This is a genomic window from Methylobacterium sp. Leaf123 (assembly GCF_001423405.1).
Lineage (GTDB): Bacteria > Pseudomonadota > Alphaproteobacteria > Rhizobiales > Beijerinckiaceae > Methylobacterium.
In genome coordinates this window covers 55,439-111,027 of sequence record NZ_LMNS01000005.1, presented here as the reverse complement: position 1 = coordinate 111,027, position 55,589 = coordinate 55,439, and the positions used below count along the sequence as shown (strand labels likewise).

The window sequence follows — 55,589 nt, the reverse complement described above, 5'->3', positions numbered from 1 at the left end:
GAATCCGTTGCGGATCGATCAGGCCGCCGCGGCTGCCTGTTTCGCCTGATGCCGAAGGGCGAGCCGGTAGGTCAGGTCGCTTTGCGCCAGGCTGCCCGCGATGAAACGATCGAAGGCGGCAACCCAGTGCGGGGTGAGGTGGATGTAGGTGTTGCGGGGCCCCGAGCGGACGAGGAAATTCCGCTCCTGCGCAACGGTCAGGATGTTGCGCACATGGCTGCCGGAGACCGCGAAGCGCGGCGCGAGATGGATGAGATCCGATCCGCGGATGCGGCTCGCCGGGTCGCTGCCGCCCATCTCCGAGAGCGCCAGCAGGATGATCAGTGCGCTGGTGCTGCTGAGAAAGACGATGATCTCGAGGTTGCTCCACATCATGGCGATGATCGCGTCGAAGGCGGCGACAGCGGACCGGGCGTGGGCCGCCTGGAACGCCAAGTCGCGCTGCCGCGCCGGCTCGAAACCCGGATCGGGATAGAGAACGTCGAGCGGTGCGTAATGGGCAGCCTTCCACTCGCGATCCCAGGCCAGGAGTCGCTCGGTCGGAAACAGGAGACGCACGCGGCTGTCCCCAGGCTGCTGCCGGAGTTCGAGATAGTTGGTCTGCACGAGGCGCGCGACGAAGCTGTCGATCAGCCTCGGGCTGGCGAAGCCGAAACGGGCGACCGTCTCCTTGAGCTGGCTCAGCGTCGGCCAGGTCGCCCGGTCCGCCGGATCGTAATTGGCATGCTGGCAGACGATGATGGCCAGGGTCGTCACCCGCCCGGCATCGGCGCCGAACTTGGCGGGAAACACGCCGGCTTCGTAGACCTTGGCATGTTCCGAGACGAAGACGCGGCGCGCCTCGGCGAAGTCGGGATGGGCCAGGATCTGCTCGGGCGTCGCGTGTTCGACGTCGCCGATCCCCGGGATGACCGAGCCGGTCCTCATGCGCCGTCCCCCGGTCGCGGCGTGCCGGATTCCATCATCAGCGCAGGCAGGGGCGAAGCGAAATGTGCCGGATACAATTTCCGGCAAGAGAAGATCTCGGGAACGCCAATATGTCCGGGCGCCAAATCAGTTTCGAAAGACTGTCTTTCGTTTTTCAATATCATTTTACTTTGATCTGACGTAAATCTTACGATGTTCGATAGCGAGCGCGACCGGCTCGATCAATTGCCACACCAGGGGCGATTTATCAAATGTATGTTATTTCGGGCGGCAATTGCCGTTTCGCCGCCACGTTCCGACAGGGCGCGCGGGTTCCTGATCGGCCGCCCTGTTGACGGGTATGCGCGCCGGGCCAGATAGCCGGCCATCCCTGTCATCATCCGGTGTGGCCATGGAATACTTGCACACGATGGTTCGCGTGGCGGACCTCGACCGCGCGCTCGCCTTCTACATCGATGCCTTCGGGCTCAAGGAGGTCCGGCGGGTCGAGAACGAGAAGGGCCGCTTCACCCTCGTCTTCCTCGCCGCTCCGGGGGATGTCGAGCGGGCCGCGGCGACGAAGTCGCCGCTGATCGAGCTGACCTACAATTGGGATCCGGAGACCTATTCCGGCGGGCGCAATTTCGGGCACCTCGCCTATCAGGTCGATGACATCTACGCCTTCTGCCAGCGGCTGAAGGAGGCGGGCGTGACCATCAACCGGCCGCCGCGCGACGGGTACATGGCCTTCGTGCGCTCGCCCGACGGCATTTCCATCGAGATCCTGCAAAAGGGCGGAGCGAAGCCGCCGCAGGAGCCGTGGGCCTCCATGGAGAACACCGGAACCTGGTAACTCCGACATGGGGGCGCCCGGGCACGATGCCCCGGCGCCCGTCCGGTCACGCTTCGAGCTTGGGCGTGATGCCGAGTTCGGCGAGCTTGGCGCAGACCGCATCGACCGGCCGCTTCAGCCGCAGGCTGATGACGGAGACGGGTACGCCTTCGCGGGCCATGCTGCGCAGGCTCTGGACGGCGTCGAGGCTCCAGTTGGTATCGACCGACATGGCTTCCTCCTGTTTCTCAGGCGGCAAGGCGATCCGGCGAGACATCGAGCGGACCGCTCCGCTCGAACGAGGTGGATCGCTGGGGCCGGCGCGGCAACCTCACGCCGAACATCTGTGCATGCTCGCGAGTTGGGCGGCGCGCAGCGTCGGCCGGCCCTGGAGCCCCCCGCGGAGCGGGACGCGCAAGCTCGAACGCTCCACGGCGAGGAGGATATTGCATCCCCCCACCACGGCGCCCGTCTCGTCGCGCAAGGCGGTTGGGTAAGGCATGAACGCCATCCGGCTCCCATCCGGCCGTTCGAGGCCGATCTGGAGACCGCGCACGGCGCGCGCGCCTCTGAGGGTGAGCGCCATTGGCGACAGGTCGTGCGGCAGCGGCGCACCGTCCGCCTCGAACAGCCGCCACGCCCCGCACCAGCGCGCCTTGCCGATCACGGGGCGGAACCCCCAAAGCCCTGCGGCGGCCTCGTTGTAGTAGGTCAGCCAGCCATTGGCATCGGTGGTATAGAGTGGTGCATCGATCTGCCGGAACAGATCGGCCCGCGACGGCTCGTAGTTCCAGTCCGAATCGGGCGCGTCGAAATCGTAGGCGAAATCGTCCGTGTTCATCAGGCTCCCCACGACGTCCGGGCATTCGAAATGCCCGCTGCCAGCACTTCGCGCCCCCCTCTGTCATGGGTTCCTGGGGACCTCCCGGCGCCTGGGCCGGCTTGGAAGGTCCTTCGGAGCGGTGCCGGAGCGCCACCCTCCAGATCGTCCAACCCCTGCGGGATTGTGCCTCGAAGCTTCCGGGGGCGGTCGCTCCTCGACGCCATGAACGGCAACGCGGGCCGAACTGGGCTCTCTCGCCGGGTCTGATACGGACGAGGGGTAGAATGCACGTCTCGCCGCATGAGGCAAGCACCTCGACGACATTTCATGAGCTGATTCGCTGATTAGGATCGATCCAACTTATTGCAATGCAAAAAAAGACTAGGTTTCGTGCGGGATGAGGCAGCTTCAATCTTCGGCAATGCAGCGAATACCACATTTGTTGTACGTGACATCCAACATGCCGGAACCGTCTGCCCCCCTGCCCGTGTCCGAACGAGGGTTCACAGAGCGTGTTTCGGCGAGATCCGCATTGATCCGCCGCAACGATTCGATGCACAGCCTTCAGGAGCCTTCGATGAAGTGGCCCTTCACAAGGGACCTGTCGGTGAAGGCGCCCTCTCTGTCCCATCGGTCCGCAGCCGCCGTGCCCGTCCCCGGTTCAGATTGCGTCCACGGCCGGCCGAGGGTCGTTCGATGACCCGCATGCCCACCGGCGAGGGCGTGCCGGCGTCCCTGCGCTTCCTCGAGGAGGGCGGGCAGACGGGCCGTGAGATCCTGGCGTACCCTTGGGCGGACACGCCGCTCGGTCCGCTGGAGGATTGGCCGGTTTCTCTCCGCACGACGCTGGCGACGATGCTGGCCTGCCCCGCCGCGATGTTCCTCGCCTGGGGCCCCGAAGGGATTTCCTTCTTCAACGATGCCTACCGGCCGGTCTTCGGCGATCGCTTGCCCCGGGCGCTCGGTGCGCGGTTTCGCGAGATCTGGGCCGACCTGTGGGAGGATATCGGCCCCTTGGTCGATGCCGCGCTGCGCGGCGAAAGCGTCGCCCAGCGCAACCTGCCGCTCCTCATGGATCGCTACGGCGTGCCCGAGGAGAGCTGGTGGAGCTTCACCTATTCGCCGGTGCGAGACGATGCGGGCCGGATCAACGGCATGATCTGCGTCACGGCGGAAACGACGGCCGAGGTGCTGGCCGAGCGGGCGCGTCGCCGCAGCGACGAGCGCCTGGAGATGGCGCTCTCGGCCGGTGGCAGCATCGGAATCTGGGATTGGGACGTGACGGCCGATCGCGTCACCGCCGATCCGCGCTTTGCCGCGCTCTACGGCGTCGATCCGGAGATGGCGGCGGACGGGGCGCCCATCGGCGCATTCTTTTCCGGGGTGCATCCCGACGACCTGCCAAGCCTGCGATCGAGCATCGAGGCGGTGCTCGGCACGGGCGGGCGGTTCGATGCGGAGTACCGCCTCGTTCAGGGGGACGGCAGCATCCGCTGGGTCGCCGCGCAGGGGCGCTGTACGCTCGGCGAGGACGGGACGCCGCGCCACTTTCCCGGCGTCAGCTTCGATATCACCGAGCGCAAGCGCATCGAGCAGGCGCTTCGCGACAGCCAGGACCGCTTCCGCGGCATCATCAACTCGGTCGATCAGATGATCTGGTCGACGCGAGCCGACGGCTACCACGACTTCTACAACGAGCGCTGGTACGCGTTCACCGGCGTCCCCGTCGGCAAGACCGACGGCGAGGCCTGGAGCGGGATGATCCATCCCGATGACCGGGAACGGGCCTGGGTGGATTGGCAGCATGCCCTCGCCACGGGCGAAAACTATCAGATCGAGTATCGCCTGCGGCACCGATCCGGCCTCTACCGCTGGGTACTCGGCCGGGCGCAGCCGGTGCGCGATGCGGATGAGCGGATCGTGCGCTGGTTCGGCACCTGCACCGATATCCACGACCGCAAGCTCGCGGAACAACGCCAAGTCTTCCTCCTCGGCCTGAACGACCGGCTGCGGGAGGCGGATGATCCGCAGACGGTGACGCTCGCCGCGGCCGCGACGCTCGGCGCCCATGTCGGCGTGGCGCGGGCCGGCTACGGCGAGATCGACGAGGCCGGCGAGATCGTGCGGGTCGAGCGCGACTGGACCCGCGACCCGTCGGTGCCGAGCCTCGCGGGCACGTCGCGCATCCTCGACGGGTTCGGTCCGGCGGTGATCGCGGAGCTGCGGGCCGGGCTCACCCTCGTGGTGGAGGATTGCTACGCCGACCTCCGAGCCGGGCGCGATTACGCGGCGACGTGGGATTCCATCGGTTGCCGGTCTCTCGTCGTCGTGCCGCTGATCCGCGAGGGGCGGCTGCGGGCGATCCTCTACCTGCACGAGTCGCAGCCGCGGGCCTGGCGCGCCGAGGAGATCGGGCTGGTCGAGGATGTCGCCCAGCGCGTCGGGCATGCCGCCGACCGCGCCCGCGCCGAGCAGGCCGAGCACGCGAATGCCCGCGAACTGCGCCTGGTCGCCGATTCGCTGCCGGTCCTCATCGCCCTGTTCGATGCGGACGGGGTGTGCCGCTTCGCCAATGCGGCCAGCGCCGACTGGTTCGACGTCGCCCCGGCGGAGTCGGTCGGGCAGACGCTCGCTGCGCTGATCGGGCCCGGAGCTTTCGCCGAGGCGCGGCCACGCTTCGACAGCGCCCGTGCCGGTCGCGAGGTCCGGGCCGAGCGGGCCTGGCCGCGCCGGGACGGCAGCCCGCGCATCGCCGACATCCGCTACCTGCCGCGGCCGATGCCGGACGGCTCGACCGAAGGGGCCTACCTGTTCGTCACCGACATCTCGGACGCCAAGCGCATCGAGGCGATGCTGGAGCGCGAGGTCGGCGAGCGCACACGCGAGCGCGATCGTCTCTGGCAGACCACGAACGACCTGATGGGGACGGCCGGCCCCGACGGTCACCTCCGCAGCGTCAATCCGGCCTGGGGACGCCTGCTCGGCTGGAGCGAGCGGGAGTTGCTCGAACGTCCGCTCCTCGATTTCATCGACCCCGAGGACCGTTCCGGCACCGGAGCCGTGCTGGCACGGCTCGCCGGGAGCGAGCAGGTCACCGATTTCGTCGATCGGATCCTCAGCAAGGACGGGCGCCGCCGCACCGTGATGTGGACGGCGGTGCCCGAGGGCGGCTGCTTCCATGTCGTCGGCCGCGACATCACCGACCAGCGCCTCGCCGAGGAGCAGTTGCGGCAGGCGCAGAAGATGGAGGCGGTCGGCCAATTGACCGGGGGCATCGCCCACGACTTCAACAACCTCCTCACGGGCATCATCGGTTCGCTCGACCTGATGCAGACCCGCATCTCCCAGGGCCGCATCGACACCCTGGAACGCTATGCCGGGGCGGCCCTCGCCTCGGCCCACCGTGCCGCGTCGCTGACTCATCGCCTGCTCGCCTTCGCCCGGCGCCAGCCGCTCGAACAGAAGCCCGTCGACGTGAATGGGCTGCTGGCCGGCATGGAGGAGATGCTGCGGCGCGCGCTCCCCGAGCAGGTCCATCTCGACATCGTCGCGACGGAGGGCCTCTGGCCCACGCTCTGCGATCCGCACCAGCTCGAGAACGCGGTGCTCAACCTCGCCATCAATGCGCGCGACGCCATGCCGGAGGGCGGCCGGCTCGTCGTCGAAACCGGTAACACCCGTCTGGGGCCCGCCGATCTGACCCTGCATTCGGGCGCCCGCGAAGGTGCTTATGTCTGCATCCGCGTCACCGATACGGGCCACGGCATGCCGCCGGAGGTTGCCGCCCGGGCCTTCGAGCCGTTCTTCACGACCAAGCCCCTCGGCATGGGGACCGGCCTCGGCCTGTCGATGATCTACGGGTTCGCCCGCCAGTCGGAGGGGCATGCCCGGATCGTGTCCGAGCCCGGCCGGGGGACGACGGTGACGATCTACCTGCCCCGCTACCGCGGCGCGCTGCCGTCCGAGCGCCCGGCGGCCTCGCCGCCCGAGCCGGCGCGCACGGAGCGGAACGAGACGGTGCTCGTGGTCGAGGACGAGCCGGTGGTGCGCGACCTCGTGGTCGAGGTGCTGCGCGAACTCGGCTTCCGCGCGATCGAGGCGCCGGATGGGCCCTCCGGCCTGGAGATCGTGCGATCGTCCGCCCGGATCGACCTTCTGGTCACCGATGTCGGCCTGCCCGGCCTCAACGGACGCCAACTCGCCGACCACGCCCGCGCCCTGCGGCCCGGGCTAAGGGTGCTGTTCATGACGGGATATGCCGAGAACGCGACCTTCGGCGGCGGCCGGCTCGATCCGGACATGCAGATGATCACCAAGCCGTTTCCGGTTGAGCGGCTCGCCGCACGCATCCGTGAGATGATGGAGCTTTCGTGAAACTTGGCCTGACCGTGGCTTGTAACGGGGGCTTTTCCGTCCGACAGGACACATCGACTTGTGGAAGGCCCGGAACGGCCCAACACCGCGCACGTTGACCGGCGCGAAGAGTACGTCGTTTCCAGGCTGCGGTAAGCGAACAGACGAGCGGTATGGGTGCTGACACGCCACAGGGCGGCCTTTCGGGGAATAGCGGGGCGGAGACCCCGTTCGACCTCGGCGACGGCTTTCGCCGGTTCGCCGACCACGTTCCGCTGATGATGTGGCGTACGGATGAGAGCGGGCGCTCGACCTATCACAACGAGTGCTGGCTCCAGTTCACCGGCCGCCCCCTCGCCGAGGAGATCGCCGACGGCTGGCGCGGAGGGGTGCACCCGGACGATTTCCGGCGCCACGCCGAGATCGTCGAGAAGGCCTTCGAGTCGCGCCTTCCCTTCACCGTGGAGTTTCGTCTGCGCCGCCACGACGGAGCCTATCGCTGGCTCCTCGATACCGGTCGCCCGCTCGAGGAGAACGGCGTCTTCCACGGCTATCTCGGCTCGTGCTTCGACATCACCGATCGGAAGAACGCCGAGGAGCATGCCGAGCGCGCCCTGGTCGAGAAGGAGACGCTGCTGGCGGAAATCTATCACCGGGTGCGCAACAACCTCCAGGTGATGGTGAGTCTGATCGGCCTCTATGGCCGCGCCGCGCCGGAAGCCTGCCGCGGCAGTTTCGATGCCCTGGGCCAGCGGGTGCGGGCGATCGCCCTGGTGCAGCAGCATCTGCACGAGGCGCCGCACATCGCCTCGATCGATCTGCGCGACTATCTTCACCGGCTCGCCTCCGGACTCGGGCAGTTGCGCCGGGCCGGGCGGATCGGCGTGAGCGTCGAGGGGGACGGAACGAGCCTCGTCGAGCCGCGCACCGCCAACGCGCTCGGCATGATCGTGGCCGAGGTCGTCGCGGAATGCCTCGATGCCACCACGGAGACGGTGACCTGCGGCATCACGATCCGCATCAATGCCGAGGCCGGTGCGCCGGTGCGTCTCTCGGTGGTCTCCGGGTCCGGCGAAGCCGCCGCCGCGGGGCGGGAGGGCGTGCCGAAGCTCGGTCCCCGTCTCATCGCCGCCTATGCCGCACAGGCCGAGATCGCGGTCAGCGGAACGGCGACGGAGGCCGACCCGCTTCTCCTGCAACTGCCCGAGGCCCGCGCCTACGTACCCCCGACGCTTTCGCCCTCCTTAAGCTGACGCAATCGGCGCAGGCGGGTGCCTCGCGGCCGCGGCTTGCGATCGCTATATCGGGTTCGATTTCCGACGCTCCTGAACGCGAGTGCCATGCTCCCCGACCTCGACACCATCATCGAGAATTTCGAGATCCTCGACGACCCCATGGATCGCTACGAGTATGTGATCGAACTCGGTAAGCTGATGCCGAAAATGCCGGAAGCGGCGAAGGTCGAGGACAATCGCGTCTCCGGCTGCGAGAGCCAGGTGTGGATCGACGTCTCTCTGAAGGACGACGCGGGTCACCCGGCGCTGAAGCTCGAGGGGGACAGCGATTCCCATATCGTGAAGGGCTTCGTGGCGCTGATGGTGGCGCTCTACGAGGGCAAGACGCCGGACGAGGCGATCCGGGCCGACGGCTTCGATTTGCTCAAGCGCCTCGATTTCGGATCGCACATCACATCGAAGCGCTCGAACGGCGTGCGCGCGATGGTGGACCGCATCCGGAAGGATGCGGGCCGCCTGGGAACGCCGAACTGACCCGCCGCGAGACCTGACCGACGCGCGGGGCGACAGCTCTCAGGACGAGGCCGGCGGCTGGTCCGTCGGGAGGCGCCAAGCGCGGGTACGGGCCCGCTCCGGCCCCGTCGCCTCACGCGCGATGCCGTAATGCTCGGCGAGCCGCCCGAGGGCGATCCGGGCCACCACCTTGGCGGACCGGGCCGGCCAGCGTCGCTCCGCCTCGATCCGTTCGAGACCTTTGAGAAACCCGCACAGGTCGATCAGAAGCCCCGAGAGATCCGAGCCCACCGCCGCCAGGGCGAGATCCACCCGCTGGCGTGCGGCGATGACCCGGTCGGAACCCGAGCTCGGATCGCGCGGGCCGCCGCCATCGACCCGCGGGGCGGTCCAATCGGTCGAGAGTTGCGGCATCATCTGCGCCGAGGCGAGGTCGTGGCGCAGCCGCTCGCCCGCCGCGAAGGCCGCCGCATTGATCATCGGCTCCCCGTCGCGACCGCGCCGCCGCGCCATCCAGGCAAGCGGGCTCTCCGCCGTGTCCCGCACGCGTTCCCCATCGCCCGTACGCTCCCGGACCACGGCGAGGTGCTGCATCCGGAAGCTGTCCGGCCCGCCGATTTCCGCCCGCCGCAAACGGGCGCGCCCGGCCGCCCCGATGACCAGCCGGTTGCGCCGACCATCGTCTCGCGACGCGAGATCCGCCGCCACCAGCGCTTCGCCGGCACGTACCGGGAAACGCCCGGCACCCAGCGACACCCCACGTCCGCCGCTGCGCACGATCAGCGTTTCCGGCGCACTCGGATCAGGGGAGGCGTAGGCACCCTCGGGCGCCAAAGCCGCCAGCAGGCGTTCGGCCTCGCGTCCGAGACCGCCCGCATTGTTCATGTTTTGTTCTTTAGACATCACACCACCCGAACCGGAACCGCTTCGGGAGGCTAAGGGAAAATCGTCCTAATACAAGTCTTGACAGAGTTTGGTGCCGCCTCTGGTTGCACCGTCACGCTGTCGGTTTCGGGCGCTTTCAGGCCCGAGATGGCTGCGTCGGCGGCTTCTTGAGGATCTCGGCGATCTCTTCCTCGGACTTGCCGCGCACCGCGTATCCCATCTGCTCGAAGCGATCGATCAGACGGTCACTGTCGCAGGCTGAGCGGGCGGCCCACTCGGCGAGCGCTTCATTAGTCTTGGCAAGTTGTTCGGAGGGGCTATCGTTGTTCATGTGGAGGCAATGCAGCAGAGGTTGCGCCGTTCCACGACTTTGTTGTTGATAACCCGATTCGTCAATCTCGACCCGGACGAACCGCCGCTGCGCCGGCCCTGAACAGGGTGGCGCAGCGGGCTTTGCGTGAGAGCCGAGCCGGCAAAAAACCTCAGGCGGCCGCGTCGTAGCCCGGCCGCACCTGTCCGAGGCCGATCGCCTTGGCGAGGTCGGAGCGGGCCTTGGCATAGTTCGGCGCCACCATCGGGTAGTCGGGCGGGAGGCCCCACTTGGCGCGATACTGCTCGGGGGAGAGGTTGTATTTCGCGCGCAGATGCCGCTTGAGCGACTTGAAGGTCCGCCCATCTTCCAGGCAGACGAGATAGTCCGGCTGGATCGACTTCTTGACCGGCACGGCCGGCTGGAGTGCTTCCTGGGCCGCGGGCTGGGGCGCGGCGGCCCGGCCGGTTCCGACCTGGATCAGGGCGCCGTGGATGCTGCCGATCAGACCGGCAAGTTCGGCGGCCGGCACCGGATTGTTGCTCACATAAGCGGCCACGATGTCGGCCGTGAGAGCGACGTAATCGACCGGCGTCTCGGTTTCGTTCATGTTCGTGGTTGTCCCTTGGCGGTGCATCGCGCGCAATCGATCCGGTCCATCATCCTTTGTGAAGACGGAAACGGACAGGTACGTATCGGCCTGTGCAATGGTGCCGCTTGATTTCGGTTTGGCGTGACGCCCCCGCAGTCACGGGTTCTACCTAGATCATCCAAATTAGACCTGCAAGACAGGACCGGTATGCACAACTGAACGGACCCATCGCCATCCGGGACGTGCACAATTTGACGTGAATGCTCGACATCGCTTCCAGGGGGAGAGCCGCTGCGCTGCGATGGCAGGTGCGCGGCGCTTACGGGATGACGCGAGGACGGCGCATTGGCGAGCCTTGCGGCCACGGCCGCCGCGCGGCACACCGCCTGGCATTCTCACGCGTTGTTCTATGACGTGCACAATGCGTTCCCACCGGAGTCCGGCGATGACCTTCGAGCCACCCCCCTTCGCCCTGCCGCCCGAGGCACCCGTTGCCGAGACGCGCCCTCATTCCTTCGACCTCTTCGGGCAGCGCGTCGAAGACCCGTTCGCGTGGCTCAAGGCCGAGAACTGGCGCGCGGTGCTGAAGGACCCCTCGGCGCTGGCCCCTGACATCCGCGCCTATCTCGAGGCCGAGAACGCCTATGCCGAGGCGGCGCTCAGCGGTGCGGCCGACTTGCGCAAGACGCTGGTCGCCGAGATGCGCGGGCGCATCCGCGAGGACGATGCCTCGGTGCCCGAGCCCGACGGCCCCTTTGCCTATTATTCCCGCCACCGCGAGGGCGGGCAGCATCCGCTGGTCTGTCGCCGTCCGCGCACCGTCCACCGCATCGCCGAGGAGCCGGAGGATGGCGAGATCGGTGAACAGATCCTGCTCGACGGCGACCGGGAAGGGGAGGGGCTCGCCTTCTTCGAGATCGCCGGGGCGGCGCATTCCGACGACCACCGCCTACTCGCCTGGGGCGTCGACACCAAGGGCTCGGAACTCCACACCATCCGCGTGCGCGACCTCGACACCGGCGCGGACCGCGCGGAGCGGGTCGAGTCGACCGCGGGCGAGGCGGTGTGGAACGCGGCCGGCACCGCCTTCTTCTACGTGGCGCTCGACGAGAACCACCGTCCGGCCCGCGTCATGCGCCACCGCCTCGGCACTGATCAGGCGGAGGACACGACCGTCTACGAGGAAGCCGATCCGGGCTTCTTCGTGAATATCGGCCGCACCCAGTCGGGCACCTACCTCACCGTCACGGCGAGCGACCACGAGACATCGGAGGTCTACCTGCTCGACCGCGCCGACGACGAGGGCGCTCTGGCCTGCGTCGCGCCCCGCGAGGAGCGGCTGATCTACTCGGTCGAGCATTGGGGCTCGTACCTCGTCATCCTGACGAATGCCGACGGCGCGGTGGACTTCAAGATCGTCACCTGCCCTCTCGACGCCACGACGCGCGAGAACTGGCGCGATGCGGTGCCGTATCGGCCCGGCGTGATGATCCGGCACCTCCACGTGCTCGGCAACCACCTTGTGCGGCTCGAACTGGAGAATGCCCTGCCGCGCATCGTCGTGCGCGACATGAAGGGCGAGGAGCACACCGTCTCCTTTGCCGAGGAAGCCTATTCGCTCGGACTGCTGCCCGGCTACGAGTTCGAGACGGCGCGGATCCGCTTCAGCTACTCGTCGATGACGACGCCGGCCGAGACCTACGACTACGATTGCGTTACCCGCGCTCGCATCCTGCGCAAGCGCCAGAGCGTCCCGAGCGGCCACGAGCCCGCCGACTACGTGACCCGGCGCCTGTTCGCGACCGCGCCCGATGGCGAGACCGTGCCGATCTCGCTGTTGCACCGTCGCGGGCTCAGTCTCGACGGCTCGGCACCGCTGCTGCTCTACGGCTACGGCTCCTACGGCACGCTGATGCCGGCGGGCTTCCGTACCAACCTGCTCAGCCTCGTCGATCGCGGCTTCGTCTACGCCATCGCCCATGTCCGCGGCGGTACGGAGAAGGGCTGGAACTGGTATCTCGAGGGTAAGCGCGAGAAGAAGCCCAACACCTTCACCGATTTCGTCGCCTGCGGCCGGGCCCTGATCGAGGCCGGCTACACCGCGCAGGGGCGCATCGTCGCCCATGGCGGCAGCGCGGGCGGCATGCTGATGGGGGCGGCCGCCAACCTCGCGCCGGAGCTGTTCGCTGGCATCGTCGCCGACGTGCCCTTCGTCGATGTGCTCAACACCATGCTCGACGCGGATCTGCCGCTGACGCCGCCGGAATGGCCCGAATGGGGCAACCCGGCCGAGAGCGAGGAGGCGTTCAAGACGATCCTCGCCTACTCGCCCTACGACAACGTCGCCGCCAAAGCCTATCCGGCAATCCTCGCGCTCGGCGGCCTCACCGATCCGCGCGTGACCTATTGGGAGCCGGCCAAATGGGTGGCGCGGCTGCGCGCCACCATGACCGGCGGCGGCCCGGTCCTCATGAAGATCAACATGGAGGCCGGGCATGGCGGCGCCGCCGGGCGGTTCGACCGCCTGGAGGAGGTCGGCCTGATCTACGCCTTCGCGCTGATGGCAGCGGGACGCGCAGCCAAGTCGGTCTGATCCTGATCTATGCCGGCCGCGACCTGTCGCGGCCGGCGCTTCGACAAAGCTTTGCGAAGAGGGCAGAACAAAACCTGCGCCTTTGCTATGCTGGTCCGACGAAAAATAAGTTCAAAATAATAATCAAGCACGACGCCCAGGGAGAAACACGATGAAGCATCTCGCGCTCGCCGCCGCGATTCTGTTCGCATGGCCGCTCGCCGCCGGGGCCGAGGCGCCGGCCGCGCCCGACATCGCCAAGTCCGCGCCTGAGGCCGCCAGCCCCGCTCCGGACGCTGCCCCGAAGGCGCCGCAGACCGCGCAGGAGCGCCAGGAGGCGAATGCCGCCAAGCTCGCCGGGCTCGTCCGCTTCGTCGGCGAATCCTGCAAGGAGGCGCAGCCCGATTACGAGCGGTTCAAGGCGGTGGTCTCGGCGATGGGCGTCGATCTCGACGCTATCTCGAAGGGCGAATTGCTCATGCGCAGCATGGGCTACACCGAAGCCTACCGGAAGAACGTCGATGAGAGCTGCCGCAAGGCGCAGGAGATGTTCGGCGAGAAGGGCAAGGCCATTCCCGGCCTTGTCGTGCGCAAGGCTTCATAACGAAGGTTCGTCTTTAAGCGCCCGTTCACTGCACTGGGCGAGAGTGCCGGCACGAGTGGCGTTCGGCGCCCGGCCTTCAACGGCCGGCCGCCGCTGAGGGCGGGCGTTTCGCGCGATGGGGGGACGGGCCGGTCAGGCAAAGCGGCGTCCGGGCAGGGCTCTCCTGCGCGCCGGCTTCGCCATCGGCCTCTGCGCCGCAGCCTCGGCGGCGGAGGCGGCCCGGCTCGTCTCGGCCAAGGGCGCGCAGCCGCCGGAGGGCTTCGGCCGCATCGTCCTCACCTTCGATGAGCCGGTCTCCGTCAAGGCGCGGCTGTCGGGTGCGATCCTCGTGCTCAATTTCGGCGGGACCGTCGGCCCCGGTCCCGAGCGGATCGCGGCGGGGATGCCGGACTACGTCACCGTGGTGCGGCGTGACCCCGACGGCTCGGCCCTGCGCCTCGCGCTGCAGCGGCCCTACCGCGTCAACGTGCAGGATGCCGGCGAACAGGTCTTCATCGATCTCCTGCCGGAAAGCTGGAACGGCTTCCTGCCGCCGCTGCCCACCGAAGTGGTGGCCGATCTCGCCCGCCGGGCCGCCGCCGCCGAAGCCAGCCTGAAGGCGCGCAACCCGGCTCCGGTGCCGCGTCCGCTCACCCTCGAACTCTCCCGCACCGATGTCCGCACCCGGCTCTCCCTTCGCCTGCCGGAGGGCTCCGAGGCGGCCTTCGCCCCGAACGGCACCGGCACGCGCCTGACGCTGCCGGGGGCGTGGCGCATCGACGACCACGCCCTCCGCGGTCGCCTCGATCCGAATCTCGGACGTGTCACGGTCGAGACGGAGACCGGCGAGGCGCGGATCGTCGCGAGCCCGGCCGACGGCGTGACACTCGCCACCCTGCGTGACGAGGATGTCGTGGCGATCGATTTCGTCACCAAGCCGAAGACCCCCGAGACCGCGACCGCACCCGCTCCGCCCGTCGGAGCCTCGCCGACTGAGGCGAAGGGCGCACCGAAAGAGGCCGCGCGTCCCGCCGCACCGAACGCCGAGGCTTCGCCGCGCCCGACTGCGCCGGCCGTGGTGTCGCGCAAGGCCGGCTCGGGCCTCGTCTTCCCCTTCGCCAAGCGCGTGCCGGCGGCGTTGTTCGAGCGCGGCGGCATCGTCACCCTCGTCTTCGCCACGACCGAGCCGGTCGCCGTGCCGCCGCCCGGTGCTACCGGCCTCGTCGCCCTGGCGCCGCCGCAGCGGAGCGGCAGCTTCACCGTCCTTCGCTTCACCGCGCCCGCGGGGCGGCTCGTGGATCTTCTGCCGGTCACCGAGCCGGCCGGATGGGAGTTGGCGACCGGCGACGGTCTCGCCCCGAGCGAGAGCCTGACCGCCCAGCGCGCGCCGACGACCCAAGGCCGCCTCGGCGTCACCGTGCGGCTGCCCGCGGCCGGCCCGGCCGGCTGGCTCGATCTCGACGGCGAGCGCATCGCCGTCGTCACCACCGATGGAAGCCGCCCGGCGGGCGTGGTCAAGGCGCAGCGCTTCGTCGAGTTCGAGTTGATTCCGAGCCGCCTCGGCCTCGCCGTCCTTGCCAATGCCGACGACCTCACCGTGCGGCCGGACCTCGACGGCGTGACGATCGGCCGTGAGGGAGCGAGGGAAGGTCGCGACGGCGGTCTTTCGGTGTCAGGCATCTCCCGCCCCGCCGATCCGCCCGTGGGGGCGGTCACGGAACTGGCCGTCGATCGCGACGCCTGGGAGCGGGCGCAGCGCGGCGACGTGCGCGCGACCCTGCGGGAGGGGCTTGCCGCCGCCGTCGAGGCCCATCGCCGCGACCGGGGCGGTGCCCGCCTCGGCCTCGCCCGGGCGATGATGGCCAACGATCTCGATTTCGAGGCGCTCGGTGCGCTGACCTCCGCCGCCGCCGAGGATGTGGTCATCGACGGGGACCGGCAGACGGCGCTGATGCGCGGGATCCTGCTCGCCCGGATCGGGCGGGCCGAGGAGGCGCGCAAGCTGCTCTCGGATGAGCGGCTCGCCACCAATCCGGAGGCCCGGCTCTGGCGCGGCTACGTCGACGCCCTGGCCGGCCGGTGGAGCGAGGCGGCCGTCGCCCTGCGTGCCGGCGAATCGGTGTTGGAGCGTTACCCCGAGCCGCTGGCCTCGCTGTTCCACGCCGCTGCCGCCGAGGCCGCGGTCGAGACCGGCGATTGGGAGGCGGTCACCCGCGAATCGATCGCCGCCAGCCGCGCCGCGACCGAGTACACCCGCGACCGGCTAACCCTGCTGCGGGCGAAGATGGACGAGGCGACCGGCCGCAGCGCGGCGGCGTTTGCGGCCTACGAGACGCTGCGGAGCCAAGCGCCGTGGCCGCTGGCGGCGGAGGCGACCCTGCGCGCGGCCACCCTCGGCCACACCCTCGGCAAGACGCCCCTGCCCGAGGCGATCGACCAGTTGGAGGTTCTGGCGCTGACCTGGCACGGCGGCCCGACCGAGATCGGCACGCTCGGTGCGCTCGGCGGCCTCTACGAGGAGGCCGGGCGCTGGCGCAAGATCTTCACCACCGCCCGCCGCGCCAACGCGCTCAGCCCCGAGGCGCCGATCGCCCGCGCCCTGCACGAGCGCGCCCTGGCCGTGTTTGAGGATCTGTTCCTGGGCGTCCGCGGCGAGCGGCTCGGCGGCGTCGAGGCGCTGGCGCTCTATTTCGACTTCAAGGATTTCGCGCCCGCCGGAAGGCGCGCCGACGAGATCGTGCGGCGGCTGGCCGACCGCCTCGTCGCCCTCGACCTGCTCGATTCCGCCGACGAGCTGCTGCAATACCAGATCGATCACCGGCTCGAGGGCACGGCCCGTTCCTCTGTCTCGGCGCGGCTCGCCACGATCCGGCTGATGGAGGGCAAGCCGCTCCAGGCGCTCCAGACACTCGACGCGACCCATCTGCCGGAACTGCCCGAGGACGTGCGCCGCGCCCGTGCGATGCTGCGCGCCCGCGCCCTGTCGGACCTCTCCCGCACCGATCTCGCCCTGGAGACCGTCGAGGGCGAAACCGGCGCCGATTCCGAGCGACTGCGGGCCGATATCCTGTGGGCGGCCCGGCGCTGGCGCGAGGCGGGCGAGGCGCACGAGATGATCCTCGGGCCGGCCTGGCGCTCGGGAAAGCCCCTCGACGACACGGCGCGGGCCGATGTCATCCGGGCCGGCATCGCCTACGGGCTCGCGGGCGAGTCCCTCGGGCTCGAGCGGCTGAAGGCGAAGTTCGCGGGGCCGATGGCCGAAAGTGCGGATGCCCGCACCTTCGCCATGCTGACGCGGCCGGATGCACCCCGTTCCGCCGCCTTCCGCGATGCGGCCCTGCGGGCCACAAAGGCGGAGACGCTGGCGGCCTTCCTCTCGGAATACCGCAAGCGCTACCCCGACAGCGCCGTGCCGGAACCTGGCAGCGCCGCGACGGGCAACCGCGCCGAGGCGCCGTCCCCGCCGCCGGGGTGAGGGTTAGATGCGGCTGCGGCCGCGCTGCGCGTCGATGCTCCACGGGCCGGGGCCGGCGAAGGCGATGTAGAGGAAGACGAAGCAGAACAGGATCGCCGCGTCGCCGCCGTTCAGGGCCGGGTAGAAGTTCTTGGGGGCGTGGGCGATGAAGTAGGCGAAGGCCATCTGGCCGGAGAGGATGAAGGCCACCGGCCGGCTGAACAGCCCGACCACGAGCAGCGCACCGCCGATGAGTTCGAGCAGGCCGGCGATGCCCGGCAGCGACATCAGCGGCGGGTTCATCGAGCTGGCCGGAAAGCCGAGGATCTTCTGCGTGCCGTGCGCCATGAAGATCAGCGCCGAAACGATACGCAGGATGCTCAGCATCCGCGGGGCCCAGTGAGTGGTGGTGGTCGTCAGATCCATGCGTCGGCGTCCTCGTTACGCGGCCGCCACAACCTCGAATCGAAGCGTAGCAGTCTTCAGCTTCCGTAGCTCTGAATCAGAGAGCCCGCCACCAGCGTCCACCCATCGACCAGAACGAAGAAGATCAGCTTGAACGGCAGCGCGACCGTGGCCGGCGGCAGCATCATCATGCCCATCGCCATCAGCACCGAGGCGACGACGAGGTCGATGATGAGGAAGGGGATGAACAGGAGGAAGCCGATCTCGAAGGCGCGCCGCAATTCGGAGATCATGAAGGCCGGGGTGACGATCTCCAGGCCGATCGCCTCCGGGCCCGCCGGGGCCGGCTGGCGCGCCATATCGAGGAACAGCTTGAGGTCCTTCTCGCGCACGTTGCGCAACATGAAGGTCTTGAACGGCGCCGAGGCCCGCTCGAACGCCTGGGACTGGCTGATCTGGCCCGCCATCAGCGGCTCGACGCCGGTCCGGTAGGCCTCGCGCGCCGTCGGCGCCATCACGAAGGCGGTCAGGAACAGGGCCAGACTCACCATCACCGTGTTGGGCGGCGCGGTCTGCGTGCCGAGCGCCGAGCGCAGGATCGACAGCACCACGACGATCCGAGTGAACGAGGTCGCCATCACCAGCACGGAGGGCGCGAGCGCCAGGACCGTGATCAGCGCGACGAGCTGCAGCGCCCGTTCCGTGGTGCCGCCCGCGCCGAGATCGAGGGTGACGCTCTGCGCCCACGCCGCACCCGCGCCGCCCACGAGCAGGAGAGCGGCCAGGACGAGCGTTCGGGAGAGGGATCGCGGCACGGGCTGGCGGGGGGAGGGGATCATCGCGGGCCGCACCCTGCGGCGTGACGCGGGCGCGCACAAGCGACGCGACGACACGCTGCCGGTGGGATCACAGATCGCCGACGACGCCCGCCTCGTCCTGGGCCTGAAGCACCGCCGGGCGGGGCATCGAGATGATGTTGTAGCCCGAATCGACGAAGTGGATCTCGCCGGTCACGCCGCCCGAGAGATCGGAGAGCAGGTAGAGCGCGGAGTTGCCGACATCGTCCAGCGTCACCGTGCGCCGAAGCGGGGCGTGGGCCTTCTGGTGGTTGTACATCAGCCGCGCATCGGCGATGCCGGCGCCGGCCAGCGTGCGCATCGGCCCGGCCGAGAGCGCGTTGACGCGGACACCGTCGGGGCCGAGGTCGCTGGCGAGATAGCGGACGGAGGCTTCGAGCGCGGCCTTGGCCACGCCCATCACGTTGTAGTTCGGCATCACCCGCGTCGAGCCGGCATAGGTCAGCGTCAGCAGCGAACCGCCCCGGGGCATCCGAGCCGCGGCGCGCTGGGCGATCTCGGTGAAGGAGAAGCAGGAGATCGTCATGGTCCGCGAGAAATTCGCACGGGTCGTGACGTCGACGTAGCGGCCCTTGAGCTGCGCCTTGTCGGAAAAGCCGATGGCGTGGACGACGAAATCGATCCCCTCGGGGAAGCGCTCATCGAGGGTGGCGAACGCGGCATCGACGGTCGCGAGATCCTCGACGTCACAAGGCAGCACGATATCGGAGCCGACCGAGGCCGCGAGCGGCGCGACGCGGCGCCCGAGCGCCTCGCCCTGATAGGTGAAGGCGAGCTCGGCGCCGTGCCGGTGCAGGGTCTTGGCGATGCCCCACGCGATCGAATGATCGTTGGCGACCCCCATGATGAGGCCGCGCTTGCCCGCCATCAAACCCGTCATTCTCTTATCCGTACGCGTTCGGCCCGGCGCCGCAGCGCCCTGTCCGAGGCTTAGCCCGCCGGGCGAGGGCCTGTCCACGCGTGGAACCCGCTTGCATCCGGGCAAGGGGAAAAGGCCTGAGGATGCCGGCATGAAAAAGCCCCGGCGCGGATGCGACGGGGCTGGACGCCGTTTCGGATGGGCGGCCGGCGTTCAGAAGTAGCCGCGGGTTCCGGACTGCGCGTCGTCGATCAGGGATTGCTTGGCGCGCACCGCCACGCCGGCCGCGATGGCCAGGCTGGAGACGGTGAGCAGAGCGAGGAAGACGATCATGGTGTTACCTGCCTATCGAAGCAGGAACGCAAAGACAACTGGTCGGTTCCGCCAATCCATCAGACTAAGGCTTGGCTTATGCTTGGCCTGTCTTCTCGCAACTGCGAGATAAACTGCGCTGCACGGCAAGGCGCCGTGCAGCGGTTCCGTCTCTCACGCGTCCGGATGCTTGAGCACGAGGGTCGCGTTGGTGCCGCCGAAGCCGAAGGAGTTCGACATCACGTGGCCGAGCTGCGCCCCGTCCCGGCGCTGGCGCAGGATCGGCATGTCGGCGAAGGCCGGATCGAGTTCCTCGATATGCGCGCTCTCGCAGATGAAACCGTTGTTCATCATCAGGAGCGAATAGATCGCCTCCTGCACCCCGGTCGCGCCGAGCGAATGCCCGGTCAGCGACTTGGTGGCCGAGATCGGCGGGCAGGCGTCACCGCTGCCGAACACCGCGCGGATCGCCTCGATCTCCTTGTCGTCGCCGACCGGCGTCGAGGTGGCATGCGGGTTGATGTAGTCGATCTTGGCGCCCTTCAGGTCTTCCATGGCCTGACGCATACACCGCACCGCGCCCTCGCCGGAGGGGGCGACCATGTCGTGCCCGTCGGAGGTGGCGCCGTAGCCGGCGATCTCGCCGTAGATCCGCGCGCCACGGGCCTTGGCGTGCTCGTACTCTTCCAGAACCAGCACACCGGCGCCGCCGGCGATGACGAAGCCGTCGCGATTCACGTCATAGGCGCGGGAGGCGCGGGCCGGGGTGTCGTTGTAGCGCGAGGACATCGCGCCCATGGCGTCGAACAGCACGGAGAGCGTCCAGTCCAGCTCCTCGCAACCGCCCGCGAAGATGATGTCCTGCCGGCCGCCGCGGATGATCTCGGCGGCGTTGCCGATGCAGTGATTCGAAGTCGCGCAGGCCGAGGAGATCGAATAGTTCACGCCGCGGATCTTGAACCACGTCGCCAGTGTGGCGGACGCAGTCGAGGACATCGCCTTGGGCACCGCGAACGGGCCGACGCGCTTCGGCCCCTTCTCGCGGGCGATGGCGGCCGATTCGACGATGGTGCGGGTCGAGGGACCGCCCGAGCCCATGATGATGCCGGTGCGGTCGTTGGAGATCTCCCGCTCCTCAAGGCCGGCATCGCGGATCGCCTGATCCATGGCGATGTGGTTCCAGGCGGTGCCGCCGCCGTGGAAGCGCATGGCGCGGCGATCGACGACGCCCTCGGGGTCGATCGTCGGGGCGCCCGCCACTTGGCTGCGGAAGCCATGCGCGGCCTGCGCCTCGGAGCGGGCGATCCCGGAACGGGCCTCGCGCAGGGAGTCCAGAACCTCCCCAGTATTGTTGCCGATGGACGAGACGATGCCCATCCCGCTGATGACGACACGCCGCATGATGGCTCGTGCTGCTGACGCCGCGGCTGGTGCGGCGTTTCCTCGGGGAGGTCAGTTAGGATGATGCGCGGCCAATCTCAACCGCGCTTCGCGCACTCGGCGCCGAACCGGCGGCCGGTTCGGCGCGAAAAACCCTCCGAACCGAGCGGCAGGATCGAGCGGGCGGCGCCGGTTTCAGGCGCGGAACAGCGCCACGCGCAGGTCGTTCGCCTCGTAGATGCGCCGGCCGTCGGCCTCGAGCCAGCCGTCGGCGATGCCGAGCACGAGCTTGCCCTGGCGCACGCGCTTGATGTCGATGCCGTAGACGACCCGTTCGACGGTCGGCAGCACCTGATCGGTGAACTTCACCTCGCCGACGCCGAGCGCCCGGCCGCGGCCCAGGGCGCCGAGCCAGCCGAGATGGAAGCCGACGAGCTGCCACAGGGCATCGAGCCCGAGGCAGCCGGGCATGACCGGATCGTCCTTGAAGTGGCAGGGGAAGAACCAGAGGTCCGGCCGGATATCGAACTCGGCCCGCACGTGGCCCTTGCCGTGGGCGCCGCCCTCGGTCCCGATCGAGGTGATCCGGTCGAACATCAGCATCGGCGGGAGCGGAAGCTGGGCATTGCCCGCTCCGAACAGCTCACCGCGTCCGCAGGCCAGGAGATCCTCGTAGGAGAAGCTCGAAGCGCGCTGCGGTGAAGCGCCGTCGGATTGCTGGTCGAGAGAGGCCATGGATGACGTACGGGTCCTCGGTGACGGACGGGTCCGATGCGTGCGAACGGACAAGGCGTGATGGAATGGGCGCCTCGTTAGCACAGGCTCCGCGCGCCCACCAAGCCGCCCTCGCGCAGGGCCGATGCTCAGTCGACGCCCGGCGTAACGCTCGCCGAATCGATGAGAGCCATGCACCGTCCACGTATCAAACCGATGTCGGCCTCGGCATGGGTTGCCGCAGGGCTCCATGATCCGTATAATTTCTACCCTATACTCATTCTAAATAACTGGGAATCGTTCCCGACGATGTCCGATTTGATGCCTCTCCAGGCCGTGCTGAACGCACGGTCCGCTTCTCCGGGCGACGCGACCGGCCGTCGGGGCTGCCCGCTCTCGGACCTGCGCGATCGCTTGCGCCGGGCCGGCCTGCGCCCGACCCGTCAGCGCCTCTCGCTGGGCTGGCTTCTGTTCGGCCGCGGCGACCGCCACCTGACCGCGGAAATGCTCTACGACGAGGCGATGCGCGCCAAGGTGCCGGTCTCGCTGGCGACCGTCTACAACACGCTGCATCAGTTCACCGAGGCGGGCCTTTTGCGCCAGCTCGCCCTCGATGGCTCGAAGGCCTATTTCGACACCAACCCGAGCGAGCACCACCACTTCTTCTTCGAGGAAGAAGGCGAGGTTCTCGATATGCCGGAATGCGGCATCTCGGTCGATTCGCTGCCCGACGCGCCCGAGGGCATGGAGATCGCCGGCGTCGAAGTGATCGTGCGTCTGCGCCGCCGCAAGGTGTCCGGCCGCGCCTGATTCGGCGCCGCCTCTCCCGATACGAAGAAGGGCCCTGATTTCCGGGCCCTTTTTTCTTGTCTCGTTTTTGCGTGATGGTGGCTCGGCCTATTCCACCCGCTCGTCGGGGTAGACGCCCCACAGCCGGCTCTGGCGGATATAGCCATCGACGTCGCCGCGCTTGTCCGGAAGCGGCACCACGAGACGGCACCACGAGCCGGTGCAGCCCTTCACGCTGCCGATGACGCCGGGCTGAAGCCGCGCCTGCTCGGCCGATTGCTCGTCGGCGCGGGCGGTCAGCGGAACCGTCGCCTTGGCGGCGTCGGCCCGTTCGCCGGAAGGAGGAATGACCACCGCGGTCCGGCGGCCCGAGAGCAGTGAGTGGAGCACCCAGCCCTCGGTCCCTTCCGAATCGCGGATGCGGCGCCAGGTCTCGAACTCGGCGACGATCTCGACCGGCAGGCCCTCCCGCTGGAAGACCCACAGGGTGCGGTGATCCTTCGAAGGGCCCTCGCGCAGGTTGACGCGGTTGGTCTTCAGGCTGGCGTAGCGCGGCAGGGGCAGCTTGGTTACGGGCCCCTTGCCGACCTCCGGCGCGGGGGCCGGCGCGGCCTCTGCGGTCAGGGGTATCAACAGGGCGAACAAGGCCGCGAGCAGCGCGAGGCGCGCGGGGTTCATCGGGGGAAGCTCAGGCGGGCGCATCGTGCCTCGTCTCCGATCCGTGTCTCCAAAAGTCGGTCCGGCGGTGGCGTTTCGGCGCGTGCGAGGGCACAGGCCGGAAACGTCCATGGGTCGGCGCAGGATCGGCCGGCCCTCCGGCACTGATCCATCCGGGTCAGGGCCGCATTGTGTTCGCCGACCTCTCTGCTAGAGAGGCCGAACGTCCTGCAGCGGACCGGGGAACCGGTTCGCCTTCCGCTCCATCTGGCCGCGCCATGGTTAAGGGAGCGTAAGCCGACCCCTCGCGGCATAGCGGGGTGGCGTCCGGCGCAGGCACGGGAATGCGGACGGCGTCGTCGGGGAGGGAACATGTCGTCGTTGAAGCGCAAGCCGCTTGTGGTCGTGACGCGGCGTCTGCCGGACGCGGTCGAGACGCGCATGCGCGAATTGTTCGATACGCGCCTCAACCACGATGATGCGCCGCTCTCGCAGGAGGCGCTCTCGGCCGCGATTCGGGAGGCCGACGTGCTCGTGCCCACCGTGACCGACGCGATCGGGGCCGGATTGCTCGCCCAGGCGGGACCGAACCTGCGGCTCATCGCCAATTTCGGTAACGGCGTCGATCACATCGACGTCGCCGGGGCGCTGGAGCGCGGCATCACGGTCACCAACACGCCCGGCGTGCTGACCGAGGACACCGCCGACATGACCATGGCGCTGATCCTGGCGGTCGCCCGCCGGCTCGCGGAAGGCGCGCGGATCATTCCCGACGACGATTGGACCACGGGCTGGTCGCCGACCTGGATGCTGGGACGCCGCATCACGGGCAAGCGCCTCGGCATCGTCGGCATGGGCCGCATCGGCCAGGCGCTGGCCCGCCGCGCAAAGGCCTTCGGCCTATCGATCCACTACCACAACCGCCGCCGGGTGCCCTCGCATATCGAGGAATCGCTCGACGCGACCTACTGGGAATCCCTCGACCAGATGCTGGCCCGGGTGGATATCGTCTCGGTCAACTGCCCGCACACGCCCGCGACCTATCACCTGCTCTCGGCCCGCCGTCTGAAGCTGCTCAAGCCCGAGGCGATCGTCGTCAACACCGCCCGCGGCGAGGTGATCGACGAGAACGCGCTGGCGCGCCTGATCGAGGGGGGCGAAATCTCGGCCGCCGGCCTCGACGTGTTCGAGCAGGAGCCGGCGGTGAGCCCGCGCCTCGTGCGGCTCGCCCGCACCGGCAAGGTCGTGCTGCTGCCGCATATGGGTTCGGCAACGCATGAGAGCCGCACCGATATGGGCGAGAAGGTCATCATCAACATCAAGACCTTCATGGACGGCCACCGTCCGCCGGACCGGATCCTGCCGAGCATGCTCTGACGGCGGGCCGGAGCCTGGTCGCTGCGGCGGTGGGGGATGGCTTCGGCTCCCCGCCCCGCGGCGCGGCCGTTTGCACGCCGCCGCGAAGACCGCGAGCAATTCGTCGGACGGCGGAGCCGAAAGCGACCCTCAGCCGAGCATCGACGGCACGCGATCCGTGCGGATGGCCGCCTTGGCCCGCGCCGAGTCGACATCCATCTGCGCGATCAGCGCCTCGGCGCTCGAAAACTTCTCCTCGCCGCGCAGATAGGCCAGCAGCTCGACGGCGACCTCCTGCCCGTAGAGGTCGCCCTTGAAGTCGAACAGGTGCACTTCGAGGAGTGGCGCGCCGTCGTCGAAGGTCGGGCGGCGGCCGTAGCTCGCCACGCCGTCATGCAGGCTGCCATCGGCGAGGCGCACCCGCACCGCGTAGATGCCATGGGCGAGCCCGCAGGATTCGAGGGCGAGGTTGGCGGTGGGGTAGCCGAGCGTCCGTCCGCGCTTGTCGCCGTGGCGCACCTGGGCCAGCACGAACCAGCGATAGCCGAGAAGGTCGTTCGCCCGCGCCACGTCGCCGGACGCGAGGGCGGCGCGGATCGCGCTCGACGAGATCGGCGCGTCGCCGGGATCGGCCGAGACCGCAGGGACGATGCGGCAGGACAGGCCGGCCCCGGCGCAGAGTTCGGCGAGCATCCCCGGCGAGCCCTCGCGTCCGCGGCCGAAATGGAAATCGTGGCCGATCACCACGCCGGACAGGCCGAGTCCGTCGCGCAGCCAACCCTCCACGAAATCCCGCGCGCTGGTGCCGGCCAGCCGCTCATCGAAGCGGCGCACGATCAGACCGTCGAGTCCGAGGCGCGCGAACACGATCTCCTTGGCGCTGGGGCCGGTGAGGCGAAACATCGGCTGGTCGGGCGCGAAGAACGCGCGCGGATGTGGCTCGAAGGTCAGTACGGCGGCGGGGTGTGACCCGGCCTCGGCGCGCACCGCCTCGATCAGCGTGCGGTGGCCGCGATGGACGCCGTCGAAATTGCCGAGCGCGGCGACCGCACCCGCCAGCGCCGGGGGCACCGGGTCGTCCTCGCGGCAGACCGTGAAGGGTCTCGAAGAGGGGTGGGGGCCGGTCCCGGCGGGCGGCACGGCGTTCTCGTCGCCTGAGGGCATCGGCTCCTGCGATCGAATGTCTGCGAGTCTCAAGGGAGTGTCGGCCGGGAGCAGCGACGGGAAGCGTCGGCGCGGCCGGGCTCGTCCGCCCCGTCCCCGCACGGCGGGAGAGCGCGGGAGACTTGGCGAAATCAGTCTCTCGGGTCAAGCGAGGGGAACGACTCCGGATTAACGGCTTCGCAATCCGCGCCACCTATTGTCTGGGAACGGATGGCAGGTCCGCTCGCACGCGTCGATGCGACGTTGATCGCTCGAGAGAGCCGCGCCGTCAGTATCGATCAGGGACAACGGAGCAATCGTCATATGGCCCTCGACCTCAGCATGCCTATCCTGGTGGTCGACGACTACCAGACCATGGTGCGTATCATCCGCAACCTCCTCAAGCAGCTTGGCTTCGAGGACGTGGATGATGCGTCCGACGGCACCGCCGCACTGGCGCGCCTGAAGGGCCGCAAGTACGGCCTCGTCATCTCGGATTGGAACATGGAGCCGATGACCGGCTACGAGCTTCTGCGCCATGTCCGCGCCGACGAGGGCCTGCGCACGACGCCGTTCATCATGGTCACCGCCGAGTCGAAGACCGAGAACGTCATCGCCGCCAAGAAGGCCGGCGTGAACAACTACATCGTCAAGCCCTTCAACGCCGCCACCCTCAAGTCGAAGATCGAGGCGGTCTGCGGAGCCTGATGCGCACAATCCGCCAAGGGACCGTCGCGCCGGACGAAGGCGCGCCGAGCCGAAACGAGCGGACGGATCTCTGTCACGAGAGCCGATCCCGGCTTCATGCCGTCGGGATCGGCATAGGAGGAGCGGCCGTCCCTCAGGGTGGCCGTCAACGGATCGAACACAAGAACGTCGCGAGAGATCGCCCATGAACATGATGGCAACGGCACGCGACGGCCGGTCGCAGAACTCCCATCCATCGGCGATGGTGAAGGAGCTTCTCGACATCGCGGACTACATCGCCAGTCTGCGGGACGCGATCGCGATCCTGCGGGCCAACGAGCTGACGCGTGACCGTCTGCCGATGGTCCACGAGGAGCTGAGCGAGGTGGTCGCGGCGACGGCCGGCGCGACCAATTCGATCATGAGCACCGCCGAAGCCGTGCTCGCCCTGCGCGACGGACCGGGCTACCGGGACGCGGTCGAGGCCAAGATCTACGACATCTTCGAGGCCTGCACCTTCCAGGACATCACCGGCCAGCGCATCGCCAAGGTGGCGGAGGCGATGAGCCAGCTCGAAGGGCGGCTCGCCCGCTTCAGCGCCGCCGTGAAAGCCCGCGACGCGGCCGGCATCGACGAGATCGAGATCGACCGGCGCAAGCGCAACGAGTCGCTCCTGCTCAACGGCCCACAGATGGGCGGCCCCGCCACCGCGCAGGATGCCATCGACGCCCTGTTCGCCTGACCCACGGGCCAAGCGAAGAGCGGCCTCGGACGGGGCCGCCATCGGCCGGCCGTTACGGCCAAGCTGCCTTGTTCCGAACATCGCCGTTGCGAAAAGCCGTCACGGTCGTCCCTGAAAAAGGGTGCGGGATCCGAGTGAGGGACTCCGCAGGGGCTGGACCATGGCGAACTTCGATTTGCTGCCCGATCGCGCATCCGGCGATGCCCTCGACCGCGCCCGCGCGCAGGGGCAAATGCACCATTCCATCGCGACGACGCTTCTCGTGATCGCAGCCGCCCGCGCCGAGCGCGCGGCGCCGCCGGTTCATGCGGCGCGCCAGCGTCTTGCGAAGATCTACGGAGCCTCCCGGCTGCGCAAGCGGATGGAGCGCGACGCCGCGCGGGGCTGACCCCCGTCCACCGACCGCACCCGCTTCCGATTTCACCCGGCTCGGCGCAGAAAATCCCGGAACGGTCGCCGCTGCGGCGGCGGGCTCGGCGGCGGATCGGGGGAGGGCGGTGGCGGCGGTGCCGCCTCGGGCGAGGCCGAGAGCACCTCCGCCCGCACGGCGCGCGGTGCGGCGAACACCCCCCCTTGCGCCAGCGGCACGTCGAGATCGATGAGGTCGGGCACCTCCGTCTCGGCCTCGACGCCGGTCGCGACGAGCCGGATCCCGGCCCGCGCCAGGGACGTCACCAGATCCTCCAGGGCGATATCCGGCCGCGCTTCCCGGTCGAGCGGCCGCAGCAGCAGTGAGGCCGCGACCTTCACCTGCGTGATGCCGCGCTCGGCCAGGGCGGTCGGGTCGAACCGCAGGTCGATCGGGCGATCCATCACGAAGCCGATCCGCCCGCGCAAACCCGCCAGCAGGGCGGCCTGCTCCGCATCGAGGCTGCGCCAGCTCGATTGCGGCAAGGCAATCACGACGCGGCCCGCGAGTTCCGGCCCCTCGCTGACGAGGCGCCCGAGCGAGCGCAGGAAGCCCGGCTCGAACAGTGAATGCGGCGTCAGGCTGTAGCTCACCGAGGCCGGGCTGCCACGCCCCTGGAGGTGACGCGCGATCGTCGCGACGCGCTGGAGCATGCGCCGGTCGAGCGCCGTCGTGCGGCCGTGCCGCTCCAGGACGGGCAGGAACGTCTCCGGCGCGTAGACCGCGTCGCCGACCTTGAGCCGCGCCAGTGCTTCGTAGGCGACGACCTTGCGCTGCGGCAGGGTGACGACCGGCTGCAAGAAAACTTCCAGCCCCTCGCCGTCGAACGCCTCGATCAGCGAGGCGGCGTCGGCGTCGTTGGCGAAATGATCGGAGGGGCGGGCGGCGGGCAGGGTCGTGCGGGGTACGAGCCGCATCGGCGGCGCCACCGGTTCCGTCTCGGGGGGAACGGTCGCGGCCGGGCGCGGCCGGACCGGCTCCGGCGCCGCTTGCGGAACGGGCTTCGGCTGGGGCGCCTGCGCCTGCTGCCGAAGACGGGCGATGTCGCCGTCCTGCGACGCGACCACGGCGGCGAGTTCGCGAACGATGCCGCTGAGGATGCCGATCTCGGCGGTCACCTCCTCGATTCCGGCATCGAGCCGTGCGTCGAGCGCCTGGATCGCCGCGTCCGGCGGCCGCGCCGACGGGTCCGTCGTTGAATCCTGCATCCGCGACTGGACCAGGGCGGCTGTGACGGCTTCCAGCTTCACGAGGCGCTGGGAGAGGACGCCGATCTCCTTCGAGACGACCTCCTGCGCGACAACGAAGGCGGATAACCGCCGCCACATCAAGGCTCCGCCGACGATCGCGAGGCCGGACACGGCGGCGACGGCGGCGAGCGGGACGATGAGCGCCAGCGGAACGAGGACCAGGATGCCGATGAGGCCGAGGATCCAGGGGGTGCCGCGCGGGCGGATCGTTCGGGCTTTCGGTGTTTTCACCGTCGATCGACGCGCTTCTGTCTGGCGGCCACGGCCGGGCTTCTCATTCACGATGCGGAGCGGGCGCCCGCAGAACGTGTGGGTGAAACGCGCCGGATCACGCGCAAGGGCGCATCCGGATCATCGTAACCCTAATGTCGCCGACGCCGCTCCCGGCCGCAAGGCGGCGTCATCGGTTTCTCCCGTGCATTCGGCCCGAACGCGCGCTGCGCTTGCCGCACGCGATCCCGAAGCCACATCTGCGAGGGTCCGCCGGTCCCCGGCGGGCGGCCAGGAGACGATGGCGATGGACCAGAGCCCGATCGAACTGACGATGCGCGTCGACGGAATGACCTGTGAGGGATGCGCCGAGGCCGTGTGCCGCACGATCCGCCGCCTCGACCCGCAGGCGGAGGTCTCGGTCGATGTCGGCCTGGGCCGCGTCTCCGCCACGACCGTCGCGCAAAGTCTCGATGTGGCCCAGGCACTGACCAAAGCCGGTTACACCGCCACCGCGATGACCGGCTGAAACCATTCGGGCTCACACACCGGCTGGGGCGAGGCAGATCACCTGTCCCATGAGAAAACTTAACGGTCCGGGTCAAAAAAATCCGAGACGCTTTTCTTCGTCGTTTCGCTCACACTGCGACGATCGGTTTATCGTGGCCGTTCCGTTCGCTAGCACGGAAGCATAGGGACGGACCGGGCAACGGCTCGGCACGCTGCGAGCCCGCGTGACAAGAAACGACGGTGAGAGAAATGCCCTCAGATATCGAGATCGCCCGCGCGGCGACCCTGAAGCCGATCGCCCAGGTCGCCGAAAAGCTCGGCATCCCGGACGAGGCACTTCATAACTACGGCAAGCACATCGCCAAGATCGACCACGGCTTCATCGCCTCGCTGGAGGGCAAGCCCGAGGGCAAGCTGGTTCTCGTCACCGCGATCTCTCCGACGCCGGCGGGCGAGGGCAAGACCACGACCACGGTGGGTCTCGGCGACGCGCTCAACCGCATCGGCAAGAAGGCGGTGATGTGCCTGCGCGAGCCGTCGCTCGGCCCCTGCTTCGGCATGAAGGGCGGCGCGGCGGGCGGCGGCAAGGCGCAGGTCGTGCCGATGGAGCAGATCAACCTGCACTTCACCGGCGATTTCCACGCCATCACCTCGGCGCACTCCCTCGCGGCGGCGCTGATCGACAACCACATCTACTGGGCCAACGAGCTCAACATCGACGTGCGCCGCATCCACTGGCGCCGCGTGGTCGACATGAACGACCGGGCCCTGCGCGCCATCAACCAGTCGCTCGGCGGCGTCGCCAACGGCTTTCCGCGCGAGGACGGGTTCGACATCACCGTCGCCTCCGAAGTGATGGCGGTGTTCTGCCTCGCCAAGGATCTCGCCGATCTCGAAGAACGGCTCGGCCGCATCGTCATCGCCGAGACCCGTGACCGCAAGCCGGTGACGCTGGCGGAGGTGAAGGCCACCGGCGCCATGACGGTGCTCCTGAAGGACGCGCTGCAGCCGAACCTCGTGCAGACGCTGGAAGGCAATCCGGCCCTGATCCACGGTGGCCCGTTCGCCAACATCGCCCATGGCTGCAACTCGGTGATCGCGACCCGCACCGGCCTGCGGCTGGCCGATTACGTCGTGACCGAAGCCGGCTTCGGCGCCGATCTCGGCGCGGAAAAATTCCTCGACATCAAGTGCCGCCAGACCGGCCTCAAGCCGTCCGCGGTGGTGATCGTCGCGACCGTTCGTGCGCTCAAGATGCATGGCGGCGTCAACAAGAAGGATCTCGGGGGCGAGAACCTCGGCGCCCTGGAAAAGGGTTTTGCCAATCTCGAGCGCCACGTGAACAACGTGCGCAGCTTCGGTCTGCCGGTGGTGGTGGGCGTGAACCACTTCTTCCAGGACACCGATTCCGAGCACGCACGGCTCAAGGAACTGTGCCGCGACCGGCTCCAAGTCGAGGCGATCACCTGCAAGCACTGGGCGGAGGGCGGCGCGGGCGCCGAGGCGCTGGCGCAGGCCGTGGTGACGCTCGCCGAGGGCGAGCAGAAGCCGCTGACCTTCGCCTACGAGATCGACACGAAGATCACCGACAAGATCAAGGCGATCGCGACCAAGCTCTACGGCGCGGCCGACATCCAGATCGAGTCGAAGGCCGCCACCAAGCTCGCCGGCTTCGAGAAGGACGGCTATGGCGGGCTGCCGGTCTGCATGGCCAAGACGCAGTACTCGTTCTCGACCGATCCGACCCTGATGGGTGCGCCCTCGGGCCACCTCGTCTCGGTGCGCGACGTGCGTCTCTCGGCGGGCGCCGGCTTCGTCGTGGTGATCTGCGGTGAGATCATGACCATGCCGGGCCTTCCCAAGGTGCCGGCGGCGGACAGCATCCGGCTCGACGCCAACGGTCAGATCGACGGGCTGTTCTAGCCCAATCATGAACCTCCCCCCTGTGCGGGGGAGGGTGGCCCCCGAAGGGGGTCGGGAGAGGGGAACGCCGGCTCCGTCGGGTCGAGGTCGGCCGAAAGGGCAACCGTCGCGTCGCCCCTCTCCCGTCTGCTCCGCAGCCACCCTCTCCCGCAAAGGGGAGAGGGTTTTTGTGCGCTACGCCGCCAGCCCGCGCTTCTTCAGCAACGGCTCGATGCTCGGCAGCCGGCCCCGGAACGCCGTATAGGCCTCGCGGGCGTCGCGCAGGTTGCCCGCGCCGTAGATCATCCGGCGCAGCCGCTGCGCCGTTTCCGGATGGAAGATGTCGCCCGCCTCGCGGAACGCGTCGAAGGCGTCGGCGTCGAGCACCTCCGACCAGAGATAGCTGTAATAGCCGGCGGCATAGCCGTCGCCGGAGAAGATATGCGCGAAATGCGGCGCCCGGTGCCGCGCTGCGATCTCCGCCGGCATGGCGATCCGGCGCAGGGCATCCGCCTCGAACGCGACCACGTCGAGCCCGTCCTCTCCCGCCGCGGAGAGATGCAGCGTCATGTCGACGATGGCCGAGGCCGCATATTCGATGGTTGCGAAACCCTGGTTGAAGTTGGCCGCCGCGAGCAGGCGTTCGAGCAGCGCGTCGGGCATCGGCTCGCCGGTGGTCACGTGGCGGGCATGCGTCCGGAGCACCTCCGGCTGCTGCAGCCAGTGCTCGTAGAGTTGCGAGGGCAGCTCCACGAAGTCGCGCGAGACCGCCGTGCCGGACAGCAGCGGATAGGTCACGTCGGAGAGAAGCCCGTGCAGGGCGTGGCCGAATTCGTGGAACAGCGTGCGAGCGTCATCGAACGAAAGCAGCGTCGGCTCGCCGCGCGGGGCGCGGGCGAAGTTCATCACGTTGACGATGATCGGCCGGATGTCGCCGTTCAGCCGCTCCTGCGAGCGGAAGGCGCTCATCCACGCGCCCGAGCGCTTCGAGGGGCGGGCGAAATAGTCGCCGAGGAACAGGCCGACCTCGGAGCCGTCGGCGTCGCGCACGAGCCAGGTGCGCACGTCCGGGTGATAGCGCGGCACGTCGCGCAGTTCCTCGAAGGCGAGCCCGAACAGCCGGGACGCGGTGTCGAAAGCCGCCCGGATCATGCCTTCCAGCGGCAGGTACGGCTTGATCTCGGACTCGTCGAGGTCGTGCTCGGCCCGCCGCAGTTTTTCGGAGTAGTGGCGCCAATCATGCGCTTCGAGGGCGAAGTCGTGCCCCTCCGCCTGAACCAGGGCCTGGAGCCCTTCGCGTTCCGCCGCCGCGCGCTGGAGCGCAGGCTTCCAGACATTGCGCAGAAGCTCCATTGCCGCGTCGGGCGAGCCCGCCATGGTGTCGTCGAGCTTGAGATGGGCGAAGCTCTCGAAGCCGAGTAGCCGGGCCCGTTCGGCGCGCAGGCGCACGATCTCGGCGATGATGGCGCGGTTGTCGGTCTCACCGCCATTCTCGCCGCGGCGGGTCCAGGCCGCGTAGGCCAAAGCCCGCAGATCGCGGCGGGTCGAGAAGACGAGGAACGGCTCGATCAGCGAGCGCGAGAGGGTGATGACGTGGCTGTGCCCGCCGCCCCGCTCCTCGGCCGCTTCCGCGGCGGCATCGCGCAGGAAGGGGGGCAGGCCGGCGAGATCCGCCTCGCCGTTCAGCGGCAGGATGAAGTCGCGCTCGTCGGCGAGCACGTTCTGGGCGAATTGCGTCCCGAGTTCAGCGAGCCGGATCGCGATCTCGGCGATGCGAGCCTTGGCCTCCGGGGCAAGGCCGGCACCGGCCCGGCGGAACCGGCTGCGGTAGCGGTCGAGCACCCGGCGCTCCTCCACGCCCAACTCTTCCGCCTCGGCATCGACCGCCGAGAGCCGGGCCCAGAGCTGCGGATTGAGGGTGATGGCGCTCGAATGCCGCGCGAGCTGCGGCGCCACCGCCCGCTCGATGGCCTGAAGCTCGGGGCTGGTGTTGCTACCGGTCAGGTTGAAGAACACGTTAGCCACGCGCTCGAGCGCCGCGCCCGCGCGCTCCATCGCTTCGACCGTGTTGGCGAAGCTCGGCGCCGCCTCGTTTCCGGCGATGGCCGCGATCTCGGCCTCATGCGCCTTCAGGGCATGCGCGAAGGCCGGCACGTAATGCTCGGGCCGGATCGCCGCGAAATCCGGCATGCCGAAGGGGGTCGCCCAATCCGACACGTCGAACGGGTTGGCGTCCGCACCGCCACGGCCGGGCTCCGTCCCCTCGGATAGGTCGCGTGCGGTGTCGGCGGTCATGGGCAAAACTTTCGGGGCGCGTCGGACAGTGAAGCGGTGAGCATAGGTTTGTGGGTCGAGCGGCGCAAAGCGACAGCCGCCCGCGCTCGATTCTTTCACGTTTTCGCCGGGCGTGTCCGCCGCGTCCTTGCTGGGAACGGCCGGGCGGCGGATGAGGGGAGAACGGTGCGCGGCCGGGCGAGCGGGACATACACGGCATGAAGCCTTCCACCCTCGCTTGCCTGCTCGCGTGCCTTCTCGCCGCCGGGCTGGCCCTTCCGCCGGGCCCGGCATGGTCCGATCCGGCCAAGCCGCCCCCCGCGACGGTGCCGCTGCCGCCACCCCAGCCGCCCGCGCGCCCGGATGACCTCGTGCCGCCCGCGCCGCAGGTCACACCGCTGCCGCCGGTGCGCCCGCCGGAACTCGGCACCGGCCCGGACAAGGGCGCCGCGGCGAAACCGGACGAGCCGCCCGCGGAGACGAAGACCGCGAACGACACGAAGGACGCGCCCGCCGCCCTGCCGGAGGCGCCGCTGCCGCCCGCTCGGCCGCCGGAGCTGTCGGGCGAGTCGGCGCTCGCCCTCAAGGTCTCGGCGCCCGACGACACCGCCTGCCTGCGCCGGCTGGAGCGGCTCGGCGCGCGCTTCGAGGCGGCGTCGCCGCTCGGCAACGGCCAGTGCAGCGCGCCGCATCCGCTCACCGTCACCGCTCTGGCCGACGGCGTCACGCTGGAGCCGGCGGCCACCCTGAACTGCCGAGCGGCGGAGGCGCTGGCGCGCTGGACGACGGAGGTGCAGGTCGCGGCCCAGAAGGAGTTCGGCGAGAGCCTGAAGAGCCTCGCGCTGGGCGGCACCTATGTCTGCCGCGGGCAGAACCACGACACCGATGCCAAGCTCAGCGAGCACAGCTTCGCCAACGCCATCGACGTGATGGCCTACGGTTTCACCAAGCGCGCGAGCCTGAAGGTGACCGCGGCGCCGGACGGCACGCCGGAGGCGGCCTTCCTGGCCTCGGCGCGGACGGGCGCCTGCACGTTCTTCCGCACGGTGCTGGGGCCGGGCAGCGACGCCGCGCACGGCAACCACCTGCATCTCGACCTGCGCGAGCGCAATGCCGGGCACCGCCTCTGCCAGTAGGCGGTTTCCTCAAGCCGGGCACATGACGAAGCACCATTCGCCGCGGGAACGGTAGCGCTTGGCCATCGCTTCCTCATCGACGTGAGTCGAGGAGCGCGAGCGGGCGATGGGACGGGCGTGGATGCGAGGAGCGCTGGCGGCGCTCGGTGTATGGTCGGCAGCCGCGCAGGCCGCCGAATCCGGGGCGCCCGCGCTGACCCGCGAGGCCATCGAGAACGCGGCGTTCCGCGAGACGCCGGACGAGGCCAAGCCGGACAAGGCGTCGAAGTCGGACAAGTCCGCGAAGAAATCCAAGAAGGACGCCGAGGCGAAAAAGGAGGCGGAGCAGAAGCCCGACCCGCTCCTGGTGAAGGTGCAGGTGCTGCTCGACCGGGCCCGCTTCTCCCCCGGCGCGATCGATGGGCGCGACGGCGAGAACCTGCGCGGCGCGCTCAAAGCCTTCGCCGCGGCGCAAGGGCTGCCCGAGGGCGACCGCCTCACCCGCGAACTCTTCGACCGGCTGCAGGCCACCGGCAAGGATCCGGTCGTGACGCAGTACACGATCACGGAGGAGGATGTGAAAGGCCCCTTCGTCGAGAAGATGCCCCCCAAGATGGAGGAGCAGGCCGAGGTCGGGCCGATGCGCTACACCAACACCCGCGAGATGCTGGCCGAGCGTTTCCACATGCAGCGGGACCTGTTCTCCGCTCTCAACCCGAACGTACCCCTCGACAAGGCCGGCGGCACGCTGATCGTCGCGGCGGTGCCGCCCCTGGGCGAGGGCAAGGTCGAGGGCGCGCCGGTGGCTCCCAAGGTCAACCGCATCGAGGTCGACAAGCGCACGAAGCGGGTGCGCGCCTACGCGGAGGACGGCAAGCTGACGGCGGATTACCCCGCCTCGATCGGCAGTTCGGAGAAGCCGGCGCCGGACGGGACGGCGAAGGTGAAGGGCGTCGCCTTCGATCCCTGGTACACCTACAACCCGAAATACCGCTTCAAGGGCGTGAAGGCGACGAAGAAATTCTCGATCCATCCGGGGCCGAACAACCCCGTCGGCCTCGTCTGGATCGACCTCTCGATTCCCTCCTACGGCATTCACGGTACGCCGGAGCCGGAGAAGGTCGGCAAGACCGAGTCGCACGGCTGCATCCGCCTGACGAACTGGGACGCGCGCGACCTCGCGAGCCATACTCAGAAGGGCGCGAAGGTCGAGTTCCTCGACAAGTAAGGAGCGCGCTTTTCCGCAAAGGTTTCCAGCCCGCGCGGTGGAGCCGAAAGCCGCCTGCTCCATCCGAGGCCGGCCGCGGAGGTGGGGTGCCGGCAGCGAGACCCGAGCGCCGTTTACGGTGCGCGGGCTCGTCACCGTTACCGCTTCGAGCGCAGCGCCAAAAGTTCGTTCGGTGGGCCAACGACCTTTGCCCAGACCGGTACGGCCAAACCCAAGGCAATCATCCCGCGGTTATGAGCCTATTTCAGAAATGATCCGTTTCGATCGTTTCTGTTTTGGCGGTGATAATACCGTGGCACAGTCTCTCCATCGACACCGCGCCGCCCCGATGGAGACCCCGATGAGCAAGCCCTACAACCGCCTCGACCTCGACCAAGCCGTCGTCCTGCTGGTCGATCATCAGGCCGGGCTGATGTCGCTGGTGCGCGATTTCGATCCCGACCGGTTCAAGAACAACGTCCTCGCCGTTGCCGACCTCGCCGCCTACTTCCAGCTCCCGACCATCCTCACCACGAGCTTCGAGGACGGGCCGAACGGCCCGATCATGCCCGAGCTGAAGGCCAAGTTTCCGGATGCGCCCTTCATCGCCCGGCCCGGCCAGATCAATGCCTGGGACAACCCCGATTTCGTCGCCGCCGTGAAGGCGACGGGCCGCAAGCAGCTCATCATCGCCGGCGTCGTCACCGAGGTCTGCGTCGCCTTCGTCGCCCTCTCGGCCATCGCCGAGGGCTACGAGGTGTTCGCCGTCACCGACGCGTCCGGCACCTTCAATCCGGTCGTGCGTGATGGTGCCTGGAACCGGATGTCGGCGGCGGGAGTGCAACTGGTGAACTGGTTCGCGGTCGCATGCGAGCTGCACCGCGACTGGCGCCGGGATGTCGAGGGTTTGGCCACGCTGCTGGGCGACCACATTCCGGACTACCGCAACCTGATGACGAGCTATGCCGCCGTCCAGGGCACCGTCCCGCCGTCGAAGACGGGCGCCTAGCCGGCCCGCTTCTCCGGCTCGAAAGGCCTCGCGCGCCGGTCATCCTTCGGACCGGCGCGGCTCAGTCCCGCCGCCGCAGCCCGCCGATCGCGAGCAGCAGCGCGTCGCCGAGGAAGGCCAGGGACGCGGTCGCCGCCGCGCCCTGGAGCATCGCCGCGATGTTCTGGTTCTGTAGCCCGGCGACGATCGGCGTGCCCAGGGTCGAGGCCCCGGCGAGCGCCCCGACGGCGGTGACGGAGACGGCGAGGATCAGCGCGGTGCGTAGCGTGTCCACGAGGCCCGGCGCGGCGAGCGGCAGTTCGATGTGGATGAGGATCTGCGCCGGCGTCAGGCCGATGGCCTGGGCCGATTCGCGGGCCTCGGCGGTCACGGCGTCGAGCGCGCCGACCGTGCCGCGCAGGGTCGGCATGATCCCGTAGGCGGTCAGGGCCAGCAGGGTCGGCGGCCCGCCGAAGCCGAGCACCGGCAGGGCCAGGGCCACGACGACCACTGGCGGCACCGCCTGCGCGAAGGCCGCGAGCGTGTCGATGCCGGTCCGAAACGCCGCGAACCGCGCCCGCGTGGCGATCAGGCCGAGCCCGATTCCGAGGGCGGCGACCAAGGCGAGCCCGGTCGCGGCCAGGGCGAGGTGGTTCAGCGCCAGTTCGGCCAGGTGGCCGACGGCAAGCGGCCGGCCGCTGGCGCCGATCAGGCCGGCAAAACCCGGATGGCTCGCGGCGGCCAGCGCAAGGCCGAGCGCGAGGGGTCCGAAGGCTGGGGCGATGCGGTTCATCGCGGCCACCATCGGCGCAACGCCGCTTCCAGCCGGCCGAGCGCCCCCTCGGCGGCGAGCGAGAGCGCGATGATGGGCAGGGCGCCGAGCAGGATCAGGTCCGGCGCGAACTGCGCCATGCCGTCGAAGACGAGGGTGCCGAGCCCGCCCGCGCCGACGAGCGCGCCCAGGGTCGCGAGACCGAGCGCCTGGACCGTGGCGACCCGCAGACCGCCGACGAAAGCCGGGGCACCGAGCGGCAGGCGTAGGGTCGTCAGGGTCTGTCCCGACGTCAGCCCGAGGGCACGCGCCGCGTCGAGTTGGTCCGGCCCGGTCGCGCGCCGCGCTGCCTGAAGCCCGCGCCAGAGCGGCAAGAGCAGGTAGGCCGCGATGCCGATGAGGGCCGGCCCGGTGCCGAGCGCCGAGATCCCGTAGCCGCGCAAGGTCGGCGCCGCCGCGAGCAGCGCCGAGAGGACGGCCACGAGGCCGCCGAGCAGGGCGACCGCCGGCACGACCTGCAATCCGCTGACCGTGAGTTCGACCGCGCCGCGCCCGCGCCGCCACAGCGCAAGCCCGGCCGTGAGACCGGCGGCGATCACCAGGGCCCCGAGGGTCAGGACGAGATGATCGCGAATGGCGCCGCCAAGGGCGTCGGATCGCGCGCGCCCCTCCACAACGAGCGAGAGCGCATCGAGGCGCCCGGCGCTCCACAGGCCGCCGATCAGCGCCAGAACGGCGGCCGCCGCCATGAGGCCGCTGCCGGGCAGGCGGGCGCGTCGCGCGGCGAAGCCCAGGGCACAGACGAGCACGATCACGCCGGCCCAGGCGCCGGAGGCGAGACGGGCCCGCGTCGCGAACGGTTGGCCGGCGGTCAGGTCCGCGGCGCCGGCGCCGAGCCCCGCCAACAGGAGAGCGAGGGTGCCAAGGCAGGCGAGCCCAGCGAGGCCGGCGGTCCTCCGCCCCCGGCCGGCCGCGAGGAGGCCGAGTCCCCCGGCAGCGAGGGCAGCGATGGGCCAGAGACTGGTGCCGAGGGCCGTGGAGGCGGCGACGGGCGCACCCGTCACCAGCCGGTTCGGGGCGAGATGCAGCAGGGGCAGCCCGGCGAACACCGCCGGGAGCAGGGCCGCCGCGGCGAGGCCGGCGAGGAGGCGTGCCGTCACGGGCGGCTTGCCGGATCGGCCAGCCACGCTTTCGCCACCGCCTCGGCGGTGCGCCCCTCCACGGTGATCGCCGCATTGAGCCGCCGCAGGGTGGCGGCGTCGAGGCGCGCGAAGATGGGGTCGAGGGCGTCGCGGATCTGCGGATGGGGCGCGAGCGTCGCGGCGCGGATTACGGGGGCGGGTTCGTAGACGATCTGCGCCCCCTTGGGATCGCTCATCACCGTGAGGTCGAGGGCGGCGAGCGCCCCGTCCGTGCCGTAGACCATGCCGGCATTGATTCCGCTGATGCCTTCCGCCGCAGCACGGGCGGTCACCGCCGTGTCGCCGCCCGGCAGGCTGACGATGCGGGAAAGCGGCAGGGTGAAGCCGTAGGCGGCTTCGAAGGAGGGCAGGGCGGCGGGGCTCTCCACGAACTCCGTCGAGGCGGCGAGGCGGATCAGGTCGTCTCGCACGGCGCCCGCGAAATCGGCCATGGTGGCGAGCCCCCGGTCACGGGCGAGACGGCCCTGCACCGCGATCAGCCACGTATTGTTGGCCGGCGCCCGCCCGAGCCATACCAGATCATGCGCGGCGTCGAGCCGCAGGGCGCGGTCATAGGCGGCTGCGCCGGTCTTCCAGGCCGGATCGGTCTCGGTGCCGGAGAAGAAGGCCACGTTGCCGGTATATTCGGGATACAGGTCGATCTCTCCGGCGAGCAGGGCCGAGCGGACGATGAGAGTCGGCCCGAGGCCCAGCCGACGCTCCACGCGCAAGCCAAGATCCTCAAGGACTGAGGAAATCAGGTTTCCCAGCAGCGCGCCCTCGGTGTCGTTCTTCGAGCCGATCACGATCGGACGCGCCGGTTCGGCGCGAGCCCAGATCGGGAGCATCGCCGCCCCCGCCGCAGCGAGGAGGCCGCGCCGACTCACGGTTGAGCGGGGATCGCCGCGTGCCGGGGATGTCGCCCGGTTGCGACAATGGGAGGGAAATGTTTTGCGGAATAACATTGCGCCGATCAGCATAGCACGGGCGGGGCGTTGCGGCGCTTGACACGCCCAGCTTTACGGGCGACGGCTCGCGGTGCCGGGCAGCGTTTTCCGGGTCGCTCATCCGCTCTCGAAGCGTATCGGAGGAGTTTCCTCCGGAACAATCCAGGCGCGACTGACGGACTCAAGAGAGCGTTCCGGATCGGGAACGAATCGATAGGGAAGACGACCCGGCGTGAGTGTGGATTCGAACGAGGATCATCTGTCCGGCGCCCGGGTGCTGGTTGTCGAGGACGAAGCGGCCATCTCGATGCTTCTCGAGGATATGCTGCTCGATTTCGGCTGCGAGATCGTCGGGCCGGCGGCCCGGCTCGCGACCGCCCTGGAGATGGCCCGCAGCGAGAGCTTCACGGTCGCCATCCTCGACGTGAACGTGGCGGGCGAGCCGATCTATCCGGTGGCCGAGGCCATCGCCGAGCGCAACCTGCCCATCGTGTTCTCCACCGGCTATGGCGGCGCGGGCATCCGCGAGCCGTTCCGTGACCGGCCGGTGGTGCAAAAGCCCTTTAGCCAGGCCGATCTCAAGCGCACCCTCGCCGCGGCCATCGCCGCCGCCGCCGAGGGCTGAGAGGGCCGGCCCCTCGCGGCCTGACGCTCATAAACCTTCAATCTCGAACGCGTTCGGCAGATGGCGCGGCCAGCGGCGCGGCGCCACGAACACGGCATCCGCCCGCAGAGTCGCGTCCGCCGGAGGCGGGTGACGCGCAAGCCACGCCCGCGCCGCCCTGGAGAGACGCGCCCGCTTGCGTGCGTCGATGGCGATCGCGGCCGCGTCCAGCGTCGCGCGGGCCTTGACCTCGACGAAGGCGATGGTGCGCCCGCGCCGGACGATCAAGTCGATCTCCCCGCCCGCGGCCGCGAAGCGCCGGGCGAGCGGCCGATAGCCCTTCAGCATCAGCGCCAGCAGCGCCCATCCCTCGGCCGAGAGGCCGCGTCCGTGGGTGGCGCGGCGCCGTGCTTTCGGATCAGGCGGAGGTCTCATCGTCCGCCCGGCGGGCGAGCACCAGGGCGCGGGCATAGACCACGCGCTTGGGCTGGCCGGTCTCGTCGGCCACGAGGGCCGCCGCATCCTTGATCGAGTGGCGGGCGAGCGCCGCCTCGATCCGCGCGTCGAGCCCGGTATCGGCCTCGCGCGGGGCGGCGTCCTCGGGGGCGGTGCCGATGACGACCACCACCTCGCCCTTGGGCGGACCCTCCTGCGCGAAGGCTTCGGCCAGGTCGCCGAGGCTGTCGCGGCGGATCGTCTCGTAGAGCTTGGTCAATTCGCGCGCCACCGCCGCGGGCCGCTCCGGCCCCAGGGTGGCGGCGGCATCCGCCAGCATCTCGGGGAGGCGATGGGGGGATTCGAACACCACCAGCGTGCCGGGAATCGTGGCCAGCGCCTCCAGGCGGTTGCGCCGGGCCCCCGATTTCTGGGGCAGGAAGCCTTCGAAGAAGAACCGGTCGGTCGGCAGGCCGGCAGCGACGATGGCGGTCATCACCGCGGAGGGGCCGGGAATCGGCGTCACCGGGATGCCGGCGGCGATCGCGGCCTGGACCAGCTTGAAGCCGGGGTCCGAGACCAGCGGCGTGCCGGCATCGGAAACCAGCGCCAGGGTCTCGCCGGCCTTCAGCCGCATCACCATCCGCTCGCGCACCGCCTCGTTGGAATGCTCATGGTAGGAGAGAAGCGGCGTCGTGATCCCGTAATGCATCAACAGGGTGCGGGTGACGCGGGTGTCCTCGGCGAGCACCGCGTCCGCGGCGGCGAGCGTCGCCAGGGCGCGGAACGAGACGTCGCGCAGGTTACCGATGGGGGTCGCCACCACGTAGAGACCCGGCGCCAGGGACTCGGCCTCGGCGGCGAGGCCGAAGGCCGTGAAGGTGGCGGGGCTGCGGGGAGCCCCTTCGGGGCGCTTGTCGAGTCGCTGTGTCATCGCCGCGACAATGCCATGCCCGCGCGCCTTTGAAGACCGGGGAAAGGACGGGCCTCACATTTACTTTTCGCAAGCCCCTCCGCATCGTCACCGCGAATTGCGCTCGGACAGGGGGATCGCGATGGCACGACGCGGCGGACGGTGGACGGCCCGCGCGGGTGCCGCGCTTCTGGGCCTCGGGCTCACGATCGGACTCGCGGGCTGCCTCGGCGTTCCGGATGCGCCGCGGCCGGCGGCACGGGTGGTGCCCGAGGCCGAGCCCGGCCCCGCCGTGGCGGCCGGCAACGTCATCGGCGCGGGCAATGTGAAGGTCGCTCTGATCGTCCCGTTGAGCGGGCAGGGGGCGGCGGTCGGCGCAGCCCTGCGGAACGCCGCCGAACTCGCCTACGACGATTTCCAGAAGCCGAACCTCCAGATCCTCGTGAAGGACGACCGCGGCACGCCGGAGGGCGCCCGCGAGGCGACGCAGGCGGCCTTCGCCGAGGGCGCCGAAATGGTGCTCGGCCCGCTCTTCGCCGCCAATGTCCAAGCGGCCGGGGGCGTCGCCCGCGGGGCGGGCAAGCCGGTCATCGCCTTCTCGACCGACGCGGCGGTGGCCGCGCGCGGCGTCTACCTCATCAGCTTCCTGCCGCAATCGGAGGTCGACCGCATCGTCGATGAGGCGAGCGCGGGCGGTCGCCGCTCCTTCGCCGCGCTGATCCCCGAGACGACCTATGGCAATGCCGTCGAGGCCCAGTTCCGCGAGGCGGTGGCCCGGCGTGGCGCCCGCCTCGTCGGCATCGAGCGCTATCCGGCCGGCAATCCCGGCCCGGCGGTCGGCCGGCTGCGCGGCGTGATCGCGGGCAGTGGCGCCCAGGCCGATGCGCTGTTCGTGCCCGATACCGCCGAAGGCCTGATGGCCGTCGCGCCCGCGCTGACGAAGGTCGGGTTCTCGCCAGCACGTGTGCGTCCCCTCGGGCTCGCCCTGTGGAACGACCCGCGGGTGCTGTCGCAGGCGGCCTTCCAGGGCGGCCGCTTCGCCGCGCCCGACACCGCCGGCTTCGATGGCTTTGCCCAGCGCTATCAGACCCGCTTCGGGACGATGCCGCCGCGCACCGCCTCGCTCGGCTACGACGCGGTCTCGCTCACCGCCGCACTGGTGCGCCAATTCGGCTCGCAGCGCTTCGCCGACGCGACGCTGACCAACCCGGCTGGCTTCTCCGGCCTCGACGGCACCTTCCGCTTCCTGCCCGAGGGCGTCAGCGAGCGGACCTTGGCGGTCTACGAGATCCGCAACAACGCGGCGACGATGGTGAGCCCGGCTCCGAAGGTGCTCGGGCCTTCGGGGATTTGACGGATCAGCCCGCCAACTCCGCCACCACGGCGTTGAGCACAGGTGCGCCGCGGGCGGTCGCGGCGATGCGGCCATCGGCACGCCGCGCGATGAGGCCGTCCGTCACCAGCGCGTCGAGGCGCCCGGCATGGAGCGGGCGTCCTTTCAAGGTCGCGTAGCGAGCCGGGTCGATGCCTTCCGTCAGCCGAAGCCCCATCATCAGGAACTCGTCGCCCTGATCCTCGGCGGACAGCGCTTCCGTCTCGACGATGCCGTGGCCGTCGCGCTCGACGCGGGCGAGCCAGCCTTCGGGCGCTTTCTCGGTGAGCGTGCCGGTGCGGCCCTGCGGCAGGACGAGGCGGCCATGGGCGCCGGGGCCGATGCCGGCATATTCGCCGTAGCGCCAGTAGAGCAGGTTGTGACGCGACTGCGCGCCGGGCCGGGCGTGGTTCGAGATCTCGTAGGCCGGCAGGCCCGCGAGCCCGCAGATTTCCTGCGTCACGTCGTAGAGGGCGCGGGAGGCATCGTCGTCGGGCGGCACGAGGCGGCCGGCCTGGGCGAGACCGAAGAACGGCGTGCCGGGCTCGATGGTGAGCTGATAGAGCGAGAGATGCTCGGCGGCGTAATCGATCGCCCGGCGCAGCTCGGCGGCCCAGGCCTCAGGCGTCTGCTCCGGTCGGGCGTAGATCAGGTCGAAGGAAAAGCGCTCGAAATGCGCTGCCGCCGTGCGGACGGCATCGAGCGCTTCCGCCACGCTGTGCAGCCGACCGAGCCGCTTGAGATCGCCGTCATCGAGCGCCTGAACGCCGAGCGAAACACGGTTGACCCCGGCGGCGCGATAACCGCGAAAGCGGGTCGCCTCGACGCTGGTGGGGTTGGCCTCCAGCGTCACCTCCGCATCCGGCGCGACGCTCCAGGCGCCGGCCACCGCATCGAGCAGGCCCGACACCGTCTCCGGCGCCATCAGCGAGGGCGTGCCGCCGCCGAGAAAAATGCTGGTGACCGTCCGCCCCTGTGCCAGCGTTGCGGCGTGCGCGATCTCTCGCCGGAAGGCGGCCAGGAAGCGCGGCTGGTCCACGCCCGCATGGCGGACATGGCTATTGAAGTCGCAATAGGGGCACTTCGCGGCGCAGAACGGCCAGTGCAGGTAGATGCCGAACCCCGCGTCGCGGGTCGGATGGTCGGGCGGGGTCGCGGGGGGCATCGGCCTGTCAAAACTTCCCTGATCCGCGCGACCCTTGGACCCCCATCCACCGTCCTCATCCTGAGGTGCCCGCGTCAGCGGGCCTCGAAGGATCGTCCAGGGACCGCGCGGAAACTGGATGATCCTTCGAGGCCGCTTCGCGGCACCTCAGGATGAGGGCGCGGGTGGGATCGAGGCCGTGGGGCTGGCGTGATTCTCGGCTTACGGGCTCGATGTAAGCACGCCCAACGCTGGGCGAAAGCTCAGCCCGGCCGACGCAGGCACGCTTGCGCAAGCCCGACGAAGGCCCGCGCCCGGTGCGAGAGCGCGTTGCCGCTCTGCCAATCGACGCCGTGCTTTTCCTCCGATGAGATCTCGCCGAAGGTGCGGTCCATGCCCTCGGGCCGGAACATCGGATCGTAGCCGAAGCCGAGGGTGCCGCGCGGTTCGACCAGATCACCGAAGACGCGGCCCTCGAACAGCTCGGTATGGCCATCGGGCCATGCCAGAACGAGTGCCGACACGAAGTGAGCGCGCCGGTTCGTGGCGCCGCGCATGTCGAGTTCGGCGGCAATCCGGGCCATGGCGCCGGAAAAGTCCTTGTTCGGGCTGGCCCAGCGGGCGGAGAATAGGCCCGGCGCGCCGTCGAGCGCATCGACGCAGAGACCGGAATCGTCGGCGAAGGCCGGCAGGCCCGAGGCTTTGGCGGCCGCGTGCGCCTTGATCGCCGCGTTCTCCGAGAACATCGTGCCGGTCTCGTCGGGCTCCGGCAGGCCGAGTTCGCCGGCCGAGACCGCCTCGACCCCGAACGGGGCCAGCAGCTCGCGCATCTCCACGAGCTTGCCGGCATTGTGGGTCGCGATGACGACCTTGCCCGAGAGGATGCGATGCCCGCTCACGCGATGACCTTCCGCTGCAGCTCGACGAGCTGCGCCACGCCGCCCTTGGCGAGCCGCAACAATTCGAGGAACTGTTCGTCGGTGAACGGCTCCATCTCGGCGGTGCCCTGCACCTCGACGATGCCGCCCTTGCCGGTGACGACGAAGTTCGCATCCGTCTCGGCCGCCGAATCCTCGGCGTAATCGAGGTCGAGCACCGGCTGGCCCTTGTAGATGCCGCAGGAGACCGCTGCGACGTGATCCTTCAGGGGATCGACCGAGATGATCGAGCGGGCCCGCATCCAGGCGAGGCAATCATACAGCGCCACCCAGGCGCCGGTGATGGAGGCCGTGCGGGTGCCGCCATCGGCCTGGATCACGTCGCAATCGACGGTGATCTGGCGCTCGCCCAGGGCTGGCAGGTTGGTGACGGCGCGCAGGGAGCGGCCGATCAACCGCTGGATCTCCTGCGTGCGGCCCGACGGCTTGCCGGAATTGACCTCGCGGCGGGTGCGCTCGTGGGTGGCGCGGGGCAGCATCGCGTATTCGGCGGTGACCCAGCCCTTGCCGGAGCCGCGCAGCCACGGCGGGCCGCGCTCTTCCAGCGAGGCGGTGCAGAGCACGCGGGTGTTGCCGAAGGTGACGAGGCAGGAGCCTTCCGCGTAGCGGGCGACCGCCCGCTCCAGCGTGACGTCGCGCATCGCGTCCGCCGCGCGCTTCGAGGGCCGCATGCTTGGTAAGCTCCCGTGTCGGAAATCGAAGCCCGGGCTCTTAGGCGCTGCCAGCGCCCGCGGCAACCGCCGGCCAGCTAATGGCTTTCCCTGCGAGACCGATCCCCGGCACGAAAAAGGCCGCCGTCTCGCGACGGCGGCCCTTCAAACGACCTTCCGACCGATCACCAGCGGCGGTGATTCCAGTGACGGCGGTGATGGTGATGGCGCGGGCCGCCGAAGCGGTGATGGCGGTGCCAATGGCCACGGTGACGCATGTGGCGGCGGTAGTGGCGGCGATCGCGGCGGTACTGCGCCTGCTCGATCATCTCACCGGCCGGCGCGGTCGCCTCGGTTTGGATCGGGAGAGGGGCAGCCTGCGCAGCGCGGGGCGCCGAAGCGAGGCTCAAGCCGGTGACCGCGATCGCCAATGCGGCGACCTTGACCATGGTCTTTCGTGCGCCAGTCAGCACTATCGGAGGCTCCATCTTTACTTGGGTGACGGGGCGGCGGATCGCGGTTCGAGCCGCTGCCCTGCTTACCAAACGACTCGGGGACGCAGAATGATCCCTATGATTTCCCGGCCGAACCCGTGCAGAGTGTCGTTTGCCGGCTGGGCACGGTCCGGCCTTCGTCGGTCACGTCGCGGCAGGAGAGGATTGATCGGCGACGCCCAAGCGCTCACAATCGTTTGTCAGGATCCTGCATGCGTCAGGTTCCTCTCTCCTTGATCGAGGCCCTACAGCCCATCGTGAATCCGCAACCCCAAGCGCTCGCCGCCCTCAATGAGCGCGCCCGAGAAATCTTCCGGCAAATCGTCGAGAGCTATGTCACCACCGGCGAGCCGGTGGGGTCGCGCAATCTCGCGCGCATCCTGCCGATGAGCCTGTCCCCGGCCTCGATCCGCAACGTGATGGCGGATCTGGAGCATTCCGGGCTGATCTTCGCGCCCCACACCTCCTCCGGGCGCCTGCCGACGGAGCTGGGCCTGCGCTTCTTCGTCGATGCGATGATGGAGATCGGCGATGTCGATCTCGCCGAGAAGGCGCGCATCGAGGCGCAGATGCAGGCGGCGGCCTCGCGCCATACCTTCGATTCGGCCCTGGCCGAGGCGTCCTCGCTGCTGTCGGGCATCTCCCGCGGGGCGGGTGTGGTGCTGACCACCAAGGTCGATGCCGGGCTCAAGCATGTGGAGTTCGTGCGGCTCGATGCCGAACGGGCGCTCGTGGTTCTGGTCTCGATCGACGGCACGGTGGAGAACCGCCTCGTCGATCTGCCGCCGGGCCTGCCGGCGGGGGCGCTACAGGAGGCCTCGAACTTCCTCAACGCCCGCCTGCGCGGCCGCACCCTCGATACCCTGCGCGCCGATATCGAGAACGGCCGCAAGGCGATGAAGCGAGAGCTCGACGCCCTGACCGAGCGGCTGGTCGATGCCGGGCTCGCCACCACGGTCGGACCGTCCGAGGCGCGCCAGCTCATCGTAAGGGGGCAGGCCAACCTTCTGGACGATCTGCGCGCGGCCGAGGACTTGGAGCGCATCCGCCTGCTGTTCAACGACCTTGAGACGCAGAAGGACGTGATCGAGCTGCTGGCGCGGGCCGAGCAGGGCGACGGCGTGCGCATCTTCATCGGCTCGGAGAACAAGCTGTTCTCGCTCTCCGGCTCCTCGATGATCGCCGCCCCCTTCCGCGACAGCGCGCAGAAGATCGTCGGTGTCGTCGGCGTGATCGGCCCGACGCGGCTCAACTATTCTCGCATCGTGCCGATGGTGGACTACACCGCCCGCGTGGTCTCGGGCTTGCTCGACCGCTCGCGGTAGGGGGGCGTTCCGAAGCAACGCGCCCGTGGCGACGGGGGATTCGAAAGCAGGAAGCGGGAAGCGCGGCGTCCGGATGGGGCCGTAGGCAAGGGCTCGGACTTGCCGGAGCCTTTCCATGCCGATGATCGTCAACCGCACCATGCGCCGTTCGAATGGGCGATGCTGCTCGGATTGTCCGTGCTCTGGGGCGGGTCGTTCTTCTTCGCGGGCGTGGCCCTGTCCGCGCTGCCGCCTCTGACGCTCGTCGTCCTGCGCGTCGGATTGGCTGCGCTGATCCTCAATGCCGCCCTGCCTCTGGCGGGCCTGCGCCTCCCCCGTGGCCGCGGCGTCTGGGTTGCCTTCGTCTGGATGGGGCTCCTCAACAACGTCGTGCCCTTCTGCCTCATCGTCTGGGGGCAGACGCAGATCGCCTCTGGGCTCGCCGCCATCCTCAACGCCACGACACCGCTCTTCACCGTGGTCGTCGCCCATCGGCTGACGTCCGACGAGCGGATGACCGGAAACCGCCTGGCGGGGGTGCTCACCGGCCTCCTGGGTGTGGCCGTGATGATCGGCGCCGGCGTGTTCGCCGACGACGGGAGCCATCTCCTGGCGCAGCTCGCGGTGCTCGGCGCGGCCCTGTCCTACGCCCTGGCCGGCGTGTTCGGACGGCGCTTCCAGCGCATGAACATCCCGCCGCTCGCCACCGCGACCGGCCAGGTGACGGCGTCCACGCTCTTGCTTCTGCCGTTCGCGCTGCTCGCGGATCGACCGTGGACGCTGCCGATGCCGGGCGCACCGGTCTGGGCTGCGGTGCTCGGGCTCGCGGCGCTCTCCACCGCGCTCGCCTACCTGCTCTACTTCCGCCTGCTGGCGACGGCCGGAGCGACCAATCTCCTGCTCGTCACCTTCCTGATCCCCGTGACCGCCATCCTTCTCGGCACGCTGGTGTTAGGCGAGTCGCTGGAGGTCCGTCAGATCATCGGCATGGCCCTCATCGGGGGCGGACTCGCGGCCATCGACGGACGGATTCTCAAGCGTGTGAGGAAACGGCGCATCGAAGAGCCCGGACTCTATCAGGGCCGGGATATCTGAGCGGTCGGAGACGAACCGAGGCGCGCCATCGCGGTGGCGACGCGCGTCTCGGAATCGATGAGTGGCCGGCTCGTGCGAGGGGGCGGTTCAGGGGCCGCCCGGCTTACCCCACACCGGCCCATCGTCGGGGCCGGTGCGGAATTTGATCAGCCGTGGTGGGCGGCCGGGGCGGGGGCGTCCTCGGCCTCGTCGCGCGGGCCGACGAAGCGGCCGAGCCCGCGGCCGATCACGCTGCCGAGGCTGTCCATCAGCAGGAACACCGCCGGGACGAAGACCAGCGAGAGCAGGGTCGAGACGATGAGCCCGGCGATCACCGCGACCGCCATCGGCGCGCGGAACTCGCCGCCGATGCCGAGCGCCATCGCCGAGGGGACCATGCCGGCGGCCATGGCGATCGTGGTCATCACGATCGGCCGTGCCCGCTTGCGGCCGGCATCGACGATGGCGGTGACCCGATCGACGCCATGGGCCATCTCCTCGACGGCGAAATCTACGAGCATGATCGCGTTCTTCGTCACTAGCCCCATCAGCATCAGGAGGCCGATGACGACCGGCATCGAGATCGGCATGTGGCAGATCAAGAGGCCGAGGATGGCGCCGCCGATGGAGAGCGGCAGCGAGAACAGGATGGTGAGCGGCTGGAGGAATGAGCCGAACAGCAGCACCAGCACCGCGTAGACCATCATGATGCCGGCGCCCATCGCCATGAGGAAGCCGGAGAAGACCTCCTGCATGATCTCGGCGTCACCGGTCTGGCGGATGGTCACGCCCGGCGGCAGGCTTTTGGCCGTTGGCGTCGCCAGCGCTTGCTCGATCAGCGAACCGAGCGCGTCCGAACCCTCCATATTAGCCTCGACCGCCACGCGCACCGCACGGTCGTAGCGCTCGATCGCGCCGGGCCCCTGGTCGAGTTCGATGTCGGCCACGGCGGCGAGCGGCACCGCCGTGCCGTTCTTGGCCGGCACCTTCAGGTTCTCGAGCCGGGCGATCGCGCCGCGGGCGCTCTCGGGAAGCTGCACCCGGATCGGCACCTGCCGGTCCTTGGCGTTGAACTTGGCGAGGTTGATGCCGATGTCGCCGATGGTGCCGACCCGCACCGTTTCCGCGATCACGTCGGTGGCGACGCCGAGATCGGCCGCCGCGCCGGGCTTCGGGCGGATGCGGACCTCGGTGCGGTTGAGCGGCGCCGTGGACATCACCGAGACGAGATGCGGGATCGCCGCCATGTCGCGCTGGAGCCGCGCGGCGACCTCCGTCACCACGTCGACGTCCGGACCGCTGACGACGAGGGCGAGGTCGCGCTGGCCGCTGTCGCGCAGGGTCCAAGAGCGGATATCGGGCTCCTGCGCCAGCAGGGCGGCAACCTCGGACTCGATGGTCCATTGGCGCTTCACGCGCTCAGACTTCGGGCTCAGATTCACGATCAGCGTGGCGAGCCGCGTCTCCTTCTTGCCGCCGGCCTGACGTCCGCCATCGACGAAGACCGAGGTCACCTCGGGCAGGGCGCGGATGCGCTCGACCACGCGGTCGGCAACCGCGATGGTGTCGGGCAGCCGCGCGCCCGGCGCCAGTTCGATCATGAACAAGGTGCGGGCGTTGTCCTGCTTCGGGATGAAGCCCGAGGGCAGGAGACGGGTTGAGACGATCGAGCCGGCAAACAGCGCGAGCCCGACCATGAGGGTGATCCACTTGTGGCGCACCGACCAGCCGACGAGGCGGGTATAGGCGCGCATCACCGGGCCCTCGCGCTCCTCGGCATGGCCGTGGTCGCGCAGGAAATAGGCGGCGAGCAGCGGTGTGATCAGGCGCGCCACCAGCAGCGACATGAACACCGAGACGGCGATGGTGAGGCCGAACTGGATGAAGTAGCGCCCGGCAATGCCGCCCATGAACGAGACGGGGGCGAAGACCGCGATCAGCGTCGCGGTGATGGCAATGACCGCGAGCCCGATCTCGTCGGCGCCCTCGATCGAGGCGCGGTAGGGCGATTTGCCCATCCGCATGTGGCGCACGACGTTCTCGATCTCGACGATGGCGTCGTCGACGAGGATGCCGGTGACCAGCGTGATCGCGAGCAGGCTGATACCGTTGAGGGTGAAGCCGAGCGCGTCCATCGCCCAGAAGGTCGGGAGGACGGAGAGCGGCAGCGCGACGGCGGCGATCAGGGTGGCGCGCCAGTCGCGCAGGAACAGGAACACCACGATGACGGCGAGCGCGGCGCCCTCCATCAGCGTGTGCATCGCCGAGGCGTAGCTGCCCCGCGTCGCCGCGACCGAGGAGTCGATCTCCTGGAACTGGATGTCGGGGTAGCCCTGGGCAAACTCGGCGATTTTCTTCTCAACGCCCGCCGCAACCTCGGCATCGCTCGCGCCCGAGCCGCGGGAGACCGAGAAGGCGACGACGGATTCGCCGTTGAAGCGTGCGAAGGTGCGCGGCTCCTCGATCGAATCCTCGACCGTGGCAAGATCGTCGAGCCGCACCTTGCGCCCGCCGGGCAGGACGATGGAGGTGGCCTTCAGGTCGCGGATCGTGCGCGAGGCGGCCAGCGTCCGGATCGACTGCTCGCGCCCGCCGACCTCGCCGCGCCCGCCGGCCAAGTCGGCCGAGGTGACGCGGACCTGCTTGTTGACGTCGGCCGCGGTGATGCCGAGGGCCAGCAGCCGGTCGGGCAGGGGGGTGATGCGGATCTCGCGGGCGACGCCGCCGACGCGCTCGACGCCGCCGACGCCCTTCACGCCCTGGAGCGTGCGGGCCACCTTATCCTCGACGAACCACGACAGGTCGGCCGGCGTCATCGCGGGCGACTTCACGCCGTAGATGAGGATCGGCAGGCCGGTGATCTCGACGCGCTGGATGATCGGCTCGTCGATGGTGCGGGGCAGGTTGATGCGGATCTTCGAGACCGCATCCTTCACGTCGTTGACGGCGCGGTCGGTGTTCACCTCGAGCCGGAACTCCACCGTGGTGACGGAGGAGCCTTCGGTGATCGCCGAGGTGATGTGCTTGACGCCGCGCACGCCCGCGATCGAATCCTCGACCCATTTCGTGACTTGAGTCTGCAGCTCGGACGGTGCCGCGCCACCCTGCGTGATCGTCACCGAGACGATCGGCACGTCCACGTTCGGCATGCGCGTGACCGCGAGCCCGCGGAAGCTGACGAGGCCGAGCACCACCAGCACGAGGAACAGGACGAGGGGCGCGATCGGATTGCGGATCGCCCAGGCGGAGATGTTCAGGCGCATCGGGGCAAACCGTCAGAAGGAATATCGATGGGGCCGAGGCGGAGCCGCCTCAGCGCGAGCCAGCGTCGGCGGTGGCCTGCGGCGAGGGGGCGGTCGAGACAGCGGCCGGTGTCTGCCCCTGCCGCGCGAGCGAAACCGGGCGAACGCGGTCGCCGTCGCGCAGGAAGCTGCCGGCGCGGGCCACGACCCGCTCGCCTTCCGCGAGGCCGGAGCGGATCTCGATGTCGTCATCGTCGGACAAGCCGGTGCGGACTTCGCGGGACTCGACCTTGTCCTCCGCGACGACGAGCACGGAGCTTCGTTTTCCGCCGCCGTAGAGGACGGAGGCCTGGGGCACCGTCACGCCGCGGGTGCGGGCGAGTTCGACGGCCCCGCGGGCAAAGGTGCCGATGCGCAGGCGCGGATCGGGATCGAGGCGGACGCGGACCTTGCCGAGCCGGCTCGCCTTGTCGACCTCCGGGTAGACCGCGCGGACGCTGCCCGTGACGCGCTCGCCCTCGCCGATCTCGATGAAGGCGGGAGCGCCCTCGCGCAGCAGCGGCAGCTTGGTCTCGATGACCTCCGCCTCCAGCTCGATCTCGCCGCGGGCGATCAGCCGGAACAGCGGTTCTGCGGAGGACGACGTTGCCATGCCGACCCGCGCCGTTCGGCGGCTGACGATGCCGGCTTCCGGCGCGCGGATCTCGGTGCGGGCGAGGCGCAGTTCGAGTTCGTCGCGCACGGCCTTGGCCTGCGCCAGTTCGGCCTTGGCCATCGCCAGCCCGTTGCGGGCGAAGGCGAGCTTGCCCTCTGCCTGCCGCAGGGCAGCGGTGCGGTTCTCCATGACGGCCGCGGTGGTGATCCCGGTCTGAATCAGTTGCTTGGCGCGATCATGGGCCAGCCGCGCTTCGAGTTCGGCGGCCTCGGCCTGTTCGATGTTGCTCTGCGCCTGGAGAACGGCGGCGCTCACCTTGTCGATCAGCGCATTTTGCTGGCTGAGCTGACGGTCGATCAGGTCGCGGTTGAGGCGGGCCAGCACTTGCCCCTTCTCGACGCGCATGCCCTCCTCGGTCAGAAGCTCGACGAGACGGTAGCCGTCGATCTCGGGCGTCACGAGGATCTCGTCGCGCGGCACCAGGGTGCCGGTCACGACCACGCTCTCGACGATCTCGCGCCGCTCGGCCTCGACCACGCTGACGGTGGGCGCCGGGGCGGTCTTCGCCGGGGGCGGGGTGGTCTCGGCGCGAGCCGGCGCGAGGCCTGCCGCGGCGAGCAGGAAGGCGGGGAGGGCGAGGGCCCGGACGCGTTTCATCGGCCGGTCTCCTGGTCGAGGCGGGGGAGGGGGAACGGACCGGACAGGCCGGCATCGATCACGGCCTGAAGCTGCGCCACGGCCGGGCCGGCATCGTAATCGGCGCTCAGGGCACGGCTGACGATGATGCCCTTCATCAGCGGGGCGATGGCATCGAACAGGGCGGTGGAATCGCAGTCCGGCGAGGTCTTGATCGCGTCGAACATCTCGATGAGCCAGGTGCGCCCGTCTTCGTCGCCGCGCTCCACCATCGTCCCGATGGCCGGATTGCGGCTCGCCTCCGCCCAGATGTCGAGGCGCAGGATCGCCGCCTCGCGGGTGATGTCGAGGAAGAAGCGGGCGAGCACGCCCATCAGCACGGCGCGCTTGTCGCCGGCCCGCTCCATCGCCTCGACGAGGACGGCGCCGCGCTCGCGGTCGCGCTCGGCCAGCCCAAGGACGACCGCCTCCTTGGATTCGAAGTAGCGGTAGATGTTGCCCGGGCTCATCGAAGCCTCGCGGGCGAGATCCTGCATCGTGGTGCGGTGGAACCCGTTGCGGACAAAGCAGGCCTCGGCCGCGTCGAGGATATGCTCGCGCCGGGCCGCCTGTCCGCTGCGGGCGTCGATGACGGCGCCGGCCGCTGCACTCATGAGGTGGTTCCTACGGTGTCCCTGGCGGCGGTGCGGCCGGGCTCGCCGAGGAGCTGCACGGCGGCGCAGGAGCGCGGCTGAAGGTCGAGATCGGCGCAGAGACGGGCCTGCCAGCCATCCGGACCGGCGCCGGTCCAGCCGAGCAGCGCGAACCAGCCGAAGGCCACGACGGCGCAGACGAGCAGGTTCCCCGGTGTGCAGACCGCCTTGAACAACCGCGCGGGGCTCAAACCCTCCTGCGCGGTGGTGCGCTCGGCAGCGAGCCCGACGGCGTGAGGGAAAGACGCCCGATCACCGACAACCATGCCCATGGCCCAACTCCTACGCTGCTCGGAGTTTGATAGTGAACGTTCATTCTCGTGTCAATGAACGTTCATTCTCATGGGGTGGGCAAGTGTCCTTCGCTTCCCAGGTGAGGCGCCGGCGCCACGCTGAGGAACCGTTATCGTCACGTTAACGAACCAGTTACCACGCAGGAATAGCGCAACGGACAAGACCGCAGCGGCTCGGCACGCGGTCGGCACTGCTTTCGCGGCGAACCGAAACGGCCGCGAAGGAAGAGCGAAGACCAAGCTTCAATAGAACGTCCGTCAACACGAAGAACGAACGCGTCGTTCGAGACCCTCATCATGTCCCCCGCAGATCTCGCTCCCCTCGCGTGGAATGCCGCGCGTGAACACCTCGACCTGTTTGGAAGCCTGGGGCTCTGCCTCGGCTTTGCCGGCGGAATGATGCCGCGGCGAAGTTTGATTCTCTTCACATCGGCGGCTTGCTCTGCCTGCTTCGCGCTGCATTTCCTGCGGCTCGGCGCGCAGACGGGCATGGCGATGTGCCTCGTCTCGGTGATGCAGAGCGTGGTGGCGGCGCGCTGGATCGGGCCCGATTCCCGCGCGGCCTGGGTCGCACCGTTGTTCCTGGCGAGCAGCCTCGTCGCCCTCGGCCTCACGCTCGCGACCTGGAACGGATGGCCTTCGGCCTGCGCCGGGCTCGGATCGCTGCTGGCGACGACGGCACGCCTTCAGGGGAATGCACAGGCCATGCGCCGCTTCTTCCTCGGCGCGTCCTCGTGCTGGGCGCTCCACAACACCCTGGTCGGCTCGGTCTTCGGCCTGACCTGCGATCTGCTCACGCTCGCGGCGCTGGTGATCGCACTGGTGCGCGGCGGTGCGGAGAAGCCGGTGCCCGTCGCCAACCCGGCGGCACAGCTCCAGGGCGCCGCTTGACGCGGGGCGGAGCCCGAAGGCTCCGCCGCTTTTCTCATTGCTGGAAGAACTTCAGATCGAGCGCCGCGAGCGCGAGCAGGGGCGGCGGCATGACGACGCCGGCCAGCCGCATGGAGCGGGCTGCGTCGCGGCAGGCGGCGAGGTCGTTGGCGCCGGCCGCCGCCTCGATTTTCTCGATGGTCGCCGGGTCGGGCTTCGGCGCCGGAGCGGACGGGCCCGGAGGCGGCGGGTTCTTGGCCAAGGCATTCGCCTTGGCGTTCGGGTTGTCCGCCGGGTTGCCGGTTGCGGCGTCGGGCTTGGGCGTGTTGGTCGCGGCGCCGGGCGCGGGTCCGTTGCCGGTCTCGCTGACGGCACCGCTGAGGCCCGACGTCTTCTGGGGCTCGCCGCCATCCGCCGGCTTGCCGCCCTCGGTCTTGCCGGACGGGTTCGAGACGGCGGTGGCCTGCTGCGGCGGCGTCACCGCGGCCTTGTTGGCCGGCTCCGGCTGCTTCACGAACGCCACCAGTTCCTGGCAGAGATTGGCCGGCT

The 55,589-nt window shown here is 69.5% G+C and carries 51 protein-coding genes (1 of these 51 cut by a window edge); 22 read left to right on the top strand and 29 right to left on the bottom strand.

What is annotated here, in order from left to right; genetic code table 11:
• Positions 1 to 18: 18 nt before the first annotated feature.
• A complete protein-coding gene (locus ASF53_RS06775; protein WP_056195879.1) occupies positions 19 to 927 on the bottom strand; it encodes a hypothetical protein in 909 nt (302 codons plus the stop codon).
• 391 nt (positions 928 to 1,318) lie between these two features.
• Here ASF53_RS06775 and ASF53_RS06770 point away from each other — a divergent pair, with 391 nt between their 5' ends.
• On the top strand, positions 1,319 to 1,759 hold the full coding sequence (locus ASF53_RS06770) for a VOC family protein (RefSeq protein WP_056195874.1): 441 nt from the start codon (positions 1,319 to 1,321) through the stop codon (positions 1,757 to 1,759).
• A 46-nt stretch (positions 1,760 to 1,805) separates the two neighbouring features.
• On the opposite strand, the gene ASF53_RS26245 is transcribed toward ASF53_RS06770, so the two are convergent.
• Both ASF53_RS26245 and ASF53_RS06765 read right to left on the bottom strand, forming a co-directional pair.
• Positions 1,806 to 1,970, bottom strand: a complete 165-nt coding sequence (locus ASF53_RS26245) for a hypothetical protein (RefSeq protein ID WP_200943171.1) — start codon at positions 1,968 to 1,970, stop codon at positions 1,806 to 1,808.
• 99 nt (positions 1,971 to 2,069) lie between these two features.
• Complete coding sequence (locus ASF53_RS06765) at positions 2,070 to 2,579, bottom strand: hypothetical protein (protein ID WP_056195872.1); 510 nt, start codon at positions 2,577 to 2,579, stop codon at positions 2,070 to 2,072.
• Positions 2,580 to 3,257: 678 nt separating this feature from the next.
• Between ASF53_RS06765 and ASF53_RS06760 the strand changes: the two genes are divergently transcribed.
• From ASF53_RS06760 to ASF53_RS06750, 3 genes are all read left to right on the top strand, one after another.
• On the top strand, positions 3,258 to 6,935 hold the full coding sequence (locus ASF53_RS06760) for a PAS domain-containing protein (RefSeq protein WP_056195870.1): 3,678 nt from the start codon (positions 3,258 to 3,260) through the stop codon (positions 6,933 to 6,935).
• A 152-nt stretch (positions 6,936 to 7,087) separates the two neighbouring features.
• Positions 7,088 to 8,167 carry a sensor histidine kinase gene (locus ASF53_RS06755; RefSeq protein WP_056195868.1) on the top strand — a complete coding sequence of 360 codons (1,080 nt, stop codon included), beginning with the start codon at positions 7,088 to 7,090 and terminating at the stop codon, positions 8,165 to 8,167.
• Between the two features lie 87 nt (positions 8,168 to 8,254).
• On the top strand, positions 8,255 to 8,683 hold the full coding sequence (locus ASF53_RS06750) for a SufE family protein (RefSeq protein ID WP_056195866.1): 429 nt from the start codon (positions 8,255 to 8,257) through the stop codon (positions 8,681 to 8,683).
• 39 nt (positions 8,684 to 8,722) lie between these two features.
• Here the strand turns inward: ASF53_RS06750 and ASF53_RS06745 are convergent, their stop codons facing one another.
• From ASF53_RS06745 to ASF53_RS06735, 3 genes are all read right to left on the bottom strand, one after another.
• Entirely contained in the window at positions 8,723 to 9,565 is an 843-nt protein-coding gene (locus ASF53_RS06745; RefSeq protein ID WP_056195863.1) for a DUF6456 domain-containing protein, read from the bottom strand.
• Positions 9,566 to 9,683: 118 nt separating this feature from the next.
• Positions 9,684 to 9,878 carry a hypothetical protein gene (locus ASF53_RS06740; protein ID WP_056195860.1) on the bottom strand — a complete coding sequence of 65 codons (195 nt, stop codon included), beginning with the start codon at positions 9,876 to 9,878 and terminating at the stop codon, positions 9,684 to 9,686.
• A 151-nt stretch (positions 9,879 to 10,029) separates the two neighbouring features.
• Positions 10,030 to 10,467, bottom strand: coding sequence for a Ros/MucR family transcriptional regulator (locus tag ASF53_RS06735; RefSeq protein ID WP_056195857.1), 438 nt, complete (start codon positions 10,465 to 10,467; stop codon positions 10,030 to 10,032).
• Positions 10,468 to 10,894: 427 nt separating this feature from the next.
• On the opposite strand from ASF53_RS06735, the gene ASF53_RS06730 reads away from it, so the two are divergent.
• The 3 genes from ASF53_RS06730 to ASF53_RS06720 all read left to right on the top strand — a co-directional run bounded on the left by ASF53_RS06730 (position 10,895) and on the right by ASF53_RS06720 (position 17,079).
• Positions 10,895 to 13,042, top strand: a complete 2,148-nt coding sequence (locus tag ASF53_RS06730) for a S9 family peptidase (RefSeq protein WP_056195854.1) — start codon at positions 10,895 to 10,897, stop codon at positions 13,040 to 13,042.
• Positions 13,043 to 13,193: 151 nt separating this feature from the next.
• A complete protein-coding gene (locus ASF53_RS06725; RefSeq protein WP_056195849.1) occupies positions 13,194 to 13,625 on the top strand; it encodes a hypothetical protein in 432 nt (143 codons plus the stop codon).
• Between the two features lie 115 nt (positions 13,626 to 13,740).
• On the top strand, positions 13,741 to 17,079 hold the full coding sequence (locus tag ASF53_RS06720) for a hypothetical protein (protein WP_056195846.1): 3,339 nt from the start codon (positions 13,741 to 13,743) through the stop codon (positions 17,077 to 17,079).
• 3 nt (positions 17,080 to 17,082) lie between these two features.
• Here the strand turns inward: ASF53_RS06720 and ASF53_RS06715 are convergent, their stop codons facing one another.
• The 5 genes from ASF53_RS06715 to fabA form a co-directional block, all read right to left on the bottom strand.
• Positions 17,083 to 17,484, bottom strand: a complete 402-nt coding sequence (locus ASF53_RS06715) for a DoxX family protein (protein ID WP_056195843.1) — start codon at positions 17,482 to 17,484, stop codon at positions 17,083 to 17,085.
• Positions 17,485 to 17,540: 56 nt separating this feature from the next.
• Positions 17,541 to 18,302, bottom strand: a complete 762-nt coding sequence (gene fliP / locus ASF53_RS06710; RefSeq protein WP_056195840.1) for a flagellar type III secretion system pore protein FliP — start codon at positions 18,300 to 18,302, stop codon at positions 17,541 to 17,543.
• A 67-nt stretch (positions 18,303 to 18,369) separates the two neighbouring features.
• The gene (gene fabI, locus ASF53_RS06705) at positions 18,370 to 19,200 is read right to left on the bottom strand and encodes an enoyl-ACP reductase FabI (protein ID WP_056195835.1); all 831 of its coding nucleotides are present in this window, start codon (positions 19,198 to 19,200) and stop codon (positions 18,370 to 18,372) included.
• Positions 19,201 to 19,665: 465 nt separating this feature from the next.
• On the bottom strand, positions 19,666 to 20,892 hold the full coding sequence (gene fabB, locus ASF53_RS06700) for a beta-ketoacyl-ACP synthase I (RefSeq protein WP_056195832.1): 1,227 nt from the start codon (positions 20,890 to 20,892) through the stop codon (positions 19,666 to 19,668).
• A 174-nt stretch (positions 20,893 to 21,066) separates the two neighbouring features.
• Positions 21,067 to 21,606 carry a 3-hydroxyacyl-[acyl-carrier-protein] dehydratase FabA gene (gene fabA / locus ASF53_RS06695; protein ID WP_056195827.1) on the bottom strand — a complete coding sequence of 180 codons (540 nt, stop codon included), beginning with the start codon at positions 21,604 to 21,606 and terminating at the stop codon, positions 21,067 to 21,069.
• Between the two features lie 288 nt (positions 21,607 to 21,894).
• Between fabA and irrA the strand changes: the two genes are divergently transcribed.
• Entirely contained in the window at positions 21,895 to 22,395 is a 501-nt protein-coding gene (gene irrA / locus ASF53_RS06690; RefSeq protein ID WP_056195823.1) for an iron response transcriptional regulator IrrA, read from the top strand.
• 87 nt (positions 22,396 to 22,482) lie between these two features.
• On the opposite strand, the gene ASF53_RS06685 is transcribed toward irrA, so the two are convergent.
• Positions 22,483 to 23,076 carry an SH3 domain-containing protein gene (locus tag ASF53_RS06685; protein WP_056195818.1) on the bottom strand — a complete coding sequence of 198 codons (594 nt, stop codon included), beginning with the start codon at positions 23,074 to 23,076 and terminating at the stop codon, positions 22,483 to 22,485.
• 327 nt (positions 23,077 to 23,403) lie between these two features.
• Here ASF53_RS06685 and ASF53_RS06680 point away from each other — a divergent pair, with 327 nt between their 5' ends.
• The gene (locus ASF53_RS06680) at positions 23,404 to 24,408 is read left to right on the top strand and encodes a 2-hydroxyacid dehydrogenase (RefSeq protein ID WP_056195812.1); all 1,005 of its coding nucleotides are present in this window, start codon (positions 23,404 to 23,406) and stop codon (positions 24,406 to 24,408) included.
• A 129-nt stretch (positions 24,409 to 24,537) separates the two neighbouring features.
• On the opposite strand, the gene ASF53_RS06675 is transcribed toward ASF53_RS06680, so the two are convergent.
• A complete protein-coding gene (locus ASF53_RS06675) occupies positions 24,538 to 25,551 on the bottom strand; it encodes a bifunctional riboflavin kinase/FAD synthetase (RefSeq protein ID WP_056195806.1) in 1,014 nt (337 codons plus the stop codon).
• 303 nt (positions 25,552 to 25,854) lie between these two features.
• On the opposite strand from ASF53_RS06675, the gene ASF53_RS06670 reads away from it, so the two are divergent.
• From ASF53_RS06670 to ASF53_RS06660, 3 genes are all read left to right on the top strand, one after another.
• Complete coding sequence (locus tag ASF53_RS06670; protein ID WP_003604011.1) at positions 25,855 to 26,238, top strand: response regulator; 384 nt, start codon at positions 25,855 to 25,857, stop codon at positions 26,236 to 26,238.
• 184 nt (positions 26,239 to 26,422) lie between these two features.
• Positions 26,423 to 26,959 carry a protein phosphatase CheZ gene (locus ASF53_RS06665; RefSeq protein ID WP_056195803.1) on the top strand — a complete coding sequence of 179 codons (537 nt, stop codon included), beginning with the start codon at positions 26,423 to 26,425 and terminating at the stop codon, positions 26,957 to 26,959.
• A 160-nt stretch (positions 26,960 to 27,119) separates the two neighbouring features.
• A complete protein-coding gene (locus ASF53_RS06660; protein ID WP_056195800.1) occupies positions 27,120 to 27,347 on the top strand; it encodes a hypothetical protein in 228 nt (75 codons plus the stop codon).
• Between the two features lie 32 nt (positions 27,348 to 27,379).
• On the opposite strand, the gene ASF53_RS06655 is transcribed toward ASF53_RS06660, so the two are convergent.
• Positions 27,380 to 28,849, bottom strand: a complete 1,470-nt coding sequence (locus ASF53_RS06655; RefSeq protein ID WP_056195796.1) for an EAL domain-containing protein — start codon at positions 28,847 to 28,849, stop codon at positions 27,380 to 27,382.
• Between the two features lie 286 nt (positions 28,850 to 29,135).
• Here ASF53_RS06655 and ASF53_RS06650 point away from each other — a divergent pair, with 286 nt between their 5' ends.
• A complete protein-coding gene (locus tag ASF53_RS06650) occupies positions 29,136 to 29,357 on the top strand; it encodes a heavy-metal-associated domain-containing protein (RefSeq protein WP_056195793.1) in 222 nt (73 codons plus the stop codon).
• 230 nt (positions 29,358 to 29,587) lie between these two features.
• On the top strand, positions 29,588 to 31,261 hold the full coding sequence (locus tag ASF53_RS06645; protein WP_056195790.1) for a formate--tetrahydrofolate ligase: 1,674 nt from the start codon (positions 29,588 to 29,590) through the stop codon (positions 31,259 to 31,261).
• A 174-nt stretch (positions 31,262 to 31,435) separates the two neighbouring features.
• On the opposite strand, the gene ASF53_RS06640 is transcribed toward ASF53_RS06645, so the two are convergent.
• Positions 31,436 to 33,535 (bottom strand): M3 family metallopeptidase, encoded by a 2,100-nt coding sequence (locus ASF53_RS06640; RefSeq protein WP_056195786.1) that lies wholly within the window; start codon positions 33,533 to 33,535, stop codon positions 31,436 to 31,438.
• A gap of 197 nt (positions 33,536 to 33,732) precedes the next feature.
• Between ASF53_RS06640 and ASF53_RS06635 the strand changes: the two genes are divergently transcribed.
• The 3 genes from ASF53_RS06635 to ycaC all read left to right on the top strand — a co-directional run bounded on the left by ASF53_RS06635 (position 33,733) and on the right by ycaC (position 36,845).
• Positions 33,733 to 34,650, top strand: coding sequence for an extensin-like domain-containing protein (locus tag ASF53_RS06635; RefSeq protein WP_056195781.1), 918 nt, complete (start codon positions 33,733 to 33,735; stop codon positions 34,648 to 34,650).
• 106 nt (positions 34,651 to 34,756) lie between these two features.
• A complete protein-coding gene (locus tag ASF53_RS06630; protein WP_056195778.1) occupies positions 34,757 to 35,857 on the top strand; it encodes a L,D-transpeptidase family protein in 1,101 nt (366 codons plus the stop codon).
• Positions 35,858 to 36,197: 340 nt separating this feature from the next.
• Entirely contained in the window at positions 36,198 to 36,845 is a 648-nt protein-coding gene (ycaC, locus tag ASF53_RS06625; protein ID WP_056195775.1) for an isochorismate family cysteine hydrolase YcaC, read from the top strand.
• Positions 36,846 to 36,906: 61 nt separating this feature from the next.
• On the opposite strand, the gene ASF53_RS06620 is transcribed toward ycaC, so the two are convergent.
• Genes ASF53_RS06620 through ASF53_RS06610 form a run of 3 tightly spaced genes read right to left on the bottom strand, consistent with a single transcriptional unit; the run spans position 36,907 to position 39,664 of the window.
• A complete protein-coding gene (locus tag ASF53_RS06620) occupies positions 36,907 to 37,617 on the bottom strand; it encodes an ABC transporter permease (RefSeq protein WP_056196023.1) in 711 nt (236 codons plus the stop codon).
• Positions 37,614 to 38,756, bottom strand: a complete 1,143-nt coding sequence (locus ASF53_RS06615; RefSeq protein WP_056196019.1) for an ABC transporter permease — start codon at positions 38,754 to 38,756, stop codon at positions 37,614 to 37,616. Before ASF53_RS06615 ends, ASF53_RS06620 begins: the two co-directional genes overlap by 4 nt.
• Positions 38,753 to 39,664, bottom strand: a complete 912-nt coding sequence (locus ASF53_RS06610) for an ABC transporter substrate-binding protein (protein WP_056195770.1) — start codon at positions 39,662 to 39,664, stop codon at positions 38,753 to 38,755. Before ASF53_RS06610 ends, ASF53_RS06615 begins: the two co-directional genes overlap by 4 nt.
• A 292-nt stretch (positions 39,665 to 39,956) precedes the next feature.
• Between ASF53_RS06610 and ASF53_RS06605 the strand changes: the two genes are divergently transcribed.
• A complete protein-coding gene (locus ASF53_RS06605; RefSeq protein WP_056195767.1) occupies positions 39,957 to 40,349 on the top strand; it encodes a response regulator in 393 nt (130 codons plus the stop codon).
• 27 nt (positions 40,350 to 40,376) lie between these two features.
• On the opposite strand, the gene ASF53_RS06600 is transcribed toward ASF53_RS06605, so the two are convergent.
• Positions 40,377 to 40,763, bottom strand: a complete 387-nt coding sequence (locus ASF53_RS06600; protein WP_056196016.1) for a YraN family protein — start codon at positions 40,761 to 40,763, stop codon at positions 40,377 to 40,379.
• Positions 40,747 to 41,697 (bottom strand): 16S rRNA (cytidine(1402)-2'-O)-methyltransferase, encoded by a 951-nt coding sequence (gene rsmI, locus ASF53_RS06595; RefSeq protein ID WP_056195763.1) that lies wholly within the window; start codon positions 41,695 to 41,697, stop codon positions 40,747 to 40,749. Before rsmI ends, ASF53_RS06600 begins: the two co-directional genes overlap by 17 nt.
• Positions 41,698 to 41,818: 121 nt before the next feature.
• Here rsmI and ASF53_RS06590 point away from each other — a divergent pair, with 121 nt between their 5' ends.
• Positions 41,819 to 43,030, top strand: a complete 1,212-nt coding sequence (locus ASF53_RS06590; protein ID WP_056195759.1) for a penicillin-binding protein activator — start codon at positions 41,819 to 41,821, stop codon at positions 43,028 to 43,030.
• Positions 43,031 to 43,034: 4 nt separating this feature from the next.
• Here the strand turns inward: ASF53_RS06590 and hemW are convergent, their stop codons facing one another.
• From hemW to ASF53_RS06570, 4 genes are all read right to left on the bottom strand, one after another.
• The gene (hemW, locus tag ASF53_RS06585) at positions 43,035 to 44,213 is read right to left on the bottom strand and encodes a radical SAM family heme chaperone HemW (protein WP_056195755.1); all 1,179 of its coding nucleotides are present in this window, start codon (positions 44,211 to 44,213) and stop codon (positions 43,035 to 43,037) included.
• Between the two features lie 242 nt (positions 44,214 to 44,455).
• Positions 44,456 to 45,091: an RdgB/HAM1 family non-canonical purine NTP pyrophosphatase gene (gene rdgB / locus ASF53_RS06580; RefSeq protein WP_056195752.1), complete on the bottom strand. Its 636-nt coding sequence runs from the start codon at positions 45,089 to 45,091 to the stop codon at positions 44,456 to 44,458.
• Positions 45,088 to 45,801: a ribonuclease PH gene (gene rph, locus ASF53_RS06575; RefSeq protein WP_056195748.1), complete on the bottom strand. Its 714-nt coding sequence runs from the start codon at positions 45,799 to 45,801 to the stop codon at positions 45,088 to 45,090. The genes rdgB and rph overlap by 4 nt, the downstream gene beginning before the upstream one ends.
• Before the next feature lie 164 nt (positions 45,802 to 45,965).
• The gene (locus ASF53_RS06570; protein WP_056195744.1) at positions 45,966 to 46,268 is read right to left on the bottom strand and encodes a hypothetical protein; all 303 of its coding nucleotides are present in this window, start codon (positions 46,266 to 46,268) and stop codon (positions 45,966 to 45,968) included.
• 218 nt (positions 46,269 to 46,486) lie between these two features.
• On the opposite strand from ASF53_RS06570, the gene hrcA reads away from it, so the two are divergent.
• Both hrcA and ASF53_RS06560 read left to right on the top strand, forming a co-directional pair.
• On the top strand, positions 46,487 to 47,599 hold the full coding sequence (hrcA, locus tag ASF53_RS06565) for a heat-inducible transcriptional repressor HrcA (RefSeq protein ID WP_156635409.1): 1,113 nt from the start codon (positions 46,487 to 46,489) through the stop codon (positions 47,597 to 47,599).
• A gap of 159 nt (positions 47,600 to 47,758) precedes the next feature.
• On the top strand, positions 47,759 to 48,673 hold the full coding sequence (locus ASF53_RS06560) for a DMT family transporter (RefSeq protein WP_082482518.1): 915 nt from the start codon (positions 47,759 to 47,761) through the stop codon (positions 48,671 to 48,673).
• A 146-nt stretch (positions 48,674 to 48,819) separates the two neighbouring features.
• Here the strand turns inward: ASF53_RS06560 and ASF53_RS06555 are convergent, their stop codons facing one another.
• The 4 genes from ASF53_RS06555 to ASF53_RS06540 are packed head-to-tail and all read right to left on the bottom strand — an operon-like array spanning position 48,820 to position 54,149.
• Complete coding sequence (locus tag ASF53_RS06555) at positions 48,820 to 51,915, bottom strand: efflux RND transporter permease subunit (RefSeq protein ID WP_056195741.1); 3,096 nt, start codon at positions 51,913 to 51,915, stop codon at positions 48,820 to 48,822.
• 49 nt (positions 51,916 to 51,964) lie between these two features.
• Entirely contained in the window at positions 51,965 to 53,206 is a 1,242-nt protein-coding gene (locus ASF53_RS06550) for an efflux RND transporter periplasmic adaptor subunit (protein WP_056195737.1), read from the bottom strand.
• The gene (locus tag ASF53_RS06545; RefSeq protein ID WP_056195733.1) at positions 53,203 to 53,838 is read right to left on the bottom strand and encodes a TetR/AcrR family transcriptional regulator; all 636 of its coding nucleotides are present in this window, start codon (positions 53,836 to 53,838) and stop codon (positions 53,203 to 53,205) included. The genes ASF53_RS06550 and ASF53_RS06545 overlap by 4 nt, the downstream gene beginning before the upstream one ends.
• On the bottom strand, positions 53,835 to 54,149 hold the full coding sequence (locus ASF53_RS06540) for a hypothetical protein (RefSeq protein ID WP_056195730.1): 315 nt from the start codon (positions 54,147 to 54,149) through the stop codon (positions 53,835 to 53,837). The genes ASF53_RS06545 and ASF53_RS06540 overlap by 4 nt, the downstream gene beginning before the upstream one ends.
• Positions 54,150 to 54,467: 318 nt before the next feature.
• Between ASF53_RS06540 and ASF53_RS06535 the strand changes: the two genes are divergently transcribed.
• The gene (locus tag ASF53_RS06535; RefSeq protein ID WP_056195727.1) at positions 54,468 to 55,061 is read left to right on the top strand and encodes a YgjV family protein; all 594 of its coding nucleotides are present in this window, start codon (positions 54,468 to 54,470) and stop codon (positions 55,059 to 55,061) included.
• Positions 55,062 to 55,095: 34 nt separating this feature from the next.
• On the opposite strand, the gene ASF53_RS06530 is transcribed toward ASF53_RS06535, so the two are convergent.
• On the bottom strand, positions 55,096 to 55,589 hold the 3' portion of the coding sequence (locus tag ASF53_RS06530; RefSeq protein WP_056195723.1) for a hypothetical protein. The gene runs 124 nt beyond the window's last position; only the last 494 of its 618 coding nucleotides appear in the window; the start codon falls outside the window, past its right edge; its stop codon occupies positions 55,096 to 55,098.

Bases quoted from the DNA above. Each gene is read 5' to 3' on its own strand.
- ASF53_RS06775 (WP_056195879.1), bottom strand. From the start codon at position 927: ATGAGGACCGGCTCGGTCATCCCGGGGATCGGCGACGTCGAACACGCG.
- ASF53_RS06770 (WP_056195874.1), top strand. From the start codon at position 1,319: ATGGAATACTTGCACACGATGGTTCGCGTGGCGGACCTCGACCGCGCG.
- ASF53_RS26245 (WP_200943171.1), bottom strand. From the start codon at position 1,970: ATGTCGGTCGATACCAACTGGAGCCTCGACGCCGTCCAGAGCCTGCGC.
- ASF53_RS06765 (WP_056195872.1), bottom strand. From the start codon at position 2,579: ATGAACACGGACGATTTCGCCTACGATTTCGACGCGCCCGATTCGGAC.
- ASF53_RS06760 (WP_056195870.1), top strand. From the start codon at position 3,258: ATGACCCGCATGCCCACCGGCGAGGGCGTGCCGGCGTCCCTGCGCTTC.
- ASF53_RS06755 (WP_056195868.1), top strand. From the start codon at position 7,088: ATGGGTGCTGACACGCCACAGGGCGGCCTTTCGGGGAATAGCGGGGCG.
- ASF53_RS06750 (WP_056195866.1), top strand. From the start codon at position 8,255: ATGCTCCCCGACCTCGACACCATCATCGAGAATTTCGAGATCCTCGAC.
- ASF53_RS06745 (WP_056195863.1), bottom strand. From the start codon at position 9,565: ATGTCTAAAGAACAAAACATGAACAATGCGGGCGGTCTCGGACGCGAG.
- ASF53_RS06740 (WP_056195860.1), bottom strand. From the start codon at position 9,878: ATGAACAACGATAGCCCCTCCGAACAACTTGCCAAGACTAATGAAGCG.
- ASF53_RS06735 (WP_056195857.1), bottom strand. From the start codon at position 10,467: ATGAACGAAACCGAGACGCCGGTCGATTACGTCGCTCTCACGGCCGAC.
- ASF53_RS06730 (WP_056195854.1), top strand. From the start codon at position 10,895: ATGACCTTCGAGCCACCCCCCTTCGCCCTGCCGCCCGAGGCACCCGTT.
- ASF53_RS06725 (WP_056195849.1), top strand. From the start codon at position 13,194: ATGAAGCATCTCGCGCTCGCCGCCGCGATTCTGTTCGCATGGCCGCTC.
- ASF53_RS06720 (WP_056195846.1), top strand. From the start codon at position 13,741: ATGGGGGGACGGGCCGGTCAGGCAAAGCGGCGTCCGGGCAGGGCTCTC.
- ASF53_RS06715 (WP_056195843.1), bottom strand. From the start codon at position 17,484: ATGGATCTGACGACCACCACCACTCACTGGGCCCCGCGGATGCTGAGC.
- fliP (WP_056195840.1), bottom strand. From the start codon at position 18,302: ATGATCCCCTCCCCCCGCCAGCCCGTGCCGCGATCCCTCTCCCGAACG.
- fabI (WP_056195835.1), bottom strand. From the start codon at position 19,200: ATGACGGGTTTGATGGCGGGCAAGCGCGGCCTCATCATGGGGGTCGCC.
- fabB (WP_056195832.1), bottom strand. From the start codon at position 20,892: ATGCGGCGTGTCGTCATCAGCGGGATGGGCATCGTCTCGTCCATCGGC.
- fabA (WP_056195827.1), bottom strand. From the start codon at position 21,606: ATGGCCTCTCTCGACCAGCAATCCGACGGCGCTTCACCGCAGCGCGCT.
- irrA (WP_056195823.1), top strand. From the start codon at position 21,895: ATGTCCGATTTGATGCCTCTCCAGGCCGTGCTGAACGCACGGTCCGCT.
- ASF53_RS06685 (WP_056195818.1), bottom strand. From the start codon at position 23,076: ATGCGCCCGCCTGAGCTTCCCCCGATGAACCCCGCGCGCCTCGCGCTG.
- ASF53_RS06680 (WP_056195812.1), top strand. From the start codon at position 23,404: ATGTCGTCGTTGAAGCGCAAGCCGCTTGTGGTCGTGACGCGGCGTCTG.
- ASF53_RS06675 (WP_056195806.1), bottom strand. From the start codon at position 25,551: ATGCCCTCAGGCGACGAGAACGCCGTGCCGCCCGCCGGGACCGGCCCC.
- ASF53_RS06670 (WP_003604011.1), top strand. From the start codon at position 25,855: ATGGCCCTCGACCTCAGCATGCCTATCCTGGTGGTCGACGACTACCAG.
- ASF53_RS06665 (WP_056195803.1), top strand. From the start codon at position 26,423: ATGAACATGATGGCAACGGCACGCGACGGCCGGTCGCAGAACTCCCAT.
- ASF53_RS06660 (WP_056195800.1), top strand. From the start codon at position 27,120: ATGGCGAACTTCGATTTGCTGCCCGATCGCGCATCCGGCGATGCCCTC.
- ASF53_RS06650 (WP_056195793.1), top strand. From the start codon at position 29,136: ATGGACCAGAGCCCGATCGAACTGACGATGCGCGTCGACGGAATGACC.
- ASF53_RS06645 (WP_056195790.1), top strand. From the start codon at position 29,588: ATGCCCTCAGATATCGAGATCGCCCGCGCGGCGACCCTGAAGCCGATC.
- ASF53_RS06640 (WP_056195786.1), bottom strand. From the start codon at position 33,535: ATGACCGCCGACACCGCACGCGACCTATCCGAGGGGACGGAGCCCGGC.
- ASF53_RS06635 (WP_056195781.1), top strand. From the start codon at position 33,733: ATGAAGCCTTCCACCCTCGCTTGCCTGCTCGCGTGCCTTCTCGCCGCC.
- ASF53_RS06630 (WP_056195778.1), top strand. From the start codon at position 34,757: ATGGGACGGGCGTGGATGCGAGGAGCGCTGGCGGCGCTCGGTGTATGG.
- ycaC (WP_056195775.1), top strand. From the start codon at position 36,198: ATGAGCAAGCCCTACAACCGCCTCGACCTCGACCAAGCCGTCGTCCTG.
- ASF53_RS06620 (WP_056196023.1), bottom strand. From the start codon at position 37,617: ATGAACCGCATCGCCCCAGCCTTCGGACCCCTCGCGCTCGGCCTTGCG.
- ASF53_RS06600 (WP_056196016.1), bottom strand. From the start codon at position 40,763: ATGAGACCTCCGCCTGATCCGAAAGCACGGCGCCGCGCCACCCACGGA.
- rsmI (WP_056195763.1), bottom strand. From the start codon at position 41,697: ATGACACAGCGACTCGACAAGCGCCCCGAAGGGGCTCCCCGCAGCCCC.
- ASF53_RS06590 (WP_056195759.1), top strand. From the start codon at position 41,819: ATGGCACGACGCGGCGGACGGTGGACGGCCCGCGCGGGTGCCGCGCTT.
- hemW (WP_056195755.1), bottom strand. From the start codon at position 44,213: ATGCCCCCCGCGACCCCGCCCGACCATCCGACCCGCGACGCGGGGTTC.
- rph (WP_056195748.1), bottom strand. From the start codon at position 45,801: ATGCGGCCCTCGAAGCGCGCGGCGGACGCGATGCGCGACGTCACGCTG.
- ASF53_RS06570 (WP_056195744.1), bottom strand. From the start codon at position 46,268: ATGGAGCCTCCGATAGTGCTGACTGGCGCACGAAAGACCATGGTCAAG.
- hrcA (WP_156635409.1), top strand. From the start codon at position 46,487: ATGCGTCAGGTTCCTCTCTCCTTGATCGAGGCCCTACAGCCCATCGTG.
- ASF53_RS06560 (WP_082482518.1), top strand. From the start codon at position 47,759: ATGCTGCTCGGATTGTCCGTGCTCTGGGGCGGGTCGTTCTTCTTCGCG.
- ASF53_RS06555 (WP_056195741.1), bottom strand. From the start codon at position 51,915: ATGCGCCTGAACATCTCCGCCTGGGCGATCCGCAATCCGATCGCGCCC.
- ASF53_RS06550 (WP_056195737.1), bottom strand. From the start codon at position 53,206: ATGAAACGCGTCCGGGCCCTCGCCCTCCCCGCCTTCCTGCTCGCCGCG.
- ASF53_RS06545 (WP_056195733.1), bottom strand. From the start codon at position 53,838: ATGAGTGCAGCGGCCGGCGCCGTCATCGACGCCCGCAGCGGACAGGCG.
- ASF53_RS06540 (WP_056195730.1), bottom strand. From the start codon at position 54,149: ATGGGCATGGTTGTCGGTGATCGGGCGTCTTTCCCTCACGCCGTCGGG.
- ASF53_RS06535 (WP_056195727.1), top strand. From the start codon at position 54,468: ATGTCCCCCGCAGATCTCGCTCCCCTCGCGTGGAATGCCGCGCGTGAA.